Annotated in this window: 63 protein-coding genes, 1 tRNA gene and 1 pseudogene (1 of these 65 only partly in view); 28 read left to right on the top strand and 37 right to left on the bottom strand. The window is 63.6% G+C overall.

The genetic code is table 11. The annotated features are described in order from the left end of the window. Positions 1-4 carry the beginning of a hypothetical protein gene (locus ACODSP_RS21760; RefSeq protein ID WP_488967640.1) on the bottom strand. It extends 419 nt beyond the left edge of the window, so the window shows 4 of its 423 coding nt (coding positions 1-4); it begins with the start codon at positions 2-4; the stop codon falls past the left edge of the window. Then, positions 1-381 (bottom strand): hypothetical protein, encoded by a 381-nt coding sequence (locus ACODSP_RS21755; protein WP_488967639.1) that lies wholly within the window; start codon positions 379-381, stop codon positions 1-3. The genes ACODSP_RS21760 and ACODSP_RS21755 overlap by 4 nt, the downstream gene beginning before the upstream one ends. Next, on the bottom strand, positions 381-1,019 hold the full coding sequence (locus tag ACODSP_RS21750) for a hypothetical protein (RefSeq protein WP_488967638.1): 639 nt from the start codon (positions 1,017-1,019) through the stop codon (positions 381-383). The genes ACODSP_RS21755 and ACODSP_RS21750 overlap by 1 nt, the downstream gene beginning before the upstream one ends. Positions 1,020-1,029: 10 nt before the next feature. Next, positions 1,030-1,401 carry a hypothetical protein gene (locus tag ACODSP_RS21745; RefSeq protein ID WP_488967637.1) on the bottom strand — a complete coding sequence of 124 codons (372 nt, stop codon included), beginning with the start codon at positions 1,399-1,401 and terminating at the stop codon, positions 1,030-1,032. A gap of 12 nt (positions 1,402-1,413) precedes the next feature. Next, the gene (locus ACODSP_RS21740; protein WP_488967636.1) at positions 1,414-1,947 is read right to left on the bottom strand and encodes a hypothetical protein; all 534 of its coding nucleotides are present in this window, start codon (positions 1,945-1,947) and stop codon (positions 1,414-1,416) included. Between the two features lie 62 nt (positions 1,948-2,009). Then, positions 2,010-2,441, bottom strand: coding sequence for a hypothetical protein (locus ACODSP_RS21735; protein ID WP_488967635.1), 432 nt, complete (start codon positions 2,439-2,441; stop codon positions 2,010-2,012). A 51-nt stretch (positions 2,442-2,492) separates the two neighbouring features. Beyond that, positions 2,493-3,713, bottom strand: coding sequence for a phage major capsid protein (locus tag ACODSP_RS21730; RefSeq protein ID WP_488967634.1), 1,221 nt, complete (start codon positions 3,711-3,713; stop codon positions 2,493-2,495). Between the two features lie 86 nt (positions 3,714-3,799). Next, entirely contained in the window at positions 3,800-4,531 is a 732-nt protein-coding gene (locus tag ACODSP_RS21725) for a head maturation protease, ClpP-related (protein WP_488967633.1), read from the bottom strand. Then, complete coding sequence (locus ACODSP_RS21720) at positions 4,528-5,808, bottom strand: phage portal protein (protein WP_488967632.1); 1,281 nt, start codon at positions 5,806-5,808, stop codon at positions 4,528-4,530. The genes ACODSP_RS21725 and ACODSP_RS21720 overlap by 4 nt, the downstream gene beginning before the upstream one ends. A gap of 3 nt (positions 5,809-5,811) precedes the next feature. Further along, complete coding sequence (locus ACODSP_RS21715) at positions 5,812-7,722, bottom strand: terminase large subunit (protein ID WP_488967631.1); 1,911 nt, start codon at positions 7,720-7,722, stop codon at positions 5,812-5,814. Further along, complete coding sequence (locus tag ACODSP_RS21710) at positions 7,691-8,161, bottom strand: P27 family phage terminase small subunit (RefSeq protein WP_488967630.1); 471 nt, start codon at positions 8,159-8,161, stop codon at positions 7,691-7,693. The genes ACODSP_RS21715 and ACODSP_RS21710 overlap by 32 nt, the downstream gene beginning before the upstream one ends. A gap of 609 nt (positions 8,162-8,770) precedes the next feature. Continuing rightward, the gene (locus tag ACODSP_RS21705) at positions 8,771-9,484 is read right to left on the bottom strand and encodes a hypothetical protein (protein ID WP_488967629.1); all 714 of its coding nucleotides are present in this window, start codon (positions 9,482-9,484) and stop codon (positions 8,771-8,773) included. Further along, positions 9,471-9,833, bottom strand: a complete 363-nt coding sequence (locus tag ACODSP_RS21700) for a BrxR family helix-turn-helix transcriptional regulator (protein ID WP_488967628.1) — start codon at positions 9,831-9,833, stop codon at positions 9,471-9,473. Before ACODSP_RS21700 ends, ACODSP_RS21705 begins: the two co-directional genes overlap by 14 nt. A gap of 2 nt (positions 9,834-9,835) precedes the next feature. Next, the gene (locus ACODSP_RS21695; RefSeq protein ID WP_488967627.1) at positions 9,836-10,345 is read right to left on the bottom strand and encodes a hypothetical protein; all 510 of its coding nucleotides are present in this window, start codon (positions 10,343-10,345) and stop codon (positions 9,836-9,838) included. Positions 10,346-10,737: 392 nt separating this feature from the next. Then, the gene (locus ACODSP_RS21690) at positions 10,738-11,688 is read right to left on the bottom strand and encodes a hypothetical protein (protein ID WP_488967626.1); all 951 of its coding nucleotides are present in this window, start codon (positions 11,686-11,688) and stop codon (positions 10,738-10,740) included. After that, the gene (locus ACODSP_RS21685; RefSeq protein ID WP_488967625.1) at positions 11,685-11,888 is read right to left on the bottom strand and encodes a hypothetical protein; all 204 of its coding nucleotides are present in this window, start codon (positions 11,886-11,888) and stop codon (positions 11,685-11,687) included. The genes ACODSP_RS21690 and ACODSP_RS21685 overlap by 4 nt, the downstream gene beginning before the upstream one ends. After that, complete coding sequence (locus ACODSP_RS21680) at positions 11,885-12,070, bottom strand: hypothetical protein (protein WP_488967624.1); 186 nt, start codon at positions 12,068-12,070, stop codon at positions 11,885-11,887. Before ACODSP_RS21680 ends, ACODSP_RS21685 begins: the two co-directional genes overlap by 4 nt. Further along, positions 12,070-12,462, bottom strand: a complete 393-nt coding sequence (locus tag ACODSP_RS21675) for a hypothetical protein (protein ID WP_488967623.1) — start codon at positions 12,460-12,462, stop codon at positions 12,070-12,072. The genes ACODSP_RS21680 and ACODSP_RS21675 overlap by 1 nt, the downstream gene beginning before the upstream one ends. After that, complete coding sequence (locus tag ACODSP_RS21670; protein WP_488967622.1) at positions 12,462-13,358, bottom strand: hypothetical protein; 897 nt, start codon at positions 13,356-13,358, stop codon at positions 12,462-12,464. Before ACODSP_RS21670 ends, ACODSP_RS21675 begins: the two co-directional genes overlap by 1 nt. 102 nt (positions 13,359-13,460) lie before the next feature. Then, positions 13,461-13,874, bottom strand: a complete 414-nt coding sequence (locus tag ACODSP_RS21665) for a hypothetical protein (RefSeq protein WP_488967621.1) — start codon at positions 13,872-13,874, stop codon at positions 13,461-13,463. After that, positions 13,871-14,530, bottom strand: a complete 660-nt coding sequence (locus ACODSP_RS21660; protein ID WP_488967620.1) for a hypothetical protein — start codon at positions 14,528-14,530, stop codon at positions 13,871-13,873. Before ACODSP_RS21660 ends, ACODSP_RS21665 begins: the two co-directional genes overlap by 4 nt. 345 nt (positions 14,531-14,875) lie before the next feature. Between ACODSP_RS21660 and ACODSP_RS21655 the strand changes: the two genes are divergently transcribed. After that, positions 14,876-15,148, top strand: coding sequence for a hypothetical protein (locus ACODSP_RS21655; RefSeq protein ID WP_488967619.1), 273 nt, complete (start codon positions 14,876-14,878; stop codon positions 15,146-15,148). Between the two features lie 5 nt (positions 15,149-15,153). On the opposite strand, the gene ACODSP_RS21650 is transcribed toward ACODSP_RS21655, so the two are convergent. The 8 genes from ACODSP_RS21650 to ACODSP_RS21615 form a co-directional block, all read right to left on the bottom strand. Next, the gene (locus ACODSP_RS21650; RefSeq protein ID WP_488967618.1) at positions 15,154-15,480 is read right to left on the bottom strand and encodes an Acb2/Tad1 domain-containing protein; all 327 of its coding nucleotides are present in this window, start codon (positions 15,478-15,480) and stop codon (positions 15,154-15,156) included. Between the two features lie 45 nt (positions 15,481-15,525). Then, complete coding sequence (locus ACODSP_RS21645) at positions 15,526-15,774, bottom strand: hypothetical protein (RefSeq protein ID WP_488967617.1); 249 nt, start codon at positions 15,772-15,774, stop codon at positions 15,526-15,528. Positions 15,775-16,152: 378 nt separating this feature from the next. Further along, positions 16,153-16,392 (bottom strand): helix-turn-helix transcriptional regulator, encoded by a 240-nt coding sequence (locus ACODSP_RS21640; RefSeq protein ID WP_488967616.1) that lies wholly within the window; start codon positions 16,390-16,392, stop codon positions 16,153-16,155. Continuing rightward, positions 16,389-16,652, bottom strand: coding sequence for a DUF2312 domain-containing protein (locus ACODSP_RS21635; RefSeq protein WP_488967615.1), 264 nt, complete (start codon positions 16,650-16,652; stop codon positions 16,389-16,391). Before ACODSP_RS21635 ends, ACODSP_RS21640 begins: the two co-directional genes overlap by 4 nt. A gap of 10 nt (positions 16,653-16,662) precedes the next feature. Next, positions 16,663-18,519, bottom strand: a complete 1,857-nt coding sequence (locus tag ACODSP_RS21630; RefSeq protein WP_488967614.1) for a hypothetical protein — start codon at positions 18,517-18,519, stop codon at positions 16,663-16,665. A 3-nt stretch (positions 18,520-18,522) separates the two neighbouring features. Next, positions 18,523-19,017 carry a phage regulatory CII family protein gene (locus ACODSP_RS21625; RefSeq protein WP_488967613.1) on the bottom strand — a complete coding sequence of 165 codons (495 nt, stop codon included), beginning with the start codon at positions 19,015-19,017 and terminating at the stop codon, positions 18,523-18,525. A gap of 100 nt (positions 19,018-19,117) precedes the next feature. Further along, the gene (locus tag ACODSP_RS21620) at positions 19,118-19,357 is read right to left on the bottom strand and encodes a hypothetical protein (RefSeq protein ID WP_488967612.1); all 240 of its coding nucleotides are present in this window, start codon (positions 19,355-19,357) and stop codon (positions 19,118-19,120) included. A gap of 58 nt (positions 19,358-19,415) precedes the next feature. Next, positions 19,416-19,616 (bottom strand): hypothetical protein, encoded by a 201-nt coding sequence (locus tag ACODSP_RS21615; RefSeq protein ID WP_488967611.1) that lies wholly within the window; start codon positions 19,614-19,616, stop codon positions 19,416-19,418. Between the two features lie 84 nt (positions 19,617-19,700). On the opposite strand from ACODSP_RS21615, the gene ACODSP_RS21610 reads away from it, so the two are divergent. Beyond that, positions 19,701-20,414: a S24 family peptidase gene (locus tag ACODSP_RS21610; RefSeq protein ID WP_488967610.1), complete on the top strand. Its 714-nt coding sequence runs from the start codon at positions 19,701-19,703 to the stop codon at positions 20,412-20,414. A gap of 29 nt (positions 20,415-20,443) precedes the next feature. On the opposite strand, the gene ACODSP_RS21605 is transcribed toward ACODSP_RS21610, so the two are convergent. Then, entirely contained in the window at positions 20,444-21,283 is an 840-nt protein-coding gene (locus ACODSP_RS21605) for a DUF3037 domain-containing protein (RefSeq protein ID WP_488967609.1), read from the bottom strand. Beyond that, positions 21,280-22,077, bottom strand: a complete 798-nt coding sequence (locus ACODSP_RS21600; protein ID WP_488967608.1) for a HipA family kinase — start codon at positions 22,075-22,077, stop codon at positions 21,280-21,282. Before ACODSP_RS21600 ends, ACODSP_RS21605 begins: the two co-directional genes overlap by 4 nt. Positions 22,078-22,375: 298 nt before the next feature. On the opposite strand from ACODSP_RS21600, the gene ACODSP_RS21595 reads away from it, so the two are divergent. The 19 genes and pseudogenes from ACODSP_RS21595 to ACODSP_RS21505 all read left to right on the top strand — a co-directional run bounded on the left by ACODSP_RS21595 (position 22,376) and on the right by ACODSP_RS21505 (position 36,381). Next, entirely contained in the window at positions 22,376-22,615 is a 240-nt protein-coding gene (locus ACODSP_RS21595; protein WP_488967607.1) for a hypothetical protein, read from the top strand. After that, complete coding sequence (locus tag ACODSP_RS21590) at positions 22,612-23,004, top strand: VVA0879 family protein (RefSeq protein ID WP_488967606.1); 393 nt, start codon at positions 22,612-22,614, stop codon at positions 23,002-23,004. Before ACODSP_RS21595 ends, ACODSP_RS21590 begins: the two co-directional genes overlap by 4 nt. A 203-nt stretch (positions 23,005-23,207) precedes the next feature. Further along, the gene (locus ACODSP_RS21585; protein ID WP_488967605.1) at positions 23,208-23,384 is read left to right on the top strand and encodes a hypothetical protein; all 177 of its coding nucleotides are present in this window, start codon (positions 23,208-23,210) and stop codon (positions 23,382-23,384) included. Then, the gene (locus ACODSP_RS21580) at positions 23,384-23,710 is read left to right on the top strand and encodes a hypothetical protein (RefSeq protein WP_488967604.1); all 327 of its coding nucleotides are present in this window, start codon (positions 23,384-23,386) and stop codon (positions 23,708-23,710) included. Before ACODSP_RS21585 ends, ACODSP_RS21580 begins: the two co-directional genes overlap by 1 nt. A 3-nt stretch (positions 23,711-23,713) precedes the next feature. Beyond that, positions 23,714-24,943 carry a DNA polymerase III subunit beta gene (locus ACODSP_RS21575; RefSeq protein ID WP_488967603.1) on the top strand — a complete coding sequence of 410 codons (1,230 nt, stop codon included), beginning with the start codon at positions 23,714-23,716 and terminating at the stop codon, positions 24,941-24,943. A gap of 4 nt (positions 24,944-24,947) precedes the next feature. Next, positions 24,948-25,427, top strand: a complete 480-nt coding sequence (locus ACODSP_RS21570; RefSeq protein ID WP_488967602.1) for a hypothetical protein — start codon at positions 24,948-24,950, stop codon at positions 25,425-25,427. Next, positions 25,427-26,446, top strand: coding sequence for a phage Gp37/Gp68 family protein (locus tag ACODSP_RS21565; RefSeq protein WP_488967601.1), 1,020 nt, complete (start codon positions 25,427-25,429; stop codon positions 26,444-26,446). Before ACODSP_RS21570 ends, ACODSP_RS21565 begins: the two co-directional genes overlap by 1 nt. Beyond that, positions 26,443-26,649, top strand: coding sequence for a hypothetical protein (locus tag ACODSP_RS21560; protein WP_488967600.1), 207 nt, complete (start codon positions 26,443-26,445; stop codon positions 26,647-26,649). Before ACODSP_RS21565 ends, ACODSP_RS21560 begins: the two co-directional genes overlap by 4 nt. After that, positions 26,646-27,278: a hypothetical protein gene (locus ACODSP_RS21555; RefSeq protein ID WP_488967599.1), complete on the top strand. Its 633-nt coding sequence runs from the start codon at positions 26,646-26,648 to the stop codon at positions 27,276-27,278. Before ACODSP_RS21560 ends, ACODSP_RS21555 begins: the two co-directional genes overlap by 4 nt. Continuing rightward, positions 27,275-27,565, top strand: coding sequence for a hypothetical protein (locus ACODSP_RS21550; RefSeq protein WP_488967598.1), 291 nt, complete (start codon positions 27,275-27,277; stop codon positions 27,563-27,565). Before ACODSP_RS21555 ends, ACODSP_RS21550 begins: the two co-directional genes overlap by 4 nt. Further along, positions 27,562-28,200, top strand: coding sequence for a hypothetical protein (locus tag ACODSP_RS21545; RefSeq protein ID WP_488967597.1), 639 nt, complete (start codon positions 27,562-27,564; stop codon positions 28,198-28,200). The genes ACODSP_RS21550 and ACODSP_RS21545 overlap by 4 nt, the downstream gene beginning before the upstream one ends. Further along, complete coding sequence (locus ACODSP_RS21540; RefSeq protein WP_488967596.1) at positions 28,197-28,607, top strand: hypothetical protein; 411 nt, start codon at positions 28,197-28,199, stop codon at positions 28,605-28,607. The genes ACODSP_RS21545 and ACODSP_RS21540 overlap by 4 nt, the downstream gene beginning before the upstream one ends. After that, positions 28,604-31,159 (top strand): DNA methyltransferase, encoded by a 2,556-nt coding sequence (locus ACODSP_RS21535; protein ID WP_488967595.1) that lies wholly within the window; start codon positions 28,604-28,606, stop codon positions 31,157-31,159. The genes ACODSP_RS21540 and ACODSP_RS21535 overlap by 4 nt, the downstream gene beginning before the upstream one ends. Positions 31,160-31,165: 6 nt before the next feature. Continuing rightward, positions 31,166-31,996 (top strand): hypothetical protein, encoded by an 831-nt coding sequence (locus ACODSP_RS21530; RefSeq protein ID WP_488967594.1) that lies wholly within the window; start codon positions 31,166-31,168, stop codon positions 31,994-31,996. A 6-nt stretch (positions 31,997-32,002) separates the two neighbouring features. After that, entirely contained in the window at positions 32,003-32,860 is an 858-nt protein-coding gene (locus tag ACODSP_RS21525) for a hypothetical protein (RefSeq protein WP_488967593.1), read from the top strand. Next, positions 32,860-33,450: a DUF1643 domain-containing protein gene (locus ACODSP_RS21520; RefSeq protein WP_488967592.1), complete on the top strand. Its 591-nt coding sequence runs from the start codon at positions 32,860-32,862 to the stop codon at positions 33,448-33,450. Before ACODSP_RS21525 ends, ACODSP_RS21520 begins: the two co-directional genes overlap by 1 nt. Then, the gene (locus ACODSP_RS21515) at positions 33,429-35,255 is read left to right on the top strand and encodes a DNA cytosine methyltransferase (protein ID WP_488967591.1); all 1,827 of its coding nucleotides are present in this window, start codon (positions 33,429-33,431) and stop codon (positions 35,253-35,255) included. The genes ACODSP_RS21520 and ACODSP_RS21515 overlap by 22 nt, the downstream gene beginning before the upstream one ends. Continuing rightward, positions 35,252-35,392 (top strand): annotated as a pseudogene (locus tag ACODSP_RS21510) (excisionase family DNA-binding protein); the annotation flags it as partial. The gene ACODSP_RS21515 and the pseudogene ACODSP_RS21510, both read left to right, overlap by 4 nt. A gap of 23 nt (positions 35,393-35,415) precedes the next feature. After that, complete coding sequence (locus ACODSP_RS21505; RefSeq protein WP_488967590.1) at positions 35,416-36,381, top strand: tyrosine-type recombinase/integrase; 966 nt, start codon at positions 35,416-35,418, stop codon at positions 36,379-36,381. A gap of 92 nt (positions 36,382-36,473) precedes the next feature. On the opposite strand, the gene ACODSP_RS21500 is transcribed toward ACODSP_RS21505, so the two are convergent. Both ACODSP_RS21500 and ACODSP_RS21495 read right to left on the bottom strand, forming a co-directional pair. Continuing rightward, positions 36,474-36,550, bottom strand: a tRNA-Arg gene (locus ACODSP_RS21500). Positions 36,551-36,670: 120 nt separating this feature from the next. Then, complete coding sequence (locus ACODSP_RS21495; RefSeq protein ID WP_054170391.1) at positions 36,671-36,877, bottom strand: hypothetical protein; 207 nt, start codon at positions 36,875-36,877, stop codon at positions 36,671-36,673. Positions 36,878-37,086: 209 nt separating this feature from the next. Between ACODSP_RS21495 and ACODSP_RS21490 the strand changes: the two genes are divergently transcribed. After that, on the top strand, positions 37,087-37,491 hold the full coding sequence (locus tag ACODSP_RS21490; protein ID WP_488967589.1) for a hypothetical protein: 405 nt from the start codon (positions 37,087-37,089) through the stop codon (positions 37,489-37,491). Here ACODSP_RS21490 and ACODSP_RS21485 read toward each other — a convergent pair. Next, entirely contained in the window at positions 37,481-37,732 is a 252-nt protein-coding gene (locus ACODSP_RS21485; protein ID WP_488967588.1) for a GDP-mannose 4,6-dehydratase, read from the bottom strand. The two genes, ACODSP_RS21490 and ACODSP_RS21485, sit on opposite strands and share 11 nt — an antisense overlap. Before the next feature lie 118 nt (positions 37,733-37,850). Here ACODSP_RS21485 and ACODSP_RS21480 point away from each other — a divergent pair, with 118 nt between their 5' ends. Then, positions 37,851-39,650: a tetratricopeptide repeat protein gene (locus tag ACODSP_RS21480; RefSeq protein ID WP_488967587.1), complete on the top strand. Its 1,800-nt coding sequence runs from the start codon at positions 37,851-37,853 to the stop codon at positions 39,648-39,650. Between the two features lie 11 nt (positions 39,651-39,661). On the opposite strand, the gene ACODSP_RS21475 is transcribed toward ACODSP_RS21480, so the two are convergent. The 3 genes from ACODSP_RS21475 to ACODSP_RS21465 all read right to left on the bottom strand — a co-directional run bounded on the left by ACODSP_RS21475 (position 39,662) and on the right by ACODSP_RS21465 (position 42,757). Next, the gene (locus tag ACODSP_RS21475) at positions 39,662-40,936 is read right to left on the bottom strand and encodes an MFS transporter (protein WP_488967586.1); all 1,275 of its coding nucleotides are present in this window, start codon (positions 40,934-40,936) and stop codon (positions 39,662-39,664) included. Positions 40,937-41,039: 103 nt separating this feature from the next. After that, a complete protein-coding gene (locus tag ACODSP_RS21470; protein ID WP_488967585.1) occupies positions 41,040-41,396 on the bottom strand; it encodes a group III truncated hemoglobin in 357 nt (118 codons plus the stop codon). Positions 41,397-41,743: 347 nt separating this feature from the next. Then, positions 41,744-42,757, bottom strand: a complete 1,014-nt coding sequence (locus tag ACODSP_RS21465; RefSeq protein WP_488967584.1) for a substrate-binding domain-containing protein — start codon at positions 42,755-42,757, stop codon at positions 41,744-41,746. Between the two features lie 57 nt (positions 42,758-42,814). Between ACODSP_RS21465 and ACODSP_RS21460 the strand changes: the two genes are divergently transcribed. From ACODSP_RS21460 to ACODSP_RS21440, 5 genes are all read left to right on the top strand, one after another. Next, entirely contained in the window at positions 42,815-44,344 is a 1,530-nt protein-coding gene (locus tag ACODSP_RS21460) for an MFS transporter (protein ID WP_488967583.1), read from the top strand. Positions 44,345-44,659: 315 nt separating this feature from the next. Further along, the gene (locus tag ACODSP_RS21455; RefSeq protein WP_488967582.1) at positions 44,660-48,082 is read left to right on the top strand and encodes a TonB-dependent receptor; all 3,423 of its coding nucleotides are present in this window, start codon (positions 44,660-44,662) and stop codon (positions 48,080-48,082) included. A gap of 103 nt (positions 48,083-48,185) precedes the next feature. Beyond that, entirely contained in the window at positions 48,186-49,754 is a 1,569-nt protein-coding gene (locus tag ACODSP_RS21450; RefSeq protein ID WP_488967581.1) for a tryptophan 7-halogenase, read from the top strand. Further along, positions 49,751-51,217, top strand: coding sequence for a tryptophan 7-halogenase (locus tag ACODSP_RS21445; protein ID WP_488967580.1), 1,467 nt, complete (start codon positions 49,751-49,753; stop codon positions 51,215-51,217). The genes ACODSP_RS21450 and ACODSP_RS21445 overlap by 4 nt, the downstream gene beginning before the upstream one ends. Further along, positions 51,189-53,285, top strand: coding sequence for a glycoside hydrolase family 97 protein (locus ACODSP_RS21440; protein WP_488967579.1), 2,097 nt, complete (start codon positions 51,189-51,191; stop codon positions 53,283-53,285). The genes ACODSP_RS21445 and ACODSP_RS21440 overlap by 29 nt, the downstream gene beginning before the upstream one ends. Positions 53,286-53,400: the final 115 nt, after the last annotated feature.

Genomic DNA, 53,400 nt, shown 5'->3' with positions numbered 1-53,400 from the left:
TCATCGCACCCCACCCCCACGCGCCTGCATCCAATACCCGATCTGCCCGCCCCGGTCGCCCGGATGCTTAACGGTCAACTCCACCGCCGAACCTCCAGGCACATAGGCACCATTGGTGATGGTCGGAAACCGAATAACCCGGTCCCCATCCTTGGGCGGCGCCGGCCAGCCTGCGGCCGCCAGATCGGCATGGGCCACCACCACCTCATAATCCCCCTGGGTGATGCCCGCGACCAACTCTGCCGCCCCATATTGGCGGACACGGGCTACGACCACGGCATTGACCCATGTCACCGGCGTCACCGCCGTCTGCCGGCGCAGCACCACGGTTTCCCGCTGCGGTGACCGACCGATGAAGCGGGCCAGGCCTGCACTCTCCATTACAGGTGATCCGACATATAGGCGGACAGTCGCGATGCGATATCCTTTGGCATCCCGCCATCCATCGCCATCCCGGACACGATCTGGTATTCCTCCCGACCAATGCCTTCCCATTGCTGGGCCCGCAGCAGCGGATCACGATCCCCGACACTATCGGCCATCCGCACCAGATCCACGGCGCAGGCCTTCAGATCGTCGGGCACGGTGGCAAACCCCGCCGCATAGCGCACGGTGACCTTGCTGCCCGCTGCCCACCGCGTGTATCGGTCGGAACTGTCCAGGCGGCGCAACAGGCCTGCCGGGCCATCCAGTTCCCAAAAGCTGCTGTCGATTGCCACACCGGATACGGTGGCGGTCGCGATGGCGGAAACAAAGCGCCGCGACAGGATCAGCGCATTGACGCTTTCCGTTAGGCGCCAGACCTCCTCCACCGTTTCCGACCGCAGGGTCGGCACCGCCACCCCGGCCGGCGCCACGCCGCAGAAGCGCGCGATCTGACCGGCAGCCTGCAGACCCAGGGTGGTCAGGGCCGCATCGCGGCTGCTGTCGCTGTCGGCCAGCCCGACAGCGACGCGCAACTCAGCGATGGACAACAGGCCCAGGTCGGCGGCCGGTGTGATCAGGGTCAGGATTCCCATGGCCGCCCCGTCACGCGGCCAGGATGTGGAAGGTGCCGGTCTTGATGGCACCGCCACTGGCGATGGCGATCTTGATACGGTCGGCAGCAATGGCGATGGGGGCCATAACAGCTGTGCCGCCGCTGGCATACAGCGCCGCCGCGCCTGCCGTGCTGTGCGTCGGCTGACGCGGCGCCCGCACCGTTGACGCGTTGACATCACTCTCTGCCCACAGCGTTTCCCCAGTGGATTCGAGGGTGACGGTGAAGTCCACGCCATTGGCGAAGTCGGACTTCACATAGGCGATACGGTCCAGAAAACCGGTCACAGTATCCGAAAAGGCCGTGGCCGACCCATCCGACGCCGTGACCACGGTCACCGTCAGGCGCTGTACATAGGACATGACCGCCTCTCCTTACAGGCTGGTCGGGATGGTGCGATAGAAGGTGCGCACCTTCAGAGGGCTGTTGCCGGTAGTGATTTCACCGGTCAGCATGTGTAGGACCAGCGGGCTGTTTGCCACCGGCACGATCTGCGAGGCGCCCGACGCGGCTCCCGTTGCCCGCACATAGCGAATGGCATCGGCCGTGGCGTCCAGGAACCCTGTCGCCTCGCACCCACCCAGGGCCGTGCCGCTGCTGTTGGTATATTTGACCGACAGGTCATCGCCGCTATCAATACCCGCATAGGCGGCGCTATTATAGTCCAGGAACAGAAGCGCACCCTCGAACACCAGCGCATAGCCGGCACCAGGGGCAGCAACCAGCGTCTGCGGCGTGGCATTCAGCGCCAGCATCTGCGCCGCCGTCAGCGTCACATCAACCGAGTTGCAGAGCCGACCGGTGACATCAGCCACCACAGAACCTTCCTGCATGGTCAGGGTGCCGCCCGTGGCGAAAACCAGTTCGTCCCCGCCCTGAGGGCGGTAGACTTTGGTGTTGTGAGACATGACAACTCTCCTTGGCCGCAATGACCGGACGCATCGGTCCGGTCATTGCCCGGGCAGGTAGATCAGACAGGCGGGTTGGCGGTCGGCGCGACGTGCGGATGGCCCAGAAGCCACGTCCCGGCCAGGAAGATATTGCCGCTGTCATTGCCGGACGGCGTGATGGTCACCCGACAATAGCGCTTGGTACCCAGATAGCCGATCTTGCGGGTTTCCGCATCGTCGGCATAGGTGAAGCCGGCCTGCGCCTCGGTACCCAACAGCAGGGCGTCATCTACGGCGCCATTGTCGCTCAGGGACGAATTGTCCCCGTCCTCGAACAGGACAGTAAACGTTGCATTGGCGTCCGTGTTGGTGCCGGTGATGATGACGAACTCGACGCTGTCATAGCCGGCAGTATCCACGATGGTGGACACGATGGCGGTATTGTCGGTACGTGCCGCCTGCGGCGCGATGCCGACCAGCGGATGAATATTATTGTGCAGGTCGCGGCGCATGGCCGGGTCTCCTCTGCTTGAAAGTTTGGGCGGGGGCCGCTTCTGTCGGCGTTACGGCATCAGCAGGTGCCTGACCGGATGCGTGCCGGCATCAACCAGTTGTCCGTCCATACGCTGGAATGCCAGGAAGCCGGTCTGGTTATAGTCGGCATACCGTTCGGTCAGCCGGAGCACCTGGAGGCCGGCAACGCGGCGGATGAAATACTTCTTGAGGTCACCGAAAATGATAGGCTTTGCACCAGCGCCGAAGGCGGCCATGTGCTGGTTGATCGTATAGCCATAGTCACTGATGGTGTCCGGCTCTCTAACAGCCAAGCCAGATTTCCAGATGTAACGGCCTTCGCCGTCCTTCATCTTCTTCAGCGCCTTCAGGGTGCTATCGGCAAACATGTACCGGGCACCAGCGCGATACGCCGGATCGACACTGTGTTCCAGTTCGATCAGTTCATCAGGACTGATCGCGGAGGCGGTCGCGGAGGTGTAGCCCAGCGTGGAGGCCGTCACCACGCCGGTCGGCTTGCTGGCGCCATCGCCCACCGTGAAATGCCGGTTTGCAGCCCGGCCCAGACGATCACCGAACTTCGCTGACAGGAATCCATCCAGGTTGAATGCACTATCTTGCAGAAGCTGGTTGGACACCCGGATCAACCTGCTGGTGTAGGTATGGGCATTCAACGTCACCGCACCAAACGTGACGTCCCGCTCACCGACCTGCGTGTTTTCGTCAAGAATGGCGCCTTCGTTGCTGGTGTCGTTGTCAGTCGGAATCGGCAGCGGGTTGCCGGTGGCGGTATCGAAGACATAGGCGACGCCCAGCATGCCGCCATACGCCAACTCCGCACTGATCACTTGGCCATAGAAGCCCTCAGGAACGGTGTAACCGCCAGCGGTGCTGGCGCCAGTTCCTTGCGCCGCCTGGAAGCGCGGCAGCGCCACGGCGCGGTGTTCATCCGACAGCCCCCCGATGCCATTGCGCAGATAGGAGGTAAAGGCTGCGCCCTCCAGCTCAATCTGTGCCTGTGCATGATCCTCGGAAATGCCGTCACGACCGGCGCGCCGCTGGCGCAGCTCGCCGAGGTTGGCCTCGGCCGCCTCAAGGCCCTCCATGCGATCAATCTGCTTCTTCAGCTCGTCCGCCGCGTTCATCATCTCGTCGAACTTGGCGTTTACCTCTGCCGACGGCGACTGACCCTCCGGCACGGCATCGATAACGGCGCGGGCATCGGCGACCAGCTTGGCGCGCTGTTCCCGCAGTTTCTTGCTGCTCATCATGGCTCCTTTCAGCCAACAAAAAGGCCGCCTGTTAGGCGGCCGCAAACAGCGCGGGGCGGGTGCCCGAGCGCCAAAAAAGGTGCCGTTCAGACGGCGTGATTGCTAAGTGCCAAGCGGCGGCGCATGGCCTGGATATGGGGATGCACAGCATCCTCCGGATTGACGGGAGAGCCATCCATCACTTGTCCGACAATCTCATCCACAAGCCCAAAATCCTTGGCCTCAGCGGCCGTGAACCAGGTTCCGTCGTCTTTTTCCGGGCCAGCCATCATGGTGGCGCACTCTTCGCGGCCCTTCCCCGACTTGGCGGCATAGATGCCGGCAAGCTGGTCATCAATCTTGTCCAGCACCCCAGCAGATTCCCGCATGTCCCCAGCATTGCCATAGGCGAAGGTCCAGGCGCGGTGACACATGATCAGGGCGTTGTCCTCAATGACAACTTTTTTCCCAGACATCGCGATCATGCTAGCGGCGCTGGCGGCCAAGCCCTCAACCCTCGTGGTGATGGCGGCATTATGGGCGCGCAGGGCATTGTAGATGGCCAGCCCGTCGAATACGTCCCCGCCGGGGCTATTTATGCGAACGATGATTTCCGGGGTGGTGATGGCCGAGAGCTGACGAACAAAGGTCTTGGCGGTAATTCCCCAGAAGCCGATTTCGTCATAAATCAGGATCTCCGTCACGTCAGCAGATGCGGCGCGGATGTCCACTTTGTGGGCTGCCGGAGTTTCGCTAGGGCGGCGATTGTTGAAATGGTCTTGCCATTGACGGCGTGCAGCCTCTTTGCCGACGCCGCGAGCCAGGAACCCATGTTTCATTGCGATATATCCTTCTGGGCCTGGGTTGATGTGCCGTATTGTGCCGCCACCGAAAGCGGTACCGTGCCCGCCTGGACAAACAGCTCGTTTGCTACCGGATTAGGATCATCCGGTAGATTGCGTTTGCGGCGGATTTCGTTGGGCGTCATGCCTGCATTCATTACCGACGAGGCAAACATTTCTGCCTGCGCCACGGGGTCCATCGCGTTCAGTGCTTCACGATTGAACTCGCAATAGTGTGGATGTTTGAACAGTTTGCGGTTCAACTCGGCTTCGATCCTGGTAAGGTCAGGATCCAGACAGAATATCTGAAATCCGATCTTCATTTCACGAATGCCAGTCCCCCAAGATGTCTGCTTGTCCGTCTCCCCGACCATCGACGGCGGCAGACCGAACAGACGACAGATATCGGCAACTTGGAATCGCCTGCTTTCCAGCGTCTGGGCATCCTGCAGACTCATCTGCATGGTGTTCCATTCTGCGCCGTTATCCAGCAACATGGTTTTGCCCGTGGCGTGCATGCCATTGTACAGGGATTCAATCTCCGCTCGCATGCGGCGGACGCCTTCCGGTGATATGTTCTTGGGCAATGTCACCGTGCCCGACGGGCGGGCACTATTGGCGTGCATGCGCCCAACAAATTCATCCATCGCCAAGGAGATGCCGATGGGTTGCTTCCCAGCCCAGGCGATGGGCGACATGCCTTTCAGGCCGTCGAAACCGATGCCAGGAACATGGATAACTTCATCCTGGTCAAGTACTTCCCGGCCATCAGTAAAGGTGAAAGTGTATCGGTTTCGACCCTTTGCGCGCTCCACCACCACAGCATGCGGCGCCACAGGCAGAAGGTTACGCACTCTGGCGGCATTGTCGTATTCGATGACGCTATAGTGATTACCAGCCAACATCAGGTTGGCGACGATCATTTCCTTCCACATGAACGAACTCATCAGATCATTCGGCTGATCATGCAGGATCGGATACATCCGATTATCGACGGCCCGTTCCCGGCCCGTATTTGTCCGGCGGTAAACCTCCAGCGGCAGCGCGGCAATTACTCCCGCTTTCAGCGCCACGCACCGGAATACGGTGGTGGAACGCATGGCAGATGTCTCATTCACCACCGGACCGGCAAAAGACGGCGAACCGCCAAGGGCATCAGTAAGCCAGATATCCGGATCGGCCAGGGACGTCGTTGGGTTCTCAAGTGACGCATTGCTGAATGTCGGCTCCACCCTTTTCGCCGGTGCGCGCCTGTTGGTTGAGAACGGCCACATGGATCAGGTCCGGCTTGCTGGCGGGTCATAGATGGATGAGCCACGGCTAGGTCGGAGATAATCCGTAGGTGCCGGCTTCGCTGATGTCTGCCAAATCTCTGGCATGTCATAAATCGAAATGGAGTTGCCGGCGGCTTCACGCTGCGAGATAGCCGCCCCAACAGCCATAATCAGGGCAACCATGCCATCAATGCGCGACCGCGACTTGCGGCGGGACGGCACCTTCATATCGGGATTGTCGCCCGGCTTCAGCGCCATGTTGGAGCTGCAATAATTGGTCACCGGGTTGGTCTGAATGATGATGTCGCCATTCAGGATCGCCGATGTCAGCGCCTTCACGCTGTTGGGCATGGCCAGCATGGCTGGGTTGTCCAGCCCCTTCCAGCCCTGCCCATGATTGATCATCATAAGCCCATCACCCACGTCACCGTCGGGACCCTGGTATCGCCACAGGTCAAGATCGATCTCCGCCGCAGCTTCTTCGAAATCCAGGATCTGCGCCGGGTCATAGGCCAGGGCGCGGACATCATGCTTGTCGGTCATGCCCTTGACCTGCCGCGCGGGCCAGGATTTGGGGATGGTGGGGCCCGGTGTCGCCACCAGATGCCCCTTATCCACCCATTGGCTATAGGGCGCCCGATCCATCTCTTCCCGCTTCTTCAAGGTGGCGCCTGGCGTCCAATAGGTGATGCGGGCTAACAGTCGCCCATCCGGCCGCCGCCACACGGCCGCCAGCGCAGTCAGGTCGATGCGGCTGGACAGGTCCAGACCCAGGAAGCACGGCAAACCTTCAACATCGTCGTCGGATACAGCCCCCAGGACCGATTCCCACAGCGGGAGGTCGATCCAGGCATCGGCTGCCCCGACGCGCTGCCCAAAAAACAGGCGCTGCAACGTCACCTGATCGGACGGCATGCCGCGCGCCTTGATCACCGCATCGCGGACATTCTCCAGCGGATAGGTGATGCCCAGGGCCGGCAGCGCCTTTGGCCATACCGTCTCATCGTTGAGCGGGTCATCATCCTCATCGCAGGTGCAGATCAGCGCCAGGGACCCATCGTCCTGCACCTCACCTTTCGCTACGGCGGTGTAATAGTCGCTTTGCTCCGTCCCAATCGTCTGGTCTGCCGCCGGCGTGTTGGTGCCCATGACCATCAACGGGTCGCCAGGCATCTTGTTGATGGCGCTTTCCCACAGCGACAGGATCGACCTATCGCCGATTTCATGGACCTCATCGACGGCGACATAAGCGGGCTTCGGGCCGCTGATCGCGCTGCCATTGGCGACATTGCACAGCTTGCAGATACCAAGGCCGCTCTCGCTGCCATCCCACTCGATCTGCCATGTCAGATCGCCGGTGCCGCGTAGCTGGAGATCGGCAAAATCTTTCAGGCCAATCTCTTCGCCCGGCACATTGGCCCGACACAGCGCCGCTGCGTCTCCAATGATGATGCCCGCTTGGTTCTCCGTCGCGGCGACGGCGTAGCCCTCGAACCGGGGCGTGCCGCCGAACCGCATCAGATACAGGCCGGTGGCCGCCATCCAAGGGGATTTGGCCTGACCTTTGCCCGTCTCAAACCAAAATCGGCGAAACCGGCGCCGACCATCAGCCCGCTTCCACCCGAACAGGCTGCCTGTCGCAAACATGTGCGGCGGCAGCAGGTGAAACGGCTCCCCGACCTTCTGCCCGCCGGTGATGGTCAGCATGGTCGGATACCAGTTGACGACATGCAGTGCCGCATCCAGATCCCAATGCAGCCCCCGTCGCGGCCCATCGCGCAGGTCCCGCAGATGGCGCTCCGCCGCCGCAATGGTTGTCCGGCCCGCCACGATCCGGCCCGCCACGACGTCGCGCGCCCAGCCCGTGACAGGATCTCTGCTGTCAGCCTCCGGGCTTCTTTTTCGCGTCGACAAGGTACAGTCCCGCCTTCGTTGCAGCCTTCTGCGGCCGGCTGGCTTTGGTCACGGCGCCGCGGCGGCGGGGCGGAATACCCAACTCCGCTTCCGCCACCGTTGCATCGGAATCCGCCTGACGCATCTCGACCTGCCACTGCGACAGCATCGGGACGCCGGTCTTTGACTTGGTCACCGGGCCGCCCAGCTTGAACATCTCCGCCACCGCCCGGTCGTACCGGACGTAGGCCAGGATCAGCCGCTGAAGCTGGTGGCGGTTCTCGCGGGCCAGGGTCCCGGCCACCCGCAAGGCGCCGACGACATCCCTCCACTCCCGCGCCGCCAGTGCCCGCCATCGGCTGTTATCGCCCGATTTTGCCCGCCCTTTGTTGGGTATCAACAGCTCCCAGTCGGGTTCGTCAATCTGAGGGTCTGCCTGGGTTCCGGACGCATCGTTCATTTTCCGTTCACGCCCCCAACCCGAAACTAACCCCCCCTCGAAAAATCACTGCGCGCGAAAATGCTACCCCGATCCGGTTACAGCCCCATAACAACCCAGACATTTACACCCCCCTGGGGGTGCCCTTGACTATGCAGGGCGCCTCAGCCCGGCTTGTGGTGCCGGTTCCATGGATGATCGGGCGACAGCGGGCGGCCGTCAGCATCGCAGCCGATGGCCTCGGCGCGACCACCGTTTGCGCGGCCTCCGCCACGCCGTTCCTTGATCTGGTTATCGCATGCCCGGCATAGGGACCGGAGGTTAGCCAGCACGTCCAGCTTTGTCGGCCCCTTGGCATGAGCTGGCCGGGTCTTAATGTGGTCAACGATGACAGCCGGGGCGCAGCACCCACGCGTGGTGCATCGGCGCCCATCGCGCTCTAAAGCCTGCCGCCGCAGGCCTTGCCAATGCGGCGAGGCGTAGTATCCAGACTTCGCCACGCGTCACCCAAACAGCAAAAAGCCCGCACGGGCTTCCCCGGCGGGCTTGGTAACAAGGCACAATGAAGGCTTCGGATATCGTTGTATGACCACTTGCAAAACAAGTCAACCACAATGACGCACGCGCATCCTATGCGGATGCCGAATCCAACAGACGCAGATAATGCCGCCAGGCCGCCAGCGGTGATGGCGTGCGACCACCGCTCTCCCACTGTCGCCATGTACGGTACGGCACGCGGGTAACGGCCTCTACATCGGCGTTTACGAACCGCAGCCCGCGCCGGGTGCGCCATGCGCGGCAAAGCTCTGCCCAGGGTAGATCATCATAATCCAGCGCATCATCACCCGGCTGCGCACTGTTGACCGTTGCGCTATCCTGATCAGGCGCGCGCGATGGGGCCTCTTGCTTTGGCTGGTCTGCCCCCTTTCCGGCCCCTTCGGGGGCCGGACTCATTAAACAATTATCCGCGCTCGCCGTTAAGGCCGGCGCCCACCATGATACCGTGGGTGCAGGCCTATCCTCCGCCCCGTACCAGCGGGGCGTGACCAGCTCTACCGCCAGATGCAGCATGACGTCGCCGGACCGATAGGCCATGTTCGGCGGCCGGCGCACCATGGCCGCCCGCACCGCCCGGATCAGATAGGGATCGGCGCGACCCCTGATGCCGAACAGGCGACGGGCCAGCGTCCAGGCATCATCGGATCCCGGCAGGTCTTGATCCTCCTCCAGATCGTGCGGGCAGCGCAGGTGCGCAGGCCAGGGAATCATGATCTCCACACCACAGGCCCGATCAGCATCCTTGGCCTGCCGGCGCGACAGGGTGATACGGTCAGGGAGCTTCATTATCGACCTCATTTTCGGTGCCCGGCAACGGGCCATAGAGCGCCCTATACTGGCGGATCATGTCCGCCTGCGCCGCGATGCGCGCCCGCAGGCGCTGCTGCTCATCCCAGTCTGCCGGCAATACCGGGGCAAAGGATGGGGCGGCGCGGTAGCATTTGCCGCTCTTGTCGTACTGCGCATTGTTGGGGGCCATTGCCTGATAACGGCTTAGATCGCCAGAGGCCTGCTGGATGGAGATGTCGAACCGCTCCATCAGATCGGCGCGGCGCAGAATGCCGCCGCCCGCGAGCGTGCGCTCGATAAAGCACAGGCGTTGGCGGGCAGCCCAGGATGGGGGCACAGTGTCCATTTTCAGCGGAAGGCCGCGCAGTAGCGGGCACCGTGGCGATGGCAGCGGCCCAGATAAATCATGTATGCAGCCGCCGCTGCGCGCCGTGAGGGGTCGAACATCTGCAAGATTGGGGTTACGGCAGCTATCAGACCCTCCAGCCTGACAGTAGGATTCATGTACCCCCTGCGCAGATTGCGCAACGCCCACTTAGCCATGCCGCCAGGGGAAGCCGGCAAAAATTCGCTTTCTTTGCGCTGGTCAACGTCCTGGCCAACGCATGAATGGATCATGGCGATAAGCAGATTAGTGATCGGATGGCCACAGAAATCCTCGACCGGCAGACCTCGCCCTGGAGGTGTCGACCCTAGGGACGAGCTAAGCTCGGCCTTGACTGCATTAATCAAATCAAACAAGGGCCGGCCATCAAGGTCAGTCAACCCATTGGTAAGCAACTCAACCGTGCTACCAATATGGCGGGACGCATCCTTTGCATCGCTCAAAATCTGATCTAGCGTCATCTTCTTCTCCACTGAGGCCCCGCCATCCTGGCGGGGTAGGATCAGCGCCAACCGCTGATAGAGGTAATGTGCACCAATCCGCCCCTGTGAGCAAGCGGAAAAATGCATCAATGATGTAATTTTTAGAGGATGGCTAAACGCACCATCTCTGACACTGTGATGCCCATCTGCTCGGCGCCAGCCGCCGAAACAGCAAAAAGCCCGCACGGGTTTCCCCGGCGGGCTTGTGTGGCGGCACAATGAAGGCCTCAGATATCATTGAGTGACCGTGCGCAAATCGCGTCAACTAAAAACGCACAGGCCCTGCGGCAACCCCATCCTGCTGGGGCGTCGTGCGGTGCTTGCCAGCCAGCACATCTGCGCGCACCTGCGGCGGAAGGTGGTGGTTCGGCGCCCGACACACGCTAATCCGCCCCCTGCGCACCGGTCAGCCCCCAGGCCGCGTCCATGATCTCCCGCTCCACCCTGGTCGGCCCGTGCCATAGCAGGGCGGGCGCCGGTGGTGGCGGCTCAATACCAATGCCGCACAGTTCTGTGTGGAACAGCACGCGCCCGGCCAGGGCCTGCCCGACGGCAACCACCCCATCGTGAAAGTGCCGGTAAAGCTCATGGCGCCCGGCAAGCGCGGCCAGATCGACCACCCATCGCAACGGGCAGAACTCCACCTCCACCTCGGCCTCGACGCTGGCCACCACACGCAGCCGGCCTGTGGCGGTATCGCGCAGCGCCGCCTGCACCTTCTGCCGATAGCTGATCTTGCGGGGATCGTACCGGTACCGGTGCCGCTGCCCATCCCGCATGATCACGACCTCTCGCTCTTCGCGCGTCGGCGCCTCGCACAGCCGCTTGATCTCCATCGGCTTAAGGGTAAGCGGCGCGCACCCATGCCAGTACCGGCGTTTGACCGGCCCCACATGGCCGCGCCCCTGACGCTCTTCCGGGCGAAAGCACGGGCGCTCCCGCTCATCGGGTCGCGGTGGAGCAACCCCAACCTTGGCCGCCGCCCATACCGCATCGCGCTGATGTGCCGGCAGCATGCTGACGGCCGCATGCACCGCGACCGCATCGATATGCCATGGGCAGGCCGCATCCCCGGCGCCATCAAGCGCGAACAGCACGTCTGTCCAGCGTGATACGCTCCATGCCTGCGCCCGCAGGATCTGACAGCGATATGTCCAGCACAACAGCGCCCAGATGGTGCGCCGGGTGCGGGACGTATCCTCATGGCGGCGGCGCTGGCTTTTGCGGGCGGCAATGGTCAGGGCCAGTTCCAGCCGCGCCCGCATCTGCCCCCCGTAATCGGCCCCATCAACGGCGTCGACTTCGGCGGCGTCATGCATCATCGCGCCCATCATGCCCCCATTCCATCCGCGTACCAGTTCAACAGGGCCAGCGCGAACGGCTGGCGGCGAAAAGCTTCGCTGCGCGTGTCAATGACCAGCAGGCCGTGGCCATAGGCACGGCGGCGCAAGGCGGCGATGTCGGTCGCCGGGACCGTGTCGGTGCCCTTGGGAAAGCGCGAGCGCAGATCGCCGGATCGTTGCGGCCTGGTCATTTTGCACCATTGATCTTGGCGGTCAGTATTGCCATGGCTTCAATCTGCGGCACCCCACGGTCCAGTTCGACGGTCCAGGTCTGGCCATCGGACATATAGACATGGATCCGGTACTGCGTGCCGTGAATGGCGGTCACTTCCACTGGATTGACCCAAATGTCATCGGTCAGGGAGATCAGCATCAGATCACCTCAATCGGCGGGAAGGCGTGTTGGTTCAGCGCTGCGGCCAATTGATCAACCTTGTCGCGCGCCTGCGCTGGACTGGCTAATTCCTCACGCAGGCGAGGCCCTGCAAGGTCATCCACCAGAATCCGGCCATCGTCTGCCCTTATGGCATGCACATTGATGGCTGCAATGTTCCCGGCTGTGGTGCGCACGGCAATCGCACATGCACCCATGTCAAAACGGCGGCGGGCCGCATCAACCAGCGCCATGAAACCTTCATGGCCCCGCGCAACTGCGTGCCACTGACCAAAGTGATCCATCACAACACAGCCGCCGCTGGCCTCGGGACAAGCGGAGCGCAGCCATTGCGCGGATATCCACAATCCAGGCCTGATCTGCACCAACATCACGCCACCTCGCTCGTTACTTTCAGGTCCCGCAGGATTTTATGGGGCACTAGGCATCCCGGTTGGGTGGGGGGCGGCCCCCATTGATGCCGATCCCAGAACCCGTTGCGCTGCCACCCGGCCACCCGGTTACGCCAGGTGCTGTCCACTGGGTCGCCGCCCCCAACCACCACCGCCGGGGCCTGGGCCCTTGGCCGCAGCAGCGGCGTTGCCACCGCCGTCAACTGCTCCATCAACGGTTCGGTCAGGTATCCCAGGGCCTTGGGCGGTGCGCGGTTCTGCTGCCGGCTGCGTCGGAAAACCCGCTCTGCGACGTTGCGAACCAGCTCCGGCGATATACCCGCATCGGCCCATTTTTCCGCCGTGGCATCATCGCTGGGCACCGGCATCCGGGCTGCATCCTGCCCCCAAACGGTAAGGATCGCCCCGTCAAACGCCCGGATCAGGGCGCTGTGGCCTGCGTCCGGGTCGGTGTCGGCCACGATGGGCACTGCCAGCGCCGCCCCCTCCTCAAATCCCGCGCACCCGCCCGCAGCAGCAGCAGTAATATTCTGGTATCTGGCTTCTGGCTTCTGGGCTTTATCCACCCCCTTATCCTGTTGGTTATCCCACGCTGGATTTTCCCTTGTTTTACAAAGGGTTGGATTACCACCTGTTTTGCCGTTTTTGCGCGATATGCGGGCCTTCTTGTCGTCAGCGACCATCCGCCGCGAGAAGATCACCTTCTCTCGCGTCCGGGAAAAGACGCCAGCGGCTTCCAGTTCGCGGACAAGGTCCGGGATCTGGTCCGTGGGCGCTCCTACCAAGGCGCTGAGTTGGGTGTCCGTCGGGCGGCATCCTGCGATCATCAGATGCCCATAGGGCTGGGCCTCATGCATGAGGGCCAGCATCTCCATCCACAGCCCGCGGGCCGCAAGGGAGCACATGCGCAAACGCGGATCAGACCGCCAGTCTGCGGGATAGAATTTCATCCAGGGCTGGTGGCGGTCTGCCATCTTTCAGGTACCCGCACGCACCAAGCCGACGGGCTCGGCGCCACCGTGTACAGCACCCTTGACCCAGGCCGCTGCAACCTCCGTAAAATGCCGGTCATGACCCGCCTTGACCTCATCAGCAATGGCGTCCAGGCGCGACAGGATGTCCACGGCCTTGGCGTCCAGTTTGTATTTTGCCCAGCCGCACTCACGGAACAGCCACATGGCCATAAGAAAGCCGTTGCACCCGGAAAGCTGCCGGGATTGCACAATATCGCTGACGGCGGTGGAAACGGCGCCCTGCGCCATGCTCGCCGGCATGATGCCCCATTGCATCATCGCCTTGACGACAATGATGGCCGCGCTGGGCAGCAGGATATTGTTGCGCTCCCATTCGGGGGTGCCGAAGCCGGCACCTCCTTCCTGTGTGTTGGTCATGTTGATCTCCCTCCAATCGGCGCGCCCAGCGTGTCGTTGATCACGCCCGTGACGGCGCCGTTGATGCCTTTGCTCAGGTCACCGCATAGGCCACGCACCTCTTCCAGCGCCATGGCCCGGATCGTGGCCAGCGCCATGCGCTCCAAATTGGTGACTTGAATGGTGATAGTCCGCTCCCCGGATGGCATCGGGGCCAGGGGTATGGCGCCGCGTCCGGCCGTCGCCTGCACCTGCCGGCGAAAGGCCAGGGCCGCCATGATTTCCGGTTCGGTCAGGGTCAGGGCGTGACCCGCACTGTCGGTAGCGGACAGGGCCGCGCCGCTGGTCACCGCGTCGAACAGGTCGACCATCTGCACCGTGACCAGGGCGGCGGTGGCCGTGTTGGCCTTGGTGGTGACAAACAGCGCCTGACGCTTGGTCAGGTAGTAGCTGCAGGACGGGCGGCCACCCGTCGGTGGTTTCCGATCCTGATCGGAAACCATGGTTCCCAAGGTTTTCAGCGTGTCCAGGTGCCGCGTGATGATGCGTCGGATGGCATGCGGATCGGTCATGCCCAACGCCTCCGCCAGCCGCAGATCGCGGATGCGGGGCTGATTGTCGTTATGGGATGTTTGGACATCACCCGCAGTCAGCGCGGACGGAATCATGGTGTTCATGGCCTTCGCCTTCACGTTCGGCATTGCCGGCGGAAGGGCGCTTTCGAAGGCAGCCCTGGCGCCGGGGGCTCGAAACCTGAACGTGACAGGCCGGAATATTCGCCGCGGGCATAACCCATTGGCTGTTTTATTATCCGACCCCCGGCAGAGGGCATGCGCCGGACGGAATCCGGGCATGAAAATAGCCGCATCAGTCAAAAAGACTGCGGGCGGCTCGCCGCACGTTGGAGGTTTCGAAGCTCCAACGCGGACGGTACGCCGCCCGTTCACACGGGTCAAGCATGGACGCAGCCCCATGGGGCTGTTACGCTTCTGGCGCGATGCGCGGCCAAAAGGATGATGACAATGAAGGGCTGGGGTCAGTTCATGATCGCGATCGGCGCACTGCTGATCATAATCGGATTCTTCGCGGACCCGTCGGTGGGCGGCTTCGTCAATCTGCACATGCTGTTCATCAAAGGCGCACTGATCATCGTGGGCGCCGCCTGCATACCGGGCGGCGCTATCCTGATCGCCATCGCCGCCAGAAAGCCACCGGCACCCGACCGGCCCGCAAAGGCCGACAAGCGACCGGAGGCTCTGACCCTGTGGGCGCCACCCGGACAGCGGCGCCCCTGACAGCGCTACGACGTCAGCCCCTTGACCGTCCACATGACCGCCAGCTCCAGCGATTTCATGCCGTCGTGGAAATACTCCCAGCCGGGCTCGAAGGTACCGGCAATTAGTTCCGTTTCCGTGCCGTCGACGGGCGCGATGATTTCCTGCGGCGGGAAACGCGTCATCGCCGCCTGATCGAACAGGGCCTCCAATTCCGCCGCCTTGGCCTTGATGGCATCGTGCAGCGCCTTTTCCGCGTCGGTCAGCGGGCGATACCTTGGGCGAAACCGGCTGACCGTGATGGGCGTTTCCGACTGCCGTGCATCCGGCGCGCCCGCATAGACATGCGTCATGATTGTCTCTTTCTTGAAGGGGGAAGGTGAAAAACGAGCGATGCATCACCGCTTCGGCGGCGCCCGGTCGCACCCCGGCGTCAGGCCATTGTCCAGCACGATGCGCTCGTAATTCGGATCGATCTCCAGACGCTGAACATCGAACCACTGAGAGTCCGGCAACTTCCCATCGCCCCCGACGCGCGGCGCGACCAGCGCCTGCGAACACCCGGAGATGTAATCGACCACGCCCGTCACGACACCCGTGAACCGCGTCAACTGGTCGGTGACCGTATAGCCATTGAGATGATGCATTCTGATCCTCCTGGCGCGCCGTGGCGCCATCTGTGGGTTGAAATGCGCAGGCACCCCCATTGCCGTTCAGATGGGCGCTGATGTCGCTCCGATGGTTGGCGCCATCGGAACCAGCCGCCCGGCGTGGCCGGCCTGCATGGGGGCTTGGTTCGCTGGGCCGCTGCGCGCAGCCCCCGCCGGCGGGAAACGCCGTCCAGAAGGTCTGCGTGTCGCGCAGCACCAATTCCAGGAACGCCGCGACCTGTATCTGCAGATCCTGCTCCGGCGCCCGGCGCGGACGCGGTGACCGGCCTGCCCGCCGGATGGTGTTGGCGGCATCGCGCTGCATCTGCTGGATCATGGCGGCGGCACTGCCGGCGGCGGGTAGGTTGGCGGGCTTCATGCGGCCTTCTCCCCAGCCGCCGCCACCGTTCCGGTGATGGTAATGCCCAGAACGGCAGCCCAGCGGCACGGCTGGTTCAGGTCAGGCGCGCTCTTGGCGCTTTCCCAGGAATGCAGGGTGCGTTCGGCAACCCCCACCAGGGCCGCAATTTCTTTCTGACTGCGCCCAGCCTCCGCCCGTGCCCGCCGCAGCTTACCCAGGATAATGATGCCGTCCTTTTCGCCGCGCGCCATCATTCGATCCCCAGCGCGGCTTTGTAGAGTTCCAGGAGATTGTCCATCTCCTGCCGGTCTTCCTTCTCCATCCGGCGGATGCGGATGATCTGTCGCATGACCTTGGTGTCAAAGCCGGTGCCCTTGGCCTCGGCATAGATGTCCTTGATGTCATCCTGGATGCCCTTCTTTTCTTCCTCCAGGCGCTCAATGCGCTCAATGAAGGAACGCAGCCGGTCGGCGGCGATGCCGCCCACATCGGTGCTGGTTGCTGCGTCGCTCATGGCTCAATCCTCAATAGCTGGGGCGGCGACCGGCGCCGGCAGTGCTGTGGACGGGGACGCCGACGGCGGTAATGTCCGTGGGGGCCGCATAGCCGGGCTTGTCAATACGGGTGACTTGGCCCTCCGCCACACGGCGCTCAATCTCGGCGCGCAGATCCGGGCTGACATCACGATGGGCAGGCGTCCGGGCGGCCGGTGCGGGGCGGCGATCATAGAGGCCGGAACTGTTGTTGGGCGCGGCGGCCCTGGGACCAGGCGCCACCGTCGGCGCGACCAGGGCCACCGGCACGGGTGCGGTCGGCAGCGCTACCGGGGCCACAACGGTCTTCACCGGCTTTGGCGCGCTTTCCTTGGTCGGTGCCTTGTTCCGGGGCGGCGACCAGGGCGTGGTGCGGCCATCGCGCAGGATATAGCGGCGGCGCATGCTCCATCCGGCGCCCGCATGCTCCATCCGGCCAAACCCGTCGCTCTCCAGCATGGCCAGGATGTCGGGCGTCTTGTTGGGCGGCATATCCAGCGCCCGCCCGATCTCCCCATTGTTGGGCACCGGTTCCTGCGCCTCCACACAACGCATCAGGATGGCGGCCAGCTTGTCCTTGCGCCGCGTGCCGGCGGGATTGACAACCGCCGCCTCTGCCGTCCGGCGCGCATTGGCCGCCGCCATATTGTCGGTGATGGGCCGGGCAGGCGGCTTCGGGGCCGGCAGCGGCGGCAACGCGCTGGCCCGGCCATCCCACAGGGTGACCTGCCGCACGCGCGGCCCACCCTGGATGACGGGATATTCCGGCCGCACGGTGATGGTGCAGAAGCCCAGCTTCTTCAGGGCGGTAAAGCAGCCGGAGATGGAGGCGACATCGTCGCTGGCGTACCAGGATCCGTTGTAGCGCGCCTTCAGCCAGGCCAGACAGTCCTTGAGGCTGGGCAGCACCGCGCCCGTCTCCACGATCTCCACGGCCAGGGTGGCGCAATGATCCATGTGCCGGGGGCCGTCGCGCATCACACCAAAGGGCCATACCCCCCCCTGGGCGGGCGCGACACCGATTGGTGCGCCCGCCGCTTCCGGGACATTTCCGGTATGCGTCACATCTGTCACATGATCATCCCCTGGGTTGCGCGCGGGCGATGCGCTGGGGGCGACCTCCACCACCGGGCCGTCATGCGCATCGCTGGCCTGGATCGTGTCGCCCGGCGCATCACCGGCGCTGGTGCTGTCCTGCCCGACCGGGACGGCCAATGCCGGCGGCGGTGTGGACGTGGATTGTGCGGGCGCTGGTACATCGCCCGCTTCCCGGACCTTTTCAACGGCACCCACGCCGTCAAACCCATCAAACACGGCCTTGATCTGCTCACCCAGCCAGCTTGGCTGCTGCTGGGGGGCAATGAAGTTGTCATAGTCGTCAGCCCAGGGCGTGTTCGTGCCGTCCACCGCCTCAATCTGGCGGAAGAAACTGCCGCTGGCGGCGCAGCCCTTGTGCCGGATGGTCCAGCCCTGATGCTTGGCAAGCCGGCTCAGGATCTGCGACGCACGCCGCCCGGCGGCCTCGCCATCGGGGTCGGGAATGCCCAGCGCGCGGGCCACCACCGGATTGCCGCGCAGCGGTTCACCCCGGTCGATCAGGCCCTGGAAATAGGCCAGGGCCTTGGCGGCCACGGGCCCCAGCTGAATGTCGCGGGCCTTGGCCCCGTCGGCGGCGACAAGGCCGCCCGTGGGCGATTGCGCGGGCCGCGCGTCGCCCGGCCAATGGCCCGTCACCACCCAATGCGCCGTCTCCGACATCAGGGCGCGGTGGCTGCGGTCGGCACCACCACCGCCCGAGAGCCACGCCACCGCCAGTGCCTGCCGCAATGCCTGATCGCCGGTATTCATGGCTCAGCCCACCTTCGACAGGTGCAGCGGCGCAACCACCGTTTCATGCGCCGGCGGCTCCACCGCGTCCCGCAGGGATATGGCCCGGTCGATCACCTCCTGCGCCTCCCGCGCAATCTGCCGGCGCTCCTGCATGTCCAGCCGGCCATCCTCCATGGCATGCGTGACCGCATTGGTCAGGTCGCCGACATCCGCGCACAGTTGCAGCATGCGGCGATCCAGCGGGATTGACACTTCCGCCCGGCGCAGGCCGGACAGGATGGCATCGGTCTGCGCCTTGCCATGGGGCACGAACACCGGGGAATAGCCGCGCGCCGACAGCAGCGCATCCAGCTTGGCCGCATCCTCCAGGGTCAGGCGCGCCGCCTGATTGGGGTTGGATTGCTTGGCCAGCGTGTTGCGCAGCAGCCCCGCCGCCTCAAGATCGGCGTCGGACAGGACATGCAGCGCCTTGTCCAGATGATCTTCGATGCTGCCGGGCTTGCGGTGGACGGCCATATCCAAAATTCCCCAATCGGTTGGATTTGTCGGAGGACGCGGTGTGCGCCAAATTGGAAACCAGACAGAAGGAACCCAGTGAATGAGCGCGAGCGGCCCTTTATTCGACGTAGGCCAGACGGCAATCACCGGCCTGGCACGCCGCACTTTCGGGAAACCCGCAGCTCTCGCCGCAGGGGCGGCGCAGGCGCGGCGGCTTGGGTGCCGGCAGGGTGACGCTGTGGCTGCCAAAGCCGTCGATGAAGGTGACGCAGCGCGAACCGTCGGCGTCCGGCAGACCGCCGACAATGCTAGTCACCGCAGGGCGCAGAAAAGAATGGCCGCTTGTATCGGAATGCATGGTCATCTCCCGGCACCGGAAAGAAATTGCGGGAACGGACAGGTCAGGCGGCAATGCCTCAGCCAGCAGGCTGGGCCTTGGGCCGCATGAACGTCTCTACCTTCAGGCGCGTGGAACGACGCAGTTCCCGACCCTCCCGCAGGTCAAAGACCAGCCGCGGGTCATTCACAGCAGATGAGCCAAAAGCGGTCGCGGTTATCCCGCGATCTGCCATGTAGCGCTCGATCTCGCCAAGGATGGGGTCGTTGCCGGTGTTCATGGCGCGACAATAATAGGAACATTCCTCTTTTACAAGAGGATACTTCCTATTGGATTTTTCCTACAGCCATCGGGAAGATGGGCCATGGAACTCGATCAGCCACGCCTTAACATTCTCCGGCTTATTGCCGACAGCGAAAGCGACATGGCCAACGTGTCGAGGGCTGTGGGAAAGAGCCATTCCTATTTACAGCAGTATGTGAAGCGAGGCTCGCCCCGGCATCTGCCAGAAGACGTCCGGGAGGCCTTAGCGAGGTTCTTTGGCGTTGATCAGGCTTTGTTCAAATCCGGCGATGTTGCCGCCAAGGCCGCAATTGAAAAATGGGGCTCCGGAGCTGAGGGGCATGATTCGCCGAACCCTGAACAAGGCCCGGACTTCAATGATGCTATATCGGAGCTGGATATAAGGGCATCAGCAGGACCAGGCGCACTTGTGGAATCCGATGTCGAGGCCGTGATTGATCACTGGCGCATTCCGCCCGCCGTTTTGCGAAATCAGACCGCCTCTGCCACAGGAAGTTTGAAGATCATCACGGTAAAGGGCGACAGCATGGCCCCTGACTTTATGCCGGGCGAGCGCGTGCTTGTCGACACAGCGGATAAACTACCGTCACCCGCCGGCGTGTTTGTGCTGTGGGACGGCTTCGGGCTGGTGATCAAGCGGGTCGAAATGATCCCGTACTCCAACCCGCCACGCGCCCGTTTGATCAGCCGCAACACCCAGTTTCAGGCCTACGAGTGCTTGGCTGAGGAGGTGCAGATCAGCGGGCGCGTCATTGGTAAATGGCACTGGACTTAGAGCGTAAAGTTACGCCCATCTAACTAAAATCAGTGGCGATCATGTTCCCTGATCTGATCTTCAATCATATCAACAAGAATTTCCGCATTCTCTTCTCTAAATACCTGAACCGGCACGGGGGACTTTTGAAGTATTGAGATTGCATGATTAAAACTTGTCAATAAATCAGTTCTTGTTGGCGCCCCAACCAAGAAATATGGTTTGAATTCCTCTTCCGCATCTCTGAGAACTGTCAATTGTCCGACCCAACGGCGAGCCTTGTCTAGCATGGCGTCCGGGGTTTCAAAATCGAAGGAAAGTGCTTGATAACAGTGCCAAGCGCCATTCTTCCAGGCATGCCGGAATTCAACACTGTCCACCGTTGATACGATCGTCTTTGATTCCAATCGCTGATCAAGGCGGCGTTCAGTCAGCAACTCATTTGCCATTTTCCAGACCGCGCCATCGTCACGATTTGCGCGATGCTTTACGTCATGCCTGGAGACATAACGATCATAGATGTCCTGAATTGAAGCGTTAACATCGCGCGCTGCCCCTGAACGAACGCTCCCCCAAACGAAAGCGCCCTCACCGTCTGCAATGATGCGATTGGCGAAATCCGCCACGGTAGCGTGATGACCGCTTAAGCCAGCAGCCTCTCGGGACAGCAACCCAGCGGCTCTTTCGATTGCCTTGAGCGATGCGATAAAAGTTGCGCGCTCCAGATCGACGAACAAGTTACTGAATCGCCCAATTGTACTGCGAACCTTAATTAGAAGCCGACCAGAATCCTGCGCAAACAACAGCACGCCGACGTTCACGCGTTCGCTCGCGAACGGATCGTGGCGGTACTGTAACAATGTATATGTAAACGGCTCTCTGCTGGTCATGTCAGGGCTCGCTTCAGCTCGACTAGGCATTGATCAAACTGCTCGTGAACCTGCGTCAGGTGCCTTTCCGCGTCACGCACTGTTGTCATTCCCCCCGCCCACTCTGATGGTACTCCACCTGCATATCGCATGAAAGAATTAGGTGACAAGGTCGCCCAACCTGCCGACAGGGGTGCAAAATCCAGGACCTTGCCCTTAAGTCCTTGTGCCAAAACATGAGAGCCGGCTTGCACATGCCTGTGACAATAGCCCTGCTTCCAGGGCTCCGCTTTCGCTCCGATGATCAACCCAAATCTAAACGCAGTTTCATGGTCGATAACCCGAATCTCACTTCCCTTAACTAGAAGGTTTGGACGGCGAACGGTTCGGTCGAAGTTTTCGATCATCACGTCAAAGGCAAAAATTTGTAGCGCCGACTGTTTCATCACATCAGTGACGATGTCGCCTACCGACCAGTCACGCCACTGCGACCCTGCAGATTTAGAACCAAAGGCCAGAGGGCAGCTGCGGCGCAGCATAGATTTGATCCCTTCATCCGGAATCGATCTGATGAAGGCTTCATCTATCTCGACCAAGAACGGTTCGTTGACCGCTATGCCCAGGTCGCCGGCCAGCATAGCGCCAAGCAACTCACACACCATCCCGGTAACGCCAATCTCAGGGCGTCCAGACGGCTTCAAAAATACGTCATGTTCGGCGCCGTCATCAGTTTCGACGCGGATCATCAGCGGATCGTTGCGACCACCCTTGGCCAGTCCCGCGAAATCAATCGCCAACGCATGCCGGATCGTCATGCATCCCCGCTACAACATGTTGGGGTTAAAGTTACAGCGCGTCGCATACCGGTTCCGTGCATCGCAGAGCATTAATGCGACTGAAACTATCTGAGTACTGCGCGGACGTTAAATAGGATTTTTCCGCTTGACGGATAGGATGTTTCCTATCATTGTTCCCCACATCAGCAAGCGACCGGCCCGCATCGCCAACCGCGCCCCACCGGTCGCCCGCTGATTGTCCGCGCCCCACCGGACAGGCCAGCCCTTTGCATGTCAGGGCTGGCCACCGGGGTGGGGCTTTCGTGGGGAGGTTTCTATGGACATTCATTCCGGGCAGCGTCGTCTGCCTTTCCTGCCGATGGCCGTCCTGATGACCGCCACGGCCTGCACCACGCCGCCGCCGGTTACGCCCTGCCTTCTGGCCCAGCAGCACGAAGACGGCAGCGTTACCTGTCTGATCCCGCGCGATGCTTCCGCGCCGCCGCGCACCACCCCCGTCCCGGCCCGCAAGCCGGTCGACCAGCTCCGCGCCGTTGGCGCCGGTGGTGTGGCATGAGCGCAGAACGGATCACTGTTCTTGAGTTCCAGGCGCGCTGCAAAGCACAGGGCGTTTCTGCCCGCGCCCATATCGCGATGAAGTGCCCGATCTGCGGCACGGTGCAAAGCATGGCGTCGCTGGTAAGGGCCGGCGCACCGGAAGCTGATGTGGAAAACTTGTTCGGCTTCTCCTGTGAGGGCCGGTTGACTGGCGCCGGTCCCTGGAATTCCAACGATGAAAAGCGCGCTGCCACGCGCGGTTGCGACTGGTCCTTGGGTGGCCTTTTCAAGCTACACCGCCTGACGGTGGTGGAAGATGGTGGGACCGAACATCCGATGTTTGATCTGGCCACACCGGAAGAGGCCAAGGCGCTTGAAGCCCTGATGGCACCCCAGGTTGCCGCCTGAACCCCGCCGCCACGCCGGGGGCCTTCGGGTCGCGCGTGGGCGTTTCCTCCCAACTTTCCCCGGCGGGCGCGACACCCGTCGGGGCTTCTTCCGGGGGTAACCATGAACCGCAATCAATGGCTGGCCGCGACGGGCGAAACGATCCTGCTGCTGGCGTTTTTCGCCACGCTGATGGCCGTCGCCTTCGCGCTTGAGGGCCTGTGATGCAATACCAATTCACCATCACCATGGCTACGACCTTGCCAGACAGCCCTGTCTTTGACGGGCTGGCCAGCGGGGTGGACCCCGGCACGCTGGCCTTCTGCGTCACCCTGGCCGATGGCCGCCGCCTGCGCTGCGATGCCTGCGCCGTGGGCGCCGAACTGAACCGGTGGCCGTGATGGTTGCCGCCGTCACCCTGGCACAGCTGCGCGCCGGCCTGTCGGTCAGCATGGCCGATCCTGCCGTGCGCCTGGTCCTGCCGGGCGTCGATATGGTGGTGGCGGACCTGCGGGGGCAGCCGCGTGGCACCGTCGGTGGTGCCCGCCATATCCGCGACTGGGTCATCTATGGCCGCGCCGGCGCCCTCTGGGCCGGCCACGACCTGGGCAATTCCGTTGTCGGCCCCTGCCGAATGCGCAGCCAGGTCCTGACCCAGTTTGCCCGCGCCCTTTTCGATCTGGCCCGCGCGCCCGCCCCGGCTGCGCCGGACAACCCACAAGGATAGATCATGCCCGACGCCCTTGCCCCCGATATCGCCAAGGCCAAACGGTCGCAACCGCAGCCGATGGCCACCATCCAGGCGGCCCCGCTGCGCGCGGCCCTGTCCTTTCTGCGCCGGGTGGTGGAGCGGCGCAGCACCCTGCCGATCCTGTCCAGGATCCTGGTGCGGGGCATCCCGGCAACGGGTGACGTCCCGGCGCATCTGGAATTGATCGCCACCGACATGGACATGCAGTTGCGCCGCAGCGTCCGCGCCGATGTGCCACTGGGCTTTGACGGCACGATTGATCCGGCCATCCTGGATCGGCTGTTGATGGCGCTGCCCCGGCTGGCCGATATAACCCTGACCCCGCGCGGCGGCACCTGGGACGTCGACTGTCCCGCCGTCGCCATGCGGGCCAAGGGGCTGGAATGCCTGCCCGCGGATGATTTTCCGCTGCTGAATGACTGGCTGGAAGCGCCGTTGGAGCTGGTGGAGATTGACGCCCCGGCCTTTGCCACCGCCCTGTCCCGCTGCCTGCCCTGCGTCAGCAGGGAGGAAACGCGCTATTATCTGAATGGCGTCTATCTGCACTGCGACAATGCCGCGCCGGATGGCGGCCCGCGCATCGCCGCTGTGGCCACCGATGGCCATCGCATGATGGTGTCGGGGTTTGCGGGCGCCCTCGACCTGCCATCGGATGGCATGATCGTGCCGCATAAGGCGGTGGCCATCATCGGCCTGATGCTGGCCGGGCAACAGACGGCCCTCTGCGCAACCCCGCCGACCAGGGGCCGCCGCGCCCTGGCGGTGCGCTGCCCCGACGGCACGGAAATCATCACCAAGACGATTGATGGCACTTTCCCGGACTATCTCAGGGTCATCCCCGGCAACGTGACCCGCACCCTGTCCCTGCCGGCGGGCGATCTGCTGCGGGCACTGCGGCTGGCCACGGCCCCGATTGCCGGCGATAAAACGCCGTCCGTCCGGATTGAGGGGGTGGATTCCGCCCGCCTGTCGATCTCCACGTCGGAAACGATGTCCAACGGCGATGTGACCGCGCATGTGACGGTGCAGGAAGACGGGCAATACCCCCCCCTGCCGCCCTGCCGCCTGAATGCCAATTACCTGCGGGACATCATCGACATCTTCGGCAGCGACAGCCTGATCTGGCGCTTCACGCATCCCGACTGCCCGCATATTTTTGCAGGCCCCGACGGCAACGACTTCTGCATCCAGATGCCGATGCGCGGGTGATGTCATGATGATCCCGAAATCCAAACATCGCAGCGCCGCCCGCATTGCCGACCGCGCCCGCACCCTGGCCCAGGATCAATACCATGCCCTGCGCGGCGCCCTGAATGCCGGACAGGGCCCGGCGGCCATGACGGCACTGGTGCATTGCTTCGTCATCGATGGTGATGTGATGCAATGCCACTGCTGCGACCGTCGCCTGCATGTCAGTCGCTGGCAGGACCCGTTTGTGCATGGCCAGGACGAAACCGGCATGGACTGCCCGTTCACGGGCAGCGCCAACCCCTGGGAGCTGTGGTTTCAGGCCACCGATCTGGTGCGCGGCCACGCCGACGGCATCGCCACCATGCGCCGCGCCCTGACCGCCGCCGCCCAACGCTTCCGCGAATACGAGGCGCTGCACGCGGCCAAGCCGGACCCGGCGAAGGCCCAACGCAACGCGGAGATGGCGGCGGTGTGTGAAGCCGCCCTGCAGGATGGTGTGTGATGGCCGAGAACAGCAAGATCGAATGGACCGGTCACACCTTCAACCCCTGGATGGGCTGTACCAAGCTGTCGGACGCCTGCGCCAATTGCTACGCGGAAAAGCTGGTCAACCGGTTCGGTGGCGATTTCACCACCCGTCAGCGCACCTCGCCCGCCAACTGGTTCATGCCCCTGCGCTGGAACGCCAGGGCAATGAAGGATGGCATCCGCCCCCGCGTGTTCTGCGCCTCCCTGGCCGACGCGTTTGACAATCAGGTTCCGGAGGATTGGCGGAACGACCTCTGGAACCTGATCCGCTCAACCACCCACCTCGATTGGCTGCTGCTGACCAAACGCCCGCAGAACATCGCCCAGATGCTGCCCGCCAATTGGGGCGACGGCTGGTCCCATGTCTGGCTGGGCACCACAGCGGAAAACCAGACCGAAGCCGACCGCCGCATCCCGCATCTGCTGGCCGCGCCGGCGTCGGTGCGGTTTCTGTCGTGTGAGCCGCTGTTGGGGCCGGTAGATTTGACGCGAGTGCGCGCCTTGCCGGGTCAAGGCGGTGAAGACAGCTGGTACGCCGACGCGTTGTCGGCGTCTCATTTCCAGGTCGATGATATGGGCCGCGAACATTCGGGAGACGGTCCCATTGAGCGCATCAACTGGGTCATCTGCGGCGGCGAAAGCGGACCCGGCGGCCGGCCGATGCATCCGGCGTGGGCGCGATCCCTGCGGGATCAGTGCGTGGTGGCTGGCGTGCCGTTTTTCTTCAAACAGTGGGGTGAGTGGCTTCCGGTCGGGCAAACGCTGCCGGATCACGGCAAGGTTCACGGCGCTACAGGCGTCACGCCTGGGCGCATGAAGTTGCACTATGGAGGGCACGCCACCCAGAAGCCGCTGCATGCCTACGCCGAACGCGGCGTCGATACTGCGTCGTTTGACGATGGAAAGTTGACCTTCCGCGTCGGCAAGAAAGCCGCCGGTCGCCTGCTGGACGGCGTCACCTGGGATCAGTTCCCAAAGGCAGGTGCGGCATGACCGACATCCGCAAGGTTGACCTCATCGGCGGCGTCAATGCCTGCGCCCAGCCCGACGGAAGGATTAAACTGGAGGTTTGGCCAGAGGATCGACCGCCGGCGGGCAGCCCCGAAATCTACTCCCTTTCCATATCGCAGGCCCTGGAACTGGCTTCACGACTGCCAGTGGCAATCCGCGCCGCCCTGAAAGGAGTCATCGGATGACCGAGCCCACTTACCTGATCTGTGGTTTCGGTCGCTGTGGGTCCAGCATGGTGATGCAGATGCTGGACGCTGGCGGAATCCATTGCGTGGGCGAATGGCCGGACTTTGAAGCGCCGGGGATTGAGGTGGTCGCGGCAATGCTGAGACAGCCGCCGCTGTCGGCCTTGGATGGCGCGGCAATCAAGATCCTTGATGCGGCGGCGCAGGTTGATTCCGGCTTGCCGAAACGGCCCGGCGGCTATCGCGCCCTCTGGCTGGACCGCAACCCCGATCAACAGGCCCGCAGCGCCTGCAAATTCATGGCGGCCACCGACATCCTGCCACCAGGGAACCGACAGCATCAGCGCGGCCTACGTACGTGCCTGGCCAGATCCTACAAGGATGATCGCGCCATGTGCATCATCCGCCTGCACCGCATCTGCGGTCAGCAACCGCTGATCCTGTCTTTTGAGAACATCCTGCGCGACCCGGCCCGCGCAGCGTCGATGCTGGCGGCCTGGACCGGTCAGACGCTGAACGAACGCCGAATGGCGCAGCAGGTCGTACCCCGCACGCCCAACTGCCTGCCGGGCATGCTGGAGCTGGCGCAACTGTTCGACCGCCGCGCGGCGCAGGCGGGTGCGGCATGACGGGGCGTTTTCAGCGCGCGATGAACAATCCGGCGGTCGCGATCATCTGCCTGTTGGCGGCGTTCGCCCAGGGCGCGGTTCTGGGCAGTGGATATACCTATTACAGCGGCCTCATGGCGGGCCGGATGGAGATGCTGGCAGCGGTGCGGACGCGCCTCACCGACCTGTCGGCGACCAATTCCGCCTTCCATCGAGCGGCCTATGGCTGCATCGCCCAGCGCCTGACCGCTGACGATCTCAACGCGCTGATCGAAGAAGATCGCCGCCTTCGGGGGATTACACCATGAGTAGCACTGCCTCCCCATACTTTCTGGGCTTGCCCTTTGACGACCTGATGGTGCTTGCCAATCTTCGCGCCATTCATGGACAGCCGGGCGGAAAGACCCAGACCCGGCGGAAGCCGAACGATCTGCTTCTTTCAGCGGAGCGCGCGCAGGCGGATGGGCGCCCCATCATCGGCTGGCAGCGCGAATGCTTTCAGCTGCTGTCCTTTGGCGACTATCTGCCCACGCGGTCCTTTCCCTGCGACGTGCGATATCGTGCGACTGACCCCTGCCGTGACCTTTCCATTGAGGCGCGCGGCTATCATTGGCGCCCATCCATCCATATGCCGGAACGCGCCAGCCGCGTCGTACTGGAGGGGTTGAGCATCCGTCGCCAGAGGCTGGGCGACATGGATGAGGATGACGCCAAGGCCGAGGGCATGTGCCCGATCCACCATGGCGACGGCGCCTATTATTGGCATTGGGAGCCACGCGCTCCGCACCCGAAGGACTGGGTATACCCGGACACAGCCTTTGCCGGCCTGTGGGACCACATCAACGGCCCCGGCGCATGGAAGCGCGACGCGGATACGGAGGTTATGGTCCTTACCTATACCCCCGTGCTGCGCAATGTCAGCGAATGCCGGAGGGCGGCATGAACAGCCACGATTTCCGCCGCGAACTGACGATGATCATGCCTGGATATAGCTGGGTGGTGCATCGTCCGTCGAGGCATACATGCAATGTCCTTCGGGCGACCGGCGCCCAGTCCAGCGGCTTTAACCGGCTAGCAACATTACTGGTGATCCGCAGTGAGATGAACAGTGGCCGGGTTTATGAGGTCAAGTCCGCTGGATACGGCGCCAAGTCGCCCTGGGAAGGAACCGCCACCAATACATCTCTGCGCCGCGCCCTGCGTGATCTTCAGAACTTCTATGAGCTGGAGGCCCGCAAGTTCCGTGCGCTGGCTAGCGCCCTTGAGCGCGGTCGGACAGCTGATGAACAGGGCGACAGGGCCGTAGCCCTGTCCATGGTGCCCACCTATCCCAATGGGGCGGACGCATGACCACCTACGAAGACCTTCTGGCCGCCAAGGTGCCGCCGGCGCCCGTCCTGGGCCTGCCCTGCGCCCTGGACGATGTCCGCACCCACCTCACCGATGGCCGTCCTCTGAAGGAGCATCAGCGCGCCTGCATCGCCTGGGCTGTGCGGGGCGGGCGGCGCGCGCTGTTCGAGAAATTCGGTCTGGGCAAGAGCGTTCAGCAGCTGGAAATCCTGCGCATCATCACCGCCAGGGTCTGCGGCCTGGGCCTGATCGTGGCGCCCCTGGGCGTGCGGCAGGAATTCCGCCGTGATGCCGCCCTGCTGGGCATTGACCTGGCTGTGGTCCGGGACGATGCGGACATTGACCGGGTGCGGGCCGACGGCGCCACGCAGTTCCTGACCCATTATGAGGCGGTGCGCCTGGGCAAGATCAATGTGGACCGGTTCGCCGCCGTCAGCCTGGATGAAGCGGCGATACTGCGGGATTTCGGGTCTGAAACCTATCAGACCTTCCTGCCCCTGTTCGCCAAGGTGCCCTACCGCTTCGTGGCCACGGCGGTGCCGTCACCCAACCGGTACAAGGAACTGATCCATTACGGCGCCTTCCTGGGCATCATGGACAGCGGACAGGCTTTGACCCGGTTTTTCCAGCGCAACAGCGAGAAGGCCGGCGACCTGACGCTCTATCCGCACAAGGAAACCGAATTCTGGCAATGGCTGCACAGCTGGGCCGTGTTCCTGCAACAGCCCAGCGACCTTGGGTTCAGCGATGATGGTTACGCCCTTCCGCCGCTTGACGTGCATTGGCACGCCGTCCAGGTGGACCTGACCGCCGGTGCCACGACAGATGACCGGGGCCAGGGCATGCTGCTGCGCGATGCGGCCCTGGGGGTGGTTGAGGCGGCACGGGAGAAGCGGCATAGCCTGGACGCCCGCATCGCCAAGGTGGCAGCCATGATCGCCGAACGGCCGGATGATCATGTCGTGGTCTGGCATGACTTGGAAGATGAACGCCGCGCCCTGGAAAGGGCGATACCGGGCATTGCCACCCTGTCGGGCGCATCTTCGCTGGAGGTGCGTGAAGCGACGATTGTCGATTTCGCGGAAGGGCGCTTGCCCCGCATCGGCCTGAAGCCGACCATGTTTGGCGCTGGCACCAATATCCAGCCGCACTGCGCCTGGGCCATCTATGCCGGCGTCGGGCACAAATTCCACGACTTCATTCAATCGGTCCACCGCCTGTGGCGCTTTGGTCAGACCCGGCCCGTGCGCATCGATGTCATCTATGCCGAGACGGAAGAGCTTGTGGTGCGCGCCCTGCGACAGAAATGGACGGAGCATGACCGCCTGACCGAACGCATGTCGCTGATGATCCGTGAACGCGGCCTGGGTTCGCTGGACGCACCCACGATCAAGCGCGCCATGGGCGTGACGCGGCAAGAGGCGGCGGGCCAGAACTGGACCATGGTCAACAATGACAGCGTGCTGGAATTTGCCAATCTGCCGGAAAACAGCCTGGACCTGATCGTCACCAGCATCCCGTTCGGAACGCAGTACGAATATTGCCCGTCCTACCATGATTTCGGCCACAACGACGACAATGACGCCTTCTGGCGGCAGATGGATCACCTGACCCCGCACATCATGCGGGCCCTGAAACCCGGTCGGATGGCCTGCATCCATGTCAAGGACAGGATCCTGTTCGGCAATGTCACGGGCGAAGGCGTTCCGACCATCGAACCGTTCAGCGATGAAACGGTGGCGCATTTCCGCCGTCACGGCTGGCAATACATGTCCCGCATCACGGTAACCACCGATGTGGTGCGGGAGAATAACCAGACCTATCGCCTGACCTATGGCGAAATGTTGAAGGACAGCACCAAGATGGGCGCCGGCATGCCCGAATATGTGCTGATCTTCCGCAAACCACAGACGGACAAATCCCGCGGCTACGCCGATCAGCCGGTAACGCACACGCGCGAAGAATATAGCCTGGCGCGCTGGCAGGTGGTGGCCAGCCCGTATTGGCCATCGTCAGGCAACAAGATCCTGGCCGCCGACGAGCTGGCCGAACTGCCGACAGAGATGCTGCCACGCGCGTTCGCCAAGGCGACGAAGGCCTGCATCTATGATCATGACGCCCATGTGGAGATCGGGGAAAGGGTGGCGGCGCGCGACGACAACGACCCGCGCGGCAGCCTGCCCAAGACCTTCATGGCCCTGGCCCCGGCGTCGAACTGCCCGGAAGTCTGGACCGACATCACGCGCATGCAGACGCTGAACAACGAACAATCGCTGAACGGGCGCGAAAAGCATGTCTGTCCGTTGCAGATCGACATCGTTGACCGGCTGATCCTGAAACACAGCATGGCCGGCGAACTGGTCGCCGATCCCTTTGCCGGCATCGGCACCGTGCCCGCCCGCGCCCTGCGCCTGGGCCGTCGCGGCTGGGGCTGCGAACTGCATGACCGATATTACCGGGATGCCGTCCGCTACTGCACCGCCGCCGAAGCCGAGATGGCAATCCCCACCCTGTTCGACCTGATGGGCGCGCCCAGCGCCGCAGCGGAGTGAATGAGCATGACGACAAACATCAGCACAACTCCCGGCGTTGTAGATTACGGCAGCGGACCAACCATTCAGGTTCGGTCCGGCGCTCTGGTGCCGATCCTTGACCTTCAGCCTGCCGATATCGACATCATGGATATTGCCGCCTCCCTGTCGAAGATTTGCCGGTTTACCGGGCACAGCCATTCCTTCTACAGCGTAGCGCAGCACTCGGTTTTGGTGAGCATGCTGGTTCCCTTCGAATACGCCCTGGATGGCCTGCTGCACGACGCTGCCGAGGCTTATATTGGCGACATCTCGAAACCGCTCAAGCAGGTGTTCGAGTTGAAAGCCCCTGGCATTTTAAAGGGCATAGAAGGGAAGCTGGACGAAACGATTAATCGACGTTTTGGTCTCGCCTGGACCCATTACGACTTTCAAGTAAAGCCAAGGGTAAAGCGCGCTGATTTGGTCGCCTTGGCTACGGAAAAGCGCGACCTGATGGCAAGCACCCGCACACCGTGGACTCAACTGCCAGATCCACATCTGGAAACGATCAATCCACTGCTCCCACCCGCTGCAGAATCGCTTTTCTTGGACAGGTATTTTTATCTCACTGCCTGGCACCCCATCACAACCGCACCAAAACAGGGCCGCCACCTCCGCGTCAAGTTGGCCAGCGGCAAAGTCTATGACGACGCCCATTGGGCCAGCGACCTTTCGGGCGAAGAACAGCCACCTTTTCAGGGGTGGTTTGTCCCAGCCGACAGCAAAGGAGCGGGCTTCATTCAAGTCGATGAGCCGACGCATTGGGCGTGGCCGGTGATGGTGCAGTCCACCACCATTGAGCATGATGGGGAGTGATTGAGCATGACCAATCCCAACACCGACAACATCCAGAAATGGGCAGCCACGCTCACAAATCCGCACCGAACCATGATGGTGGCAGAAGGCCGCATCATCCGGGGTGGGCCGCACCCGTTCTTCCCGGTCTGCGGTGAGGTTTCGGAGGGTATGCCAGAGGCCGACACCATGGCCAAGCTCTGGGCGGGCTCTATGGAGATGTTCCGCACCCTGGCGGCGATCCGGTCGGTGTGCCGTGATGCGGCGGGTGCGTCGCTGGAAGAGCTTCAGGCCCTGATGACCATGATCATCGCCCAGGCAAGCGACGCGCTGCCGGTCCCGACCCTTGGCGAACACAACGCCGCAAATGCTGGCACGCCCCTACCCGAAGACGCGGAACCGCCGCCGATCTACAAGGACATGTCGGAGATGGCGGCGGGCTTCATGCTGCGCTGGCGCGCCGACATGCGGGCCAGCGCACGCTGGCAGGCTGCCACCGGCAAGGTGAAGACATGGCCGGATCATGCCGACCTCTGTGTCTGGCTGATGGAGCAGCTGGATGCGAAGGACAATGCCGCCGGCGCGCGCTGCAAATCCCCCGGCCCCATGCCGTTCCTTGCGTTGGGTCCCGATCCCGAAGGTTGGAACCTGGAGGGTGAAGGGGATGCGACGGGCCATCCCGGCGCCTATTTGGTTTGGCGCGCCATTCAGGTCTGGTCGACCTGCCAATCCCGCAGCGGTGTCACCATTGGCGAGGCGGCCGCTGTCTTCAACATGCCCCTGTCGATGGTGGCCGCCGCCATTACCGAGACCGACAACCCGTTCATGTATCTGTCCGGCCCGCCGGATGATCCGAACACCACCATTGAGCATGATGGGGAGTGATGATGGCTGCCACCCCCGCCCCTGAAGCCCACGATCCCGGCGGCCTGACATTTGCCATGCCGGCCGGGATGTCCGGTACCGCCATCTTCGGCGGGACCAATGACAATTATCGCTATCTCCTGTCCCGCCAGTGGAACCTGACCGGTCTCACCGCCCTTTGGGTGATGATGAACCCCAGCGCCGCCGATCCGATGCGCGATGACCGGACCATCCAGGGCATCTGCCGCAAGACGATGCAATGGGATCGTCGCGGCATCCCGCACGCCTTCGGTCGCCTGCTGGTCTGCAACACGTTCGCTTTTCGGGCCAAGGACCAGTCGCGGCTGGTCACGGACACCGCTGACCCGATCGGACCCGAGAATGACGCCCACATCCTGGCTGCCGCTGGCGAGGCCGACCTGATCATTGTTGCCTACGGCCTGCCGGCTGCGCGGCAGTTGCGTGCCCGCGGCCCCCAGGTCGCCCGCATGCTTGAGGCAGCCGGCCACAGCCTACACGTGCTGCGCCTAACGAAAGACGGCGTGCCGGGCCACCCGCTTTACGTTCCCGACGGCGCCCAGCCGATGCCGTGGAGGGCACCAGCAGCATGATGGCTACCACCATCCGATACCTCTCCCTGTTCGACGGAATCGGCGCCGGGCATGTCGCGTCCCGCGGCCTGGGCTGGGCCTGCGCTGGGATTGCGGAGATTGATCCCGCTGCCTGTGCGGTCGCCCATGACCATCTGGGCTGCGGCCCTCCGGAGCGCATGCCCTCGCCAGACGATCCCGGCCTTGACCGCAAAGAGGCACAGCAGCGCAGGGCGGCAATGAAGGCAGCCCAGACCATCGCCGCCCGAGCCAACGGCGCGCCGCCAAACCTGGGCGATGTGGCCGCCCCCGATTTCATCGCCCGCGCCCAGGCGCTGGGCCCCGTCAATCTGGTCATGGGTGGAAGCCCCTGCCAGTCCTTTTCCATCGCCGGCCTGCGGGGCGGCCTGAATGATGATCGGGGCAACCTGACCCTGCGCTATGTGGAGATTTGCGATGGCTCCGGCCCAGATGGACCTGTTGACTATGCCGTCTGGGAGAATGTCCCCGGCGTTCTCAGTGACAAGACAAACGCCTTCGGATGCTTCCTCGCAGGCCTGGTGGGAGAGGACACCCCCATCCCTGCGCCACGGGGCGGGTGGCCGAACGCGGGTATGGTTGTTGGACCCGCCCGAAAAGCCGCGTGGCGTGTCATCGATGCTCAGGGCTTTGTCCCGCAGCGTCGATCCCGCGTTCTTGTGGTCGCTGCACGGCATCGTAGCGGGGTCGATCCCAGCCGTGTGCTTTTCGAAACCGAAGCCGAAGCTCTCCAGCATCTTGGAGACAGGGCCCATACCGGCCCGCTATTCGCTGAGCCCGAAGGCCTGCGCCGGGATCCTGCGTCGGGCGGACGCGCGGGGCCGGGAACTGCCGCCGATGCTGTTGTTGGCGCTGATCTCCGTGGTCGAGAGGGGGGTGGTACCGCCGAAATCACCGGCACCGTCATGCCTGCCCTCAGAACGGGTGGCGGCGTCGGAGACAAGCCCCACGTCCTTGCCTTTGGCGGAAACAACACGGGGGGGGCAATTGACGTCGCCACCGCCGTGAATGCCCATGGCGGCCCGTGCGGGCGCATGGATTTTGAGACCGAGACGTTTGCCGTTACGGTCGGCACTCTGGGCGGAATCAGCCCTGGCGCCGGCTGGAGGTGCGGCCCAGATGAAGCGGCGGCTGGACACCTTCTGCCAGTCAGCGTCACCGGCGACATCACCCACGCCCTCAATACCGCCAACAACGGAAAGGGATGCAGCGAAGGTGGCACTGAGCGCGGCGTGCCGACGATTGCCTATCCAATTCAGGAGGTGGGCAAGCGCACCGGGGCCAGCACCACCGATGTGCGGGCCGGTATCGGGATCGGCGGCGACGCTGACCCGATGTTCACGCTTCAGGCCGGCGCCCAGCATGGGGTTGCCTACCGCACCAGCGGCAATTGCGGGGCATGGGAGACGGGCGACAAGATCGATGCCCTGACCACGGGCACCGACCGGTCAAGCCATCTGCTGGCCTTTGCCGAGAACCAGCGCAATGAATTGCACCTACTGGAAATCGCCGGCAGCCAATCGGCGATCCGGCGCGGCGACGCCAAGAATGAAACCCTGCTTGCCGCCGCCATGTCCGTGCGCCGCCTGACCCCGCTGGAATGCCTGCGCCTGCAGGGCTTCCCTGACAATCACCTGGACGGCGCACGCCTGCGCGGCCAGCCCCTGGCCGATGGCCCAAAATACAAGGGCATCGGCAACAGCTGGCCCCGCGACGTCATCACATGGGTGTTCCAGCGCCTGGATGCCGAGCACCAGCGGGCCTGCATTGATCGACAGAAGGAATGAAAACGATGACGGCAAAGCCCTTTACCCCGGAAACCCTGGCGGATCGATGGGGGTGCAGCGCCCGACATATCAGGGACTTGATCAAAGAAGAAAAGATACCGGCATTCCGGCTGGGCCGGCTGGTGCGGATTGGTGCGGACGCGGTGGAAAGGATTGAGGCATGCGGCTTGTCAAATATCGGGGATACTGGTGCGTATCCTGGTCAACCGGCACAGGTACAGCCCGGCGCTCGCTCCGCATCGCTGCCACCGAAAGTCGTGAGCGTGCCGAACGCGCCCTGATGGATTTTCAGCAGACGCTGAAAAAACCTCCCGAAACGGTCGCCGACATCATGGCCGAGTATCTGGCGGACAAGGACCGCACGGCCACCAGCCCAGCGCGCCTGCGCGATGCCTGGAAGCCCCTGGCGCCAGCCTTCGGGCATCTGCGCCCGGAACACATTACCCGGCAACTGACCCGTGACTATGCCGACCAGCGGCGACGGGAAGGACGCCAGGATGGCACCATCCGCAAGGAGCTGGGGACGTTGCGCGCTGCCCTGCGCTGGCATGACAAGAAAACCCCGGCAGTGGTCGAGGTGCCGCCGATGCCGCCGCCGCGCGATCGCGTCCTGACCAGGGCGGAGGTTGAACGGCTAATTGAGGCCGCCGACGCCTTCCACATCAAGCTGGCCATCCGCCTGCTGTGGGCCACGGCGGCCCGTAAGGAAGCGATCCTGCAGCTGACCTGGGCGCAGGTGGATTTTGATCGCAAGATCATCGTGCTGACGCGGGTTGATGACACCAAGCGCCGGAAAAACCGCGGCATCGTGCCCTTCGGCCCGCGCCTGCTGGCCGAACTGACCGCCGCCAAAGCTGCCGCCCTGACCGATCATGTGATCGAATGGGCTGGCAAGCCCGTGCTGCAAATCAGGAAGGGGTTTGACAGGGCCTGTGAGCGGGCAAAGCTCGCCGATGTCAGCCCCCACGTCCTTCGCCACAGCGCCGCTGTCGCCATGGTGGAGGCGGGGCGACCGATGGAAGAGGTGGCGCAGCTGCTGGGCCACAGCGACATCCGCGTGACCTTTCGCGTCTATGCGCGATACAGCCCCGACCATCTGCGGGCAACCGCCAGCGTGCTGGATTGATTTTTTTGGGAGGGGAGGGGGCTTGGCAGTCCACTTGGTTCATTTGCACCAAGGAGCAGATGCCCTAAATGGCCGGCTACCATTGAAAGAATTGGCGGACCCGAATGGATTCGAACCATCGGCCTCTGCCTTCGGAGGGCAGCGCTCTATCCAGCTGAGCTACGGGTCCATGCCGGCATTGGGGAGCAACCCCAAGCGGCGCGGACCATAGCGCATCGGTTCGGTTGGTGCAAATGCTTCGTTCGAGAAAATCAAAATTGCCAACAAGTCACTGAAATCAATCGATCTTTCAGCCCAGCATGGCCCGCAGTGCCTGCCGTGACAGGTCTTTTAGCGCGTCGCGCATACGCTGAAGCTCATCGGCGGCGGCCTCGTAATCCTGGATCAACCCACCCACGAGGGTCGCGGGATCATCGGCTTCATCCGGATAACGGTCGCGGGCGCGGGCCGCGCGGCGGCGCAGGCGTTCAACGATATCTTCTTCAGCCGGCATCATATTATTCCCGATACATTCCAGGTTCTTTAAGCATGGCGGGCCCCGGCCCGTCACGCCTTTCCTTCCACCATGGTCCCACCCGGATGGGGTAGCCTTCCAGGCATACGGCGGAAGTATGGTATTTACGCTACAATTCAGGGGTTGATTATGCATTCGCTCGTGCCCTATTCAGGGGCGGGGCGTTTTGTAGCGTATGTGACGAGGTTTCCATGTTTTTCCTCTTCCGCCGGTCCGCGGGCCTGATGATGGCTGCGGCATTCCTGGCATTCGCCCCCGTGACACCTGCCCACGCCGCCGCCGAAGAACAGGCGGAAGATTGCATGATGGCCGCCGCCGGGCGTTGCAGCTTCACCGCCGGCAGGGAGGGTGTGCATCGCATCCAGTTGACGCTGGGCCAGGCACAGACCGGCAAGCTTCGTGACCTGACCATCGGCGGGCAGCAATGCCCGTTGCAGCGTCAGGCGGCGGACGGTCAGGATGGGGCCCTGCATGCCGCCTGCTTCGCCTATCTTTCCGCCGGCGTGACCTATGAGCTTTCGGTGCCCGAAAGTGGCAAGGTCAGCGTCGTCAAGGCTGACCCGGCCAATGGCGAGCCCGTGACCGTCATTCCCTGACGGGGTCGGTGTTTTTGGCCTGAAGGGCCTGTTCAGCCTTCACCATCATGGCGATGACAGTGGGAAGTTCGACCGTGGGTGACCAGCCCAGGCGTTCACGCGCCTTGCGGCTGTCACCACGCAGCTCTCCCACCTCCGCCGGTCGGAACAGGCCCGGATCGACCGCGACGCAGATGCGCCCGCTGTCCAGATCGATGGCGGTTTCCCCCGCCCCCCGGCCCGTACCCCGCTCCTCACCCATCAACCCATTGCGACGATTGCGATGGCATCGGCCGCACCGATGCGGATAAGCATATCTATAAGGGTACCGGGGCCTCGATGGGATCGGTAAAATCGGCGCGGAAGGAGAGATTATCCCGATGAATGTGCAGCATCAGCCATCGACCGCCATTGCCGAGCTTCAAGCCGCCATCGCCCTGCATGATGCCGGTCGTCTGGCGGAGGCGGAGACCGCATACCGGTCGGTCCTGGATCGCGCACCCGGCCATGGTGATGCCTTGAACCGGTTGGGCGTGCTGCATCTTCAACGCGGTGAGTATGCTGCGGCGGCGGCGATCATGGAGGCGGCGGTGAAGGCGGTGCCGGATGATCCCGTCCGCCATTCCAATCTGGCCAGTGCGCTGCGCCGCCTGAACCGGCTGCCCGATGCGTTGAATGCCTGCCTGCAGGCCGTGCGTCTGGCGCCCGACTTCGCCGACGGCCTCAGCAACTTGGTCAACATCCTGGATCAGATGCAGCGGCCCGGCGACGCGGTGACGGCGCAGCGGCACCTGATCACGCTGCGCCCCTATTCGGCGGAGGCGCGGTTGCAACTGGGCCGGCTGCTGATCCTGGATAACAAGCCGGAAGCGGCCATCGAGGCGATGTATGAGCTGCTGGCCATGCAGCCGCTATCCGTCCATGCCTATACCAACATGGGTGTGGCCTTGCGGCGGCTGGGCCGGTTGGCCGATGCGGCGGTGGCCTACCGCACGGCCCTGGGCTTCGCGCCCGACGATCCGGGCCTGCTCAGCAATCTGGGGATCGTTCTGCAGGATCAGGACCTTTACCCCGAGGCCATGGATTGTTTTCGCCGCGCCATCGCCAAACAGCCAGACAGCGCCACGGCGCACCTGAACCTGTCCGTCGCCTATCGCGAGGAAATGCTGATCGAACAATCGGTCAGTAGTGCGCGTGCTGCTGTCAAGCACGATCCTGCCCTTGCCGCTGGCCACACGTCGCTGGCCATGGGCCTGCTGATGCAGGGCAAGTATCCAGAAGGGCTGGCCGAGTACGAATGGCGCTCGCGCATGCCGGATTTCCCCTCTCCCCGCCGGGATTTCACCTCTCCCGCCTGGGATGGGTCGGACATGGCGGGCCGCACCTTGCTGGTTCATGACGAACAGGGGGTAGGCGATGCGCTGCAATTCGTCCGTTATATCCCGGTGCTGCGCGAACGCGGCGTGAAGGTCATACTGGAATGCAACAGCCAGTTGGTGCGCCTGCTGGGCGGCGTTCCCGGCCTGGGCCCTGTGATCGGGCGGTTTCAGCCGCTGCCGCCGCACGACGCCCATGTATCGCTTCTGTCATTGCCGCACCTGCTGGGGGCGCGCATCGACAATGTGCCCGCCGCCCCCTATCTGGCGGCAGAACCGGACCTGCAGGCGCAATGGGGCGAGAAACTGTCGCGATACCGGGGTCTGAAGGTGGGCATGGTCTGGGCCGGCAACCCGGAATTCAAGGCCGACCGGTTGCGCTCCCCCGGTCTGGCGGCGGTGCGCCCGCTGCTGAACACGGCCGGCGTGTCCTTTTTCGGTCTGCAAAAGGGACCGGGCCGCAAGGATCTTGAAACTGCCGGACCCTTGCCGGAGAATTTTGTCGATCTGGGGCCGGAGATCGGGGATTTCGCCGATACCGCTGCCATCATGGCCAACCTGGACCTGATCATCACCTCCTGCACGGGGCCGGCGCATCTGGCCGGCGGGCTGGGGCGTCCCACCTTCACCTTGCTGCCCTTTTCCCCTGACTGGCGCTGGCTTGAAAAGGGCGAGGATACGTTCTGGTATCCGTCCATGCGGCTTTTCCGACAGGAGAGGCGCGGTGAATGGGCGCCCGTGGTCCGGCGGGTTGCGGACGCCCTGGCCGTATCGGTTTCCCGGTCAAATGAGAAACACTCCTAGGTACCGGAGGTTCACACCGTATGGTGCGGTCCCCGCTTCAGGGCAAAACCGGTGATGCTGCCCACCACCCCGAACAACAGGACATAGAGCGCCGGGGCCAGGGGGCTTGCCTGCAACATCATAGTAACGGCAATGGGCGTCAGGCCGCCGAACACCGCATAGGCCAGATTGTAGGAGGTGGACAGGCCGCTGAACCGGATGGAACCGGGGAAGACATGCACCATGGCATGCGGCACCGCCCCGATCACGCCCACGCACAGGCCCACCATGGCGGATGCGGGGAACAGCCAGGACGGGTCGGCCCGCAGCAGGGCGAACATCAGCAGGGCCGACAGACCCAGAAGCGGGCTGAACCACGCGAAGAAGCGGGCCGCTCCGATCTTGTCCACGATCAGGCCCGCACTGATACAGCCCGCCGACAGGAACAGCGTCGCCACCGAATTGGCCCGCAGCGATTCCGCCGCCCCGAACCCGTAGAATTTCTGCAGGATGGACGGCATCATCAGGATCAGCACGATGATCCCCGCCGATAGCAGGCCCGTCAGCGCCATGGAAATGGCTACACCGCGCCCATGGTCGCGCGCCACCACCCGCAGCGGCAATTCCTGCGACAGTTGCTTGCGTTCCTGCATGGCGCGGAAGACCGGCGTTTCCGCCAGCCAGCGGCGCAGATAGACGGAGATCAGGCCGAACACACCACCCAGCAGGAACGGCCCACGCCAGACATCGTCCAGCACCTGTTCCGGCGTGAACAGCGTGTTCACGCCCGTCGCCGCCAGCGATCCCAGCAGGATGCCCAGGGTCAGGCCGCAGGTGACGGTGCCGCAGGCAAGGCCGATGCGGTGGGCCGGCACATGTTCGGCCACGAACACCCAGGCGCCCGGCACCTCACCCCCGATGGCCGCCCCCTGGAATACGCGCAGCAGCAGCAGTAGCACCGGTGCCGCCAGCCCGATATCGGCATAGGTGGGCAATAGGCCCATGCCCAGGGTCGATACCGCCATCATCAGGATGGAGAAGGTGAACATGCGCTTGCGGCCCATCCGGTCGCCGAAATGCGCCATGATGATGCCGCCCAGGGGCCGGGCCAGATACCCCGCCGCGAACACGCCGAAGGTCTGCAGCTGCTTCATCCAGTCGGGCAGTTCGGGCGGAAAGAACAGCTGCCCGATGACCGTCGCGAAATAGACGAAGATGATGAAATCATAGAATTCCAGCGCCCCACCCAGGGAAGCCAGGGCCAGGGTGCGGACATCCTGGCGGGACATTGCGTGGGGTGACTGCATTCCGGTCGCATCCTCCGACAACCCCGCCGCACCGGTGATCGGCCGGCAAGGGCTTGTTTTCATATGCTATCCGGCGATGCCGCCGCCTCTGTCAAGTCCGCGATCAGGCGGCGATATACTGCATGCCCAATTGCAGGCTGCGCGCAATGCGCCCGGCGGTGGCGCGCACCGCCGCTGCATCCTCTGCCGTCAATGTTTCTTCCGCCGTTTCCTGCCACAGCGACAGCCAACGGTCGAACCGATCCTGGGTCATGGCGGCGCGGTGGCGCAGGTGGGCTGCCATCGGATTGCCCTTGTATTGCCCGCTGCCCAGCATCACCGACGACCAGAATTCGGTCAGCAGCACCTCATGATGGTCCCAGTCGGTGATGGCATTGTTGAACCAGGGGCCCAGTTCCGGGTCGCTGCGTACCTTGGCATAGAAGGCGCGCACCAGTTGGGCCAAAGCGTGATCGTCCATGATCGGTCCTCGTTCCGGGTAACGGCAAGGAAGATGGCCGGCTGGCATTAAAGATGCAAATCAAATATAGCTTATGGACTCTATGTCGCGGGGGCGGGCTTGCCAGCGTTCGCCCCCGGCGCTGAACAGGCCACCATTGCTGACTTCTCGTCCCGTCGCTGCTATGATGCCGCCCTCAACGCCACAGCCATGCCCATACCGGTTCGGTGACCCCTTGGGGGCACGGACAGGGGGCCGGGTGTCGTGAAACACCACCTTGTTTTCTGTTTCATTTGGTTGCATGAGGCCGCGTTGAGGTCGGAGCAGGTGCGCCGTTCTCTCCGAATGACGTGGTTCGCCTGGGTGGGTTACGCCCCGCAGCTTTCCCGAACGATCAGTTCGGTGGGCAGCTGTTCGGGTCGATGGTCGGTCAGCGGGTCCAGGATCTGCGAGACCAGTTTGCGTCCAGCCTCCGCCGTGTCCTGGCGCACCGTGGTCAGCGCCGGGGTGGACAGGCGAGCCAGCAGCATATCGTCATAGCCGACGACGGAGACATCGCGCGGCACCGACAGTCCGGCCCGGCGCAGGGCGCGCATGGCGCCCAGCGCGATCAGGTCCGATGCGGCGACGACACCGTCGAACTTCACGCCGCTGCGCAGCAGGCGACCGATGGCCGCCTCCGCCGATTCCAGTTCGAACTCCGCGGCGATGTTCAGCTTAGGATCGGCGGTCAGGTTGCTTTCAGCCAGCGCATCCCAATAGCCGCGCCGGCGCTGCATCGCCTCCGGGTCGTTGCCGCCGATGAACAGGATGCGCTGCCGCCCCAGGCGGGCCAGATGCAAGGTGGCGCGGCGACCGCCTTGCAGATTGTCCGACCCGATGGTGCAGTAATCCTGCCCCGGCAGTTGCGCACCCCAGACGGCGAAACGGGCGGGCGTGGCGGCCAGCCGGTTGAACGCCTCATGCAGCGTGCCCTGACCCAGGAAGATCACGCCGCTGGCCCGGCTGGTGGTGACGGTGGCGACAAGGTCGTCATAGCCGGCGGGTGCCACATGGCTGACGGTGAAGTCGCAGTCGCGGGCCCGCGCCGCTTCTCCGATATTGGCCAGCAGCTCCAGGAAGAACGGGTGCGACAGGGGCAGGGCGCGGCCATGGACGAAGGGGGTGACGATGACGATCGACCCCTCCGCGCCGATGGGGCTGGCCGGCATGTAGTGGCGGAACGGGTAATCATGTTCGCGCGCCAGCGCCCAGATGCGCTGCTTGGTGCGCGTGCTGATGGTGGGGTGGTCGTTCAGCGCACGCGAGACGGTGGCCACCGACACGCCTGCCAGCTTCGCCAGATCCTCAAGCGTGGTTTTGGAGTTGCTGGACACGGCCATCGCGTTAGAAGCTGGCGGGAAGAAGGTGCCGCAGCATAGCGCACGGGAGGGGGGATTTTGCAAGCAAGTGAAAATTCGGTGGCGGCGACGCCATCCGATACCCGTCCCGCGCCCGACGCCCGCTTCCCGCTTTCCAACCGCCAGATATGGAACATGTGCGCCGGCCTGTTCGGCGTGCAGATCGTCTGGGGCCTGCACAACGTCAATACCAGCCGCATCTTTCAGGCGCTGGGCGTCGATATTGCCGACCTGCCCATCCTGTGGATCGCGGCGCCCATCGCCGGGCTGCTGGTGCAGCCCATCGTGGGCTACCTGTCGGACCGCACGCGGTCGCCGCTGGGCCGGCGGCGGCCCTATCTGATCGCGGGCGGGCTTTTGTCGGCACTGGCCTTGTGCATCATGCCCAATGCCGGGACCCTGTGGGCCTGTTCGGCAACCCTGTGGCTGCTGACCGCTGCCATCAATATCGCCATGGAGCCGTTCCGTGCCCTGGTGGCCGACCGCTTGCCCGATGATCAGCGCACCAAGGGTTTCGCGGTGCAGGTGTTCTTCATCGGCGCGGGTGCCGTCTTCGCCTCCATCCTCCCCTGGCTGATGGCGCATGGGCTGGGCGTCAATCTGGCGGGCGACGGGCAGGCCCTGCCGCCCTCGGTACGGGCCGCCTTCTATGTCGGGGCTGGGTGTCTGCTGCTGGCGGTGCTGTGGACCGTGGTGACAACGGCAGAGCCGGAGGGGCCGCCGGACGTGGCGGCAGGCCCGGCACCGGAGCGGGCGGCGGGAGACGGCGGTGGCCTGGGGCTTCTGCGCAGTGGGGCGCTGTGGGCGCTGGGTGGGGCCGGGTTGACCGGTTTCGCGCTGGGCACGGGGCAGGAACGGGAAATCCACCTGATCGCCATCATCGCCATCGGTTTCGGTCTGGCACAGGTGGCCGCCGCCATCCTGCGCGGGCGGGGGGTGGCGTCGCTGGGCATGCTGGAGATCGTGGAGGATATCCTGCATATGCCGCGCCTGCTGAAACGGCTGGCCATCGTGCAGTTCTTCACATGGTTCGGGCTGTTCGCCATGTGGATCTATACGGTCCCCGCCGTCGCGGCCCGGCATTTCGGCAGCACCGACGCCATGTCGACCGCCTATAACCAGGGGGCCGACTGGGTCGGCGTGCTGTTCGCCGGGTATAATGGCGTGGCGGCCCTGGCGGCCCTGGTGCTGCCGGCATTGGCGGCGCGGGTGGGGCGGCGGGCCTGTCACGCGGTCTGCCTTCTGCTGGGCGCGCTGGGCCTGGCTGGATTCGCGCTGGTGGATGATCCGGTCTGGCTGTGGCTGCCGTCGGTCGCCATCGGCTGTGCCTGGGCGGCGATCCTGTCCATCCCTTACGCCCTGCTGGCGGGTGCCGTGCCGGCGCGAAAGGCTGGGGTCTATATGGGCATCCACAATATCTTCCTGGTCCTGCCGCAACTGGTGGCCGCCACGATCCTGGGGCCGCTGGTGGGTGCCCTGTTCGGCGGTCACGCCATCCATGCCCTGACCCTGGCAGCCGCCTCCCTGGCCATCGCCGCCCTATGCATGGTCTTCGTCCCCAGGGAATAAGCGATGGTTCGGGGTGCAAGCCCCCGCCTCCGGTTCGACCTGACCTTAAGGGCTTTGTTGCACCTGCTTACGCAAAATTTGCATTAAAACCCTGGAGATTTGGAGATTTATGGTGCGGGTTTGCGGTTGAAAATTGAATGATCTGCAGGGGTTGAGTTCAATAAAATACAATAATATCAATTAATTAATAATAATCTCTTGTCCCTTGAAAATTTGCGCTTGCGCCTTACGCAAGTTTGCGCAAAATTACGCAAACAACATGGATGCTGCCCGGAAGGATCGCAGGTCGGCGCGCTGTATGCGCCGGGGCGAAGGGTGGCGGAAAAATCCGAAAAGGGGAGGGAACAGGAAGTGAAGGATGTGAAGACCAACCACAGCCATGCGCTGTGGCTGCGCGGCGGCGTGTCGCTGCTGGCGCTGGCCCTGGTCGGCGCGCATGGCGCCCAGGCCCAGACCGCCACCGAACCAAAGGCCGAAGCGGCCCCCGTTCTGGAGGAAATCGTCGTTGTCGGTGTGCGCGCGGCCCTGGAAAGCGCGCTCGACATCAAGCGCAACGCCGGCACCGTGGTGGACAGCATCACGGCCACCGATATCGGCGCCTTCCCGGACAAGTCCGTGTCGGAAGCGCTTCAGCGTGTGCCGGGCATCACCGTGTCCCGCCTGCAATCATCCGATGACAGCACGCACCCGTCGGGGGAGGGCACGTCCGTCCTGATCCGCGGCCTGACCCAGGTCCGCACCGAATTCAACGGTCGTGACAGTTTCTCTGCCGACAGCTATCGCGGCCTGAACTTCAACGACGTCTCGCCCGAACTGATGGCCGGCGTCGACAGCTACAAGAACCAGACGGCGGACATGATCGAAGGCGGCATCGCCGGTACGGTCAATCTGCGCACGCGCCTGCCGTTCGATGCTGACGGGCTGGCCATTGCCGGCAATATCAAGGGCTCCTATGGTGACCGGTCCAAGAAGTGGACGGGTGAATATTCCGGCATGATCAGCAATGTCTGGGAGACGAATGCCGGCAAGTTCGGCCTGCTGGCCAATCTGGCGCGGTCCCATGTCGTGACGCGGACCGAAAGCGTCATCATGGACAAGATCGACACCTATTGCTCCGCCGGCGCGGTCGATGCCTCGGGCAAGGCCATCATCGGGTCCGATGGCACTGTCGGCTGTACCCGCAATCCGTTTGGCGGCACCGGCTGGGCCTATATGCCCGACGGTATCCGTTATTCGCTGGTCGACTATGACCGCACGCGGCGCGGCACCTCGCTGGCCGGGCAGTATGAGAATGACGATGGCAGCTTCCAGGCCACCGTGCAGTACACCCATTCCAAGTACCATAATGCCTGGCTGGAAAATGCCAGTCACGTCATCCTGGACGGCAATGCCTATGGCTCGTCGGCCTTCCGGGTGCGTGACACCAGCGTCATCGGCCCGGCCACGGGTTCGCCGGCCCTGAAATTCGGTGCCGATGGCATGCTGGAAAGCGGGCTGCTGACCCAGGGTCATGGCAGCTGGCGCGGGTCGTGGGACAGTTTGCAGGACGCGATCAACACCGGCTCGGCGGTACCCGGCAAGCCGTTCGTGAACTATTGCGGCAACGGCGCCTGCAGCACCACCACCCTGCAGGATGGCCTCTATTTCCAGAACGAGGCGCGGAATTTCGACCATCGCGAAGGCACCAAGGACCTGTCCTTCAATGTGAAGTGGGACGTCAGCGACCGTCTGCACACCAGCTTCGATGTGCAACGCATCACGGCGTCCACCACCAACGACGATATCCTGGTCGCCACCGGCTCCATGGCCGACATGCAGTATTCGGTCGGCAAGAACGGCGTGCCGAATGTCGTGATGAAGCCCGGTTCCAACGTGAATTATGCGCCGGGCGGCCTGTCCAACCCGCATAATTACTGGATCCCCTTCATCCAGGCGCATCTGGAGGATAATGACGCCAAGGAAACGGCCTTCCGGGGCGACGCCACCTATGATCTGGATGCCGGTGATGGCTGGCTGAACTCGCTGAAGGTCGGCGTGCGCCATGCCGACCGCAAGCAGACGGTGCGCTATTCCACCTTCAACTGGACGCCTGTCGCCGCCAGCTGGAACTGCAACGGTCCCGGCTTCAACGCCGACAGCACGGGCGGCGCCTATCCCGCCGGTTGCGGCAATGGCCAGCCTTTCAAGGGCTATGGCGCCGGCATCTGGGACACGGTCAATCTGGGTGATGATTTCTTCAACGGCGATGTCTATCCCAATGGCGATCTGGTTTATCTCAGCCGTGACGTGCTGAAGGATCGTGACCGCTTGGTGAAGTCGCTGTCGGGTCCCAACACCAACAATCCCGTTTCGCCGGGTTGGGTGCCGATCTGCGACCGTCCGGGCCTGCCCTCGGGCAGCTGCTTCCTGCCGTCCGAAGTGATGCATGTGCAGGAGAAGAGCAACGCCGGCTATGCCATGCTGCGCTTTGGCGGCGGCGACATGACGATCTTCAACGGTATTACGGTCGATGGCAATATCGGCGCCCGTATCGTGGAAACCAAGATCAACAGCCAGGGTTCCGTGGGCTTCCCCACCGACACCGCACTACGTGCCCTGCAGGGCACGCCCTGTGGATCGACCCTGCCGCCCGGCGCGGTCGTGAACCCGGCCTGTTCCTTGACGCCGGCCATCCTGGCCTTTGCCAACGGGTCGGGTACGGCGAACGACTTCAAGACCGACTACACCAACGTCCTGCCCAGCTTCAATGTCCGCTTCGGTCTGGATGACGACCAGTATATCCGCTTCGCGGCATCCCGTGCCATGGCACGACCGGATTTCGGCCTGCTGCGCAACTTCGTCTCCATCCAGTCGCCGGTGATCGATACGACTGCCAGCTCACCCTATCTGGTGAAGAACGCGTCAGGGCAGGTGACCGGGTATAATTTCGTCTTCCGGGCGGAATCCGGCTATGCTGGGCTGAAGCCGCTGAAGGCCGACCAGTTCGACCTGGGGTATGAATATTATCTCGGCAAGAGCGGCCTGTTCTCGGTCGGCGGCTTCTACAAGAAGCTGCGCAACTCAATCTCCTACGGCGAATTCGTGCGTGAATTCACCAATGGCAACTCCACCCAGACCGTGATCATGCGCGGTCCGCGTAATCAGAAGGGTGGGGGAGAGCTGTACGGCTTCGAAACCTCCTACCAGATCTTCTTCGACTTCCTGCCCGATTTCTGGAACGGGCTGGGCATGCAGGTGAACTACACCTATGTGGAACAGTCAGGCATCAGCAATTCCAATCTGGTGACGCAGGGTGCGCTGGACGCCGGCGGTACGGGCGGCTTTGGTGCCGGTCTGGACGTGTCGGGCGGGCGCGGTGCGGTGATCGACAGCCACAAGCTGGCCGGGATTTCCAAGCACACCTACAATATTGTCGGCCTGTATGAGCAGGGGCCAATTGGTCTGCGCCTTGCCTATAATTGGCGGTCGCGGTTCCTGACCAACAATCTGGATTGCTGCATCGGCTTGCCGGTGTTCCAGAAGGCGGCGGGCTTCCTGGACGGTTCCATCCGGTACTCCATCTCCGAGAATCTGGAAGTAGCTCTGGAAGGTACCAACTTGCTGGATACCAAGACGATCTATCAGCAGCAGATCTTTGGTGACAGTGCCGTCACGCCGGGGGCCAAGCCTGTCTACAAGGATGCCAACTGGGGCAAGGCCGACCGCCGCGTCCAGGTTGGTGCCCGTGTGAAGTTCTGATCCTCCCCAGGGGCGCCGCCGCACACTCCCTCCGCGGCGCCCCCTTTTTTATTGCAGCCGGTTGATGAGATACGTCATCCGACCGGGCACGGAGCGTCATCGGATGCGGGTACAAGCGGCAAAGCGCCTGCGGGTGGTGATCGTCGGCGGCGGCACGGCGGGCTGGATGGTGGCATCCGGTCTGGCCAGGCTGTTGCCCACCGATGCCTATGACCTGACCCTGATCGAAAGTGACGAAATCGGGACCGTCGGGGTGGGGGAGGCGACGCTGCCCCATATCAAGCTGTTCAATGACCGGCTGGGCATTGACGAGGCCGAGTTCATGCGCGCCACCGGCGCCACCATCAAGCTGGGGATCGAGTTTGTCGGCTGGAACCAGCCTACCGACCGCTACATTCACCCGTTCGGGGTGTTCGGCGAACCCTGGGCCGGGGTGGATTTTCAGCACCATTGGGCTCGCGCCCGCCTGTCCGGCATCGAAGCCGGGTCCTTGCAGGACTATTCCTTCGCCGTGGCCCTCTGTCGGACCGGTCTGTTCGACCATCCCGCAACGGTCGATACGAATTCGATACGATCAACATTCTCCTACGCCTATCATTTCGATGCCGGATTGTACGCGGAATTCCTTCGTACTTGGGCTACTGCGCGCGGCGTGATGCGGGTGGAGGGGCGGATCACCGACGTCGCGCGGGATGGGGAGAGCGGGCATGTCACCCGCCTGACCCTGGCGTCGGGCGCTGGGATTGGGGGTGATTTCTTTGTCGATTGCAGTGGGTTCCGCTCCCTGCTGGTCGGCGGGCCGATGCAGGTGCCCTGGTGCGACTGGTCGCGCTGGCTGCCCTGCGACCGGGCGCTGGCGGTGCCGTCGGCGTCCGTGCAACCGCTGACCCCCTACACCCGCGCTACCGCCCGCAAGGCAGGTTGGACCTGGCGCATCCCGCTGCAGCACCGGATCGGCAACGGCTATGTCTTCTCCAGCCGCTGGTGCGGGGAGGAGGAGGCGCGGGAGACGTTGCTGTCGGCGCTGGACGGGCCGGCGCTGGCTGAACCGCGCCTGCTGCGTTTCGCCGCCGGGCGGCGGGCGCGGGCCTGGGAAGGCAATTGCGTCGCGGCGGGCCTTTCCAGCGGCTTCCTGGAACCGCTGGAAAGCACGTCGATCTTCCTGATCCAGGCTGCGATGTTCGATCTGGTCGGGCTGATGCCCCGGCCCGGCGGCGGCATTGATCCGCGTCTGGCGGCCGAGTTCAACCGCCTGTTCGAAATCCATTACGACCGGGTGCGCGACTTCCTGGTCCTGCATTACATGGCCAACAGCCGCCACGGAGAGCCGCTGTGGGACCATGTGCGCAGCATGGAGATGCCGGACAGCCTGCTGCACAAGCTGGACCTGTTCCGCGAAGGGGCGGCGGCGCCCGATTACAAGCTGGGCCTGTTCTCGCGTGACAGCTGGCTGTCGGTATTCGAAGGGCAGGGGGTGATGCCAGGGGCCTATGCCCGACTGGCCGACCATTTGCCGCTGCCGGAGCTGGAAAGGCGGCTGTCGGATTTGCGCGGGCGCATCCGTGACGGGCTGTCAGGCATGCCGACGCATGCCGATTTCATCGCCCGCCATTGCACGGCGCCTGATCATGTAGCGCCTGACCATGCCGGATCGCGGGGGAATGCCGCATGAACCAGCCGATCAACCATCTGGTCATCGCCGGGCGTGATGCGCCCCTGTGGCTGACGGCGGCGACGCTGGTCCGCGCCCTGTCGCCATCCGGCCTGCGGGTGAGTGTTGTCGAACTACCGGCCAAGGCGGGGCCGGGCGACCTGCATGCCAGCCTGCCGGCGCTGGAGGCCCTGCATCATCAACTGCGCCTGGATGAGAAGGGGCTGCTGGCGCGGGTGGGGGGTGCCTATACGCTGGGCTGGAACTTCGCCGATGCGCTGGGTTCCGTTCCGCCCTTTCTGCATCCGTTCGGTGCGCTGGGCTCCCCCATCGGGGGGCAAGATTTCTTCGCCCATTGGCTGCGCGCCCGCCGCCATGGCCTGTCGGTGCCGCTGGAGGATTTCAGCCTGACCGCGGCGGCGGCCCGGCAGGGGCGGCTGTTCATCCCCGACGCGCAGAGCGAGGAATATGGCCGCAGCGATTACGGTTATCACCTGCCGGCATTACCCTATGCGGCGGTCCTGAAGGAACTGGCTCTTCGCGCCGGTGTCACGGTGATACCGGCGCGCGGCCTGTCGGTGGCGCGCGATGGCGGCGTGATCACCGGGTTGATGCTGGAGGATGGGCAGCGCGTCGAGGGTGATTTCTATCTGGATGTCACGGGCGGCGACGCGCAGCTGATCGCCGGGCCGGGAAATGGCCTGGAGCCCTGGGACTTCCCCGCCGACCGCGTGCTGACGGCGCGGGGGCCGCGCATGAAGGCGCTGCCGCCCTATGCGGAGGTGCGGGGCTTCAACCAGGGCTGGATCGCGCTGCGTCCCGCACAGTCTGGCACCTATCTGACGGCGGTTTGGCGGTCGGGGCCCGGGGAGGCGGATGTGCTGCGCCGCCTGCCGCCGCTCTGTGGTTTCGCGCCCGAGGATGCGGTGGGACGGGCCAATGCGCCGGGTTTGCGCGCCCGCGCCTGGGATGGCAACTGCTTGGCGCTGGGTCAGGCCGCGGTACGTCTGGACCCATTGCATGACCTGGACCTGCTGGCCCTGCAGCAAGGGCTTGTGCATCTGCTGGCGCATTTCCCCCGGCATGGCGGCTTCCGGGCCGCACAAGCCGAATATAACCGGCTGACGCGGGCGCATTTCACGCATCTGCGCGATTTTCAGGCGATGCATTACCATCTGGCCCGCCATGTCGGTCCCTTCTGGGATGCGGCGCGCGATCTGCCTTTGTCCACCGACCTGTTCCACCGCCTGTCGCTGTTCAGGGCGCGGGGCGAGCTGGCGCCGTGGGACGAGGATGATCTGGTCCCCGACAGTTGGCGCGCCTTCCTGGCCGGGCATGGGCTGGTGCCCGATACCTATCCACCCGCCCTGGATTTGATCCCGGCGGAGGAATTGAAGGCGCGGCTGCGCGCCATGCTGGGCTTCGTGAAGACCCAGGTCTTGCGGCAGCCGACCCATGACGCCTATCTGCTCCATGGTCAGTGACGTGCGTTTCGACTGGTTTCATTCCTGCAAAGAGGCCCCCCTGATGAATTTCCGTTCCCTGACGCTGCTTTCCTCGCTTGTCGCCCTGGGGGCCGCCAATCCGGCGCTGGCCGCTGACCGTGAATGCGCGCAGTCGCCGGGCAAGCTGATCGAGCTGTGCGTCTTTGTGAAGGATGGGCAGGCCTTTTATGAGGTCAGCCGCAAGGGTGCGCCGGTTCTGGCGCCGGGCGCCTTGGGCCTGGGCTTCAAGGGGGAGGCGCCGGTTCGCTACAGCGCCATCAAGGCGGTGAAGCGGGCGGCATCGGACACGAATTGGGAACAGCCCTGGGGCGAGCAACGGGTGGTGCGCGATAACCATACCGAAATGACGGTGACGCTGGGCGGGGATACGGCCCTGAACGCCAATGTCGGCGTCACCTTCCGGCTGTTCGATGACGGTATCGGCTTCCGGTATGATTACAGCGCCATTCCAGCGGGTCAGGCCGTGGAGGTGGTGGGCGAGCGCACGCAGTTCCGGCCCGTGGGTAATCAGACAGCCTGGTGGTATCAGGCGCAGGGCGAGGAGCGGGACGAGTATCTTTACACCAAGACCGACGCGCGCCGCATCACCACCGCCGAAACGCCGCTGACCCTGAAGGGGGATAACGGCCTTCACCTGTCGATCCATGAGGCGGCGTTGGTGGATTTCCCCTCCATGCTGCTGTCCGGTGACGGGGCGAGGACCTTGACGGCCCGGCTGATGCCCTGGCCCGACGGGGTTCTGGCCCGCAAGACGGGACCGTTCACCACGCCCTGGCGCACCGTCCTGATCGGTGACAGTGCGGCGGCCCTGGCCGACAGCCGCATCACCTTGAACCTGAACGAGCCTAACAAGCTGGGCGACGTGTCCTGGTTCAAGCCGGGCAAGTATGTCGGCATCTGGTGGGAGATGCATCTGAACAAATCCACCTGGGGCAGCGGGCCGATCCATGGGGCCAACAACGCCAATGTGAAGCGCTATATGGATTTTGCGGCCAAGTACGGGTTCACCGGCGTTCTGGTCGAGGGGTGGAACAAGGGCTGGGACGGCGACTGGATCGCCAATGGCGATCAGTTCAGCTTCACCGAAAGCTATCCCGATTTCGACCTGCCGGCGCTGGCCGCCTATGGCAAGGCGAAGGGGGCGGGCCTGATTGGGCATCATGAAACGGCAGGCGCCGTGGTCAATTATGAGCGTCAGTTGGAAGGCGCCATGGCGCTGTACCAGAAGGTGGGCGTGGATCGCGTCAAGACCGGCTATGTCAAGCATAGCGGCACCATCCTGGACGAGGCGGGCGGCCAGCAATGGTTTGCCGGTCAATATATGGTGCGCCACCACCTGAAGGTCGTGGAGACGGCGGCCCGGCACAAGATCGCCGTGAACGCGCATGAGCCGGTGAAGGATACGGGCCTGCGCCGCACCTATCCCAACTGGGTCAGCCGTGAAGGCGCGCGGGGCCAGGAATTCAACGCCTGGGGCAAGCCCACCAACCCGCCCGAACATGTCACCATCCTGCCCTTCACCCGCATGCTGGCCGGGCCGATGGATTACACGCCCGGCATCTTCGACGTCATGCATGGCAAAGACAAGCTGGAGGCGCGGGTGCAGTCCACGCTGGCCACACAACTGGCGCTTTATGTCGTGCTGTACAGCCCGGTACAGATGGCCGCCGACCTGCCAGAGAATTACGAGGCCCGGCCCGACGCCTTCCAGTTCATCCGCGATGTCGCGGCGGACTGGGAAACGTCACGCACTTTGCAGGCGGAGATCGGTGATTATGTCGTGGTGGCGCGGCAACCGCGCGGGGGCAAGGATTGGTTCCTGGGCGGCGTCACCGACGAGAATGCCCGCAAGCTGACCCAGAAGCTGGACTTCCTGACGCCCGGCAAGCGCTATGAGGCGCAGATCTATGCCGATGGCGCGGGGGCCGATTACAAGACCAACCCGACCGCGTTGAAGGTGGAAAAGCGTGTGGTGACGTCGAAGGACAGCCTGGACCTGGAGATGGCACCAGGTGGCGGCATCGCCGTCCGGTTCAAGGCCCTTTGATCTAAAAGGGCAAAAGCCGTCGGCATCACTGCCGGCGGCTTTTTTTCGGGTCAGGCCTGATCAGAACCTTACATTTACGCCTGCTGTGACCGTCCGGCCGATTTTGGTTTCGAAG

Source organism: Niveispirillum sp. FG156 (assembly GCF_057809555.1).
The sequence above is the reverse complement of the archived record's forward strand: the minus strand, read 5'-3'. Positions and strand labels throughout refer to the sequence as shown.

Excerpts from the sequence above, each read along its gene's own strand:
- ACODSP_RS21755 (WP_488967639.1), bottom strand. The coding sequence starts at position 381 with ATGGAGAGTGCAGGCCTGGCCCGCTTCATCGGTCGGTCACCGCAGCGG.
- ACODSP_RS21750 (WP_488967638.1), bottom strand. The coding sequence starts at position 1,019 with ATGGGAATCCTGACCCTGATCACACCGGCCGCCGACCTGGGCCTGTTG.
- ACODSP_RS21745 (WP_488967637.1), bottom strand. The coding sequence starts at position 1,401 with ATGTCCTATGTACAGCGCCTGACGGTGACCGTGGTCACGGCGTCGGAT.
- ACODSP_RS21740 (WP_488967636.1), bottom strand. The coding sequence starts at position 1,947 with ATGTCTCACAACACCAAAGTCTACCGCCCTCAGGGCGGGGACGAACTG.
- ACODSP_RS21735 (WP_488967635.1), bottom strand. The coding sequence starts at position 2,441 with ATGCGCCGCGACCTGCACAATAATATTCATCCGCTGGTCGGCATCGCG.
- ACODSP_RS21730 (WP_488967634.1), bottom strand. The coding sequence starts at position 3,713 with ATGATGAGCAGCAAGAAACTGCGGGAACAGCGCGCCAAGCTGGTCGCC.
- ACODSP_RS21725 (WP_488967633.1), bottom strand. The coding sequence starts at position 4,531 with ATGAAACATGGGTTCCTGGCTCGCGGCGTCGGCAAAGAGGCTGCACGC.
- ACODSP_RS21720 (WP_488967632.1), bottom strand. The coding sequence starts at position 5,808 with ATGTGGCCGTTCTCAACCAACAGGCGCGCACCGGCGAAAAGGGTGGAG.
- ACODSP_RS21710 (WP_488967630.1), bottom strand. The coding sequence starts at position 8,161 with ATGAACGATGCGTCCGGAACCCAGGCAGACCCTCAGATTGACGAACCC.
- ACODSP_RS21705 (WP_488967629.1), bottom strand. The coding sequence starts at position 9,484 with ATGAAGCTCCCTGACCGTATCACCCTGTCGCGCCGGCAGGCCAAGGAT.
- ACODSP_RS21700 (WP_488967628.1), bottom strand. The coding sequence starts at position 9,833 with ATGGACACTGTGCCCCCATCCTGGGCTGCCCGCCAACGCCTGTGCTTT.
- ACODSP_RS21690 (WP_488967626.1), bottom strand. The coding sequence starts at position 11,688 with ATGATGGGCGCGATGATGCATGACGCCGCCGAAGTCGACGCCGTTGAT.
- ACODSP_RS21685 (WP_488967625.1), bottom strand. The coding sequence starts at position 11,888 with ATGACCAGGCCGCAACGATCCGGCGATCTGCGCTCGCGCTTTCCCAAG.
- ACODSP_RS21680 (WP_488967624.1), bottom strand. The coding sequence starts at position 12,070 with ATGCTGATCTCCCTGACCGATGACATTTGGGTCAATCCAGTGGAAGTG.
- ACODSP_RS21675 (WP_488967623.1), bottom strand. The coding sequence starts at position 12,462 with ATGTTGGTGCAGATCAGGCCTGGATTGTGGATATCCGCGCAATGGCTG.
- ACODSP_RS21670 (WP_488967622.1), bottom strand. The coding sequence starts at position 13,358 with ATGGAGATGCTGGCCCTCATGCATGAGGCCCAGCCCTATGGGCATCTG.
- ACODSP_RS21665 (WP_488967621.1), bottom strand. The coding sequence starts at position 13,874 with ATGACCAACACACAGGAAGGAGGTGCCGGCTTCGGCACCCCCGAATGG.
- ACODSP_RS21660 (WP_488967620.1), bottom strand. The coding sequence starts at position 14,530 with ATGAACACCATGATTCCGTCCGCGCTGACTGCGGGTGATGTCCAAACA.
- ACODSP_RS21655 (WP_488967619.1), top strand. The coding sequence starts at position 14,876 with ATGAAGGGCTGGGGTCAGTTCATGATCGCGATCGGCGCACTGCTGATC.
- ACODSP_RS21650 (WP_488967618.1), bottom strand. The coding sequence starts at position 15,480 with ATGACGCATGTCTATGCGGGCGCGCCGGATGCACGGCAGTCGGAAACG.
- ACODSP_RS21645 (WP_488967617.1), bottom strand. The coding sequence starts at position 15,774 with ATGCATCATCTCAATGGCTATACGGTCACCGACCAGTTGACGCGGTTC.
- ACODSP_RS21640 (WP_488967616.1), bottom strand. The coding sequence starts at position 16,392 with ATGATGGCGCGCGGCGAAAAGGACGGCATCATTATCCTGGGTAAGCTG.
- ACODSP_RS21635 (WP_488967615.1), bottom strand. The coding sequence starts at position 16,652 with ATGAGCGACGCAGCAACCAGCACCGATGTGGGCGGCATCGCCGCCGAC.
- ACODSP_RS21630 (WP_488967614.1), bottom strand. The coding sequence starts at position 18,519 with ATGAATACCGGCGATCAGGCATTGCGGCAGGCACTGGCGGTGGCGTGG.
- ACODSP_RS21625 (WP_488967613.1), bottom strand. The coding sequence starts at position 19,017 with ATGGCCGTCCACCGCAAGCCCGGCAGCATCGAAGATCATCTGGACAAG.
- ACODSP_RS21620 (WP_488967612.1), bottom strand. The coding sequence starts at position 19,357 with ATGCATTCCGATACAAGCGGCCATTCTTTTCTGCGCCCTGCGGTGACT.
- ACODSP_RS21615 (WP_488967611.1), bottom strand. The coding sequence starts at position 19,616 with ATGAACACCGGCAACGACCCCATCCTTGGCGAGATCGAGCGCTACATG.
- ACODSP_RS21610 (WP_488967610.1), top strand. The coding sequence starts at position 19,701 with ATGGAACTCGATCAGCCACGCCTTAACATTCTCCGGCTTATTGCCGAC.
- ACODSP_RS21605 (WP_488967609.1), bottom strand. The coding sequence starts at position 21,283 with ATGACCAGCAGAGAGCCGTTTACATATACATTGTTACAGTACCGCCAC.
- ACODSP_RS21600 (WP_488967608.1), bottom strand. The coding sequence starts at position 22,077 with ATGACGATCCGGCATGCGTTGGCGATTGATTTCGCGGGACTGGCCAAG.
- ACODSP_RS21595 (WP_488967607.1), top strand. The coding sequence starts at position 22,376 with ATGGACATTCATTCCGGGCAGCGTCGTCTGCCTTTCCTGCCGATGGCC.
- ACODSP_RS21590 (WP_488967606.1), top strand. The coding sequence starts at position 22,612 with ATGAGCGCAGAACGGATCACTGTTCTTGAGTTCCAGGCGCGCTGCAAA.
- ACODSP_RS21585 (WP_488967605.1), top strand. The coding sequence starts at position 23,208 with ATGCAATACCAATTCACCATCACCATGGCTACGACCTTGCCAGACAGC.
- ACODSP_RS21580 (WP_488967604.1), top strand. The coding sequence starts at position 23,384 with ATGGTTGCCGCCGTCACCCTGGCACAGCTGCGCGCCGGCCTGTCGGTC.
- ACODSP_RS21575 (WP_488967603.1), top strand. The coding sequence starts at position 23,714 with ATGCCCGACGCCCTTGCCCCCGATATCGCCAAGGCCAAACGGTCGCAA.
- ACODSP_RS21570 (WP_488967602.1), top strand. The coding sequence starts at position 24,948 with ATGATGATCCCGAAATCCAAACATCGCAGCGCCGCCCGCATTGCCGAC.
- ACODSP_RS21565 (WP_488967601.1), top strand. The coding sequence starts at position 25,427 with ATGGCCGAGAACAGCAAGATCGAATGGACCGGTCACACCTTCAACCCC.
- ACODSP_RS21560 (WP_488967600.1), top strand. The coding sequence starts at position 26,443 with ATGACCGACATCCGCAAGGTTGACCTCATCGGCGGCGTCAATGCCTGC.
- ACODSP_RS21555 (WP_488967599.1), top strand. The coding sequence starts at position 26,646 with ATGACCGAGCCCACTTACCTGATCTGTGGTTTCGGTCGCTGTGGGTCC.
- ACODSP_RS21550 (WP_488967598.1), top strand. The coding sequence starts at position 27,275 with ATGACGGGGCGTTTTCAGCGCGCGATGAACAATCCGGCGGTCGCGATC.
- ACODSP_RS21545 (WP_488967597.1), top strand. The coding sequence starts at position 27,562 with ATGAGTAGCACTGCCTCCCCATACTTTCTGGGCTTGCCCTTTGACGAC.
- ACODSP_RS21540 (WP_488967596.1), top strand. The coding sequence starts at position 28,197 with ATGAACAGCCACGATTTCCGCCGCGAACTGACGATGATCATGCCTGGA.
- ACODSP_RS21535 (WP_488967595.1), top strand. The coding sequence starts at position 28,604 with ATGACCACCTACGAAGACCTTCTGGCCGCCAAGGTGCCGCCGGCGCCC.
- ACODSP_RS21530 (WP_488967594.1), top strand. The coding sequence starts at position 31,166 with ATGACGACAAACATCAGCACAACTCCCGGCGTTGTAGATTACGGCAGC.
- ACODSP_RS21525 (WP_488967593.1), top strand. The coding sequence starts at position 32,003 with ATGACCAATCCCAACACCGACAACATCCAGAAATGGGCAGCCACGCTC.
- ACODSP_RS21520 (WP_488967592.1), top strand. The coding sequence starts at position 32,860 with ATGATGGCTGCCACCCCCGCCCCTGAAGCCCACGATCCCGGCGGCCTG.
- ACODSP_RS21505 (WP_488967590.1), top strand. The coding sequence starts at position 35,416 with ATGCGGCTTGTCAAATATCGGGGATACTGGTGCGTATCCTGGTCAACC.
- ACODSP_RS21495 (WP_054170391.1), bottom strand. The coding sequence starts at position 36,877 with ATGATGCCGGCTGAAGAAGATATCGTTGAACGCCTGCGCCGCCGCGCG.
- ACODSP_RS21490 (WP_488967589.1), top strand. The coding sequence starts at position 37,087 with ATGTTTTTCCTCTTCCGCCGGTCCGCGGGCCTGATGATGGCTGCGGCA.
- ACODSP_RS21485 (WP_488967588.1), bottom strand. The coding sequence starts at position 37,732 with ATGGGTGAGGAGCGGGGTACGGGCCGGGGGGCGGGGGAAACCGCCATC.
- ACODSP_RS21480 (WP_488967587.1), top strand. The coding sequence starts at position 37,851 with ATGAATGTGCAGCATCAGCCATCGACCGCCATTGCCGAGCTTCAAGCC.
- ACODSP_RS21475 (WP_488967586.1), bottom strand. The coding sequence starts at position 40,936 with ATGCAGTCACCCCACGCAATGTCCCGCCAGGATGTCCGCACCCTGGCC.
- ACODSP_RS21470 (WP_488967585.1), bottom strand. The coding sequence starts at position 41,396 with ATGGACGATCACGCTTTGGCCCAACTGGTGCGCGCCTTCTATGCCAAG.
- ACODSP_RS21465 (WP_488967584.1), bottom strand. The coding sequence starts at position 42,757 with ATGGCCGTGTCCAGCAACTCCAAAACCACGCTTGAGGATCTGGCGAAG.
- ACODSP_RS21450 (WP_488967581.1), top strand. The coding sequence starts at position 48,186 with ATGCGGGTACAAGCGGCAAAGCGCCTGCGGGTGGTGATCGTCGGCGGC.
- ACODSP_RS21445 (WP_488967580.1), top strand. The coding sequence starts at position 49,751 with ATGAACCAGCCGATCAACCATCTGGTCATCGCCGGGCGTGATGCGCCC.
- ACODSP_RS21440 (WP_488967579.1), top strand. The coding sequence starts at position 51,189 with ATGACGCCTATCTGCTCCATGGTCAGTGACGTGCGTTTCGACTGGTTT.